Annotated in this window: 53 protein-coding genes and 1 pseudogene (1 of these 54 only partly in view); 20 read left to right on the forward strand and 34 right to left on the reverse strand. The window is 68.6% G+C overall.

The window, feature by feature from the left end; all coding sequences use genetic code 11:
• Positions 1-266: 266 nt before the first annotated feature.
• Genes ACFFGN_RS19825 through ACFFGN_RS19835 form a run of 3 tightly spaced genes read left to right on the forward strand, consistent with a single transcriptional unit; the run spans position 267 to position 2,478 of the window.
• Entirely contained in the window at positions 267-944 is a 678-nt protein-coding gene (locus tag ACFFGN_RS19825) for an MFS transporter (RefSeq protein ID WP_380049683.1), read from the forward strand.
• Positions 932-1,345 (forward strand): MFS transporter, encoded by a 414-nt coding sequence (locus ACFFGN_RS19830; protein ID WP_380049685.1) that lies wholly within the window; start codon positions 932-934, stop codon positions 1,343-1,345. Before ACFFGN_RS19825 ends, ACFFGN_RS19830 begins: the two co-directional genes overlap by 13 nt.
• Positions 1,342-2,478, forward strand: coding sequence for an LLM class flavin-dependent oxidoreductase (locus tag ACFFGN_RS19835; RefSeq protein ID WP_380049687.1), 1,137 nt, complete (start codon positions 1,342-1,344; stop codon positions 2,476-2,478). The genes ACFFGN_RS19830 and ACFFGN_RS19835 overlap by 4 nt, the downstream gene beginning before the upstream one ends.
• Here the strand turns inward: ACFFGN_RS19835 and ACFFGN_RS19840 are convergent.
• From ACFFGN_RS19840 to ACFFGN_RS19865, 6 genes are all read right to left on the reverse strand, one after another.
• On the reverse strand, positions 2,447-4,558 hold the full coding sequence (locus ACFFGN_RS19840) for a heavy metal translocating P-type ATPase (protein ID WP_380049689.1): 2,112 nt from the start codon (positions 4,556-4,558) through the stop codon (positions 2,447-2,449). The two genes, ACFFGN_RS19835 and ACFFGN_RS19840, sit on opposite strands and share 32 nt — an antisense overlap.
• A 98-nt stretch (positions 4,559-4,656) precedes the next feature.
• On the reverse strand, positions 4,657-5,271 hold the full coding sequence (locus ACFFGN_RS19845; protein ID WP_380049691.1) for a DUF305 domain-containing protein: 615 nt from the start codon (positions 5,269-5,271) through the stop codon (positions 4,657-4,659).
• Between the two features lie 90 nt (positions 5,272-5,361).
• Entirely contained in the window at positions 5,362-5,826 is a 465-nt protein-coding gene (locus ACFFGN_RS19850; RefSeq protein WP_380049693.1) for a DUF6153 family protein, read from the reverse strand.
• Positions 5,827-5,863: 37 nt separating this feature from the next.
• Entirely contained in the window at positions 5,864-6,889 is a 1,026-nt protein-coding gene (locus tag ACFFGN_RS19855) for a potassium channel family protein (RefSeq protein ID WP_380049695.1), read from the reverse strand.
• Positions 6,786-7,910: a GNAT family N-acetyltransferase gene (locus ACFFGN_RS19860; protein WP_380049697.1), complete on the reverse strand. Its 1,125-nt coding sequence runs from the start codon at positions 7,908-7,910 to the stop codon at positions 6,786-6,788. The genes ACFFGN_RS19855 and ACFFGN_RS19860 overlap by 104 nt, the downstream gene beginning before the upstream one ends.
• An 82-nt stretch (positions 7,911-7,992) precedes the next feature.
• Positions 7,993-8,403 carry a hypothetical protein gene (locus tag ACFFGN_RS19865; RefSeq protein WP_380049699.1) on the reverse strand — a complete coding sequence of 137 codons (411 nt, stop codon included), beginning with the start codon at positions 8,401-8,403 and terminating at the stop codon, positions 7,993-7,995.
• An 88-nt stretch (positions 8,404-8,491) separates the two neighbouring features.
• Between ACFFGN_RS19865 and ACFFGN_RS19870 the strand changes: the two genes are divergently transcribed.
• Complete coding sequence (locus tag ACFFGN_RS19870) at positions 8,492-9,097, forward strand: hypothetical protein (protein ID WP_380049701.1); 606 nt, start codon at positions 8,492-8,494, stop codon at positions 9,095-9,097.
• Between the two features lie 209 nt (positions 9,098-9,306).
• Positions 9,307-11,085, forward strand: coding sequence for a glycerophosphodiester phosphodiesterase family protein (locus ACFFGN_RS19875; protein ID WP_380049703.1), 1,779 nt, complete (start codon positions 9,307-9,309; stop codon positions 11,083-11,085).
• Here the strand turns inward: ACFFGN_RS19875 and ACFFGN_RS19880 are convergent.
• A complete protein-coding gene (locus tag ACFFGN_RS19880) occupies positions 11,039-12,145 on the reverse strand; it encodes a carboxylate-amine ligase (protein WP_380049705.1) in 1,107 nt (368 codons plus the stop codon). The two genes, ACFFGN_RS19875 and ACFFGN_RS19880, sit on opposite strands and share 47 nt — an antisense overlap.
• A gap of 55 nt (positions 12,146-12,200) precedes the next feature.
• Here ACFFGN_RS19880 and ACFFGN_RS19885 point away from each other — a divergent pair, with 55 nt between their 5' ends.
• A complete protein-coding gene (locus ACFFGN_RS19885; protein WP_380049707.1) occupies positions 12,201-12,938 on the forward strand; it encodes a HipA family kinase in 738 nt (245 codons plus the stop codon).
• Complete coding sequence (locus ACFFGN_RS19890; RefSeq protein ID WP_380049709.1) at positions 12,935-13,315, forward strand: DUF3037 domain-containing protein; 381 nt, start codon at positions 12,935-12,937, stop codon at positions 13,313-13,315. The genes ACFFGN_RS19885 and ACFFGN_RS19890 overlap by 4 nt, the downstream gene beginning before the upstream one ends.
• 4 nt (positions 13,316-13,319) lie before the next feature.
• Here ACFFGN_RS19890 and pgm read toward each other — a convergent pair whose 3' ends face one another.
• The 4 genes from pgm to ACFFGN_RS19910 form a co-directional block, all read right to left on the reverse strand.
• Positions 13,320-14,945, reverse strand: a complete 1,626-nt coding sequence (gene pgm, locus ACFFGN_RS19895; RefSeq protein ID WP_380049711.1) for a phosphoglucomutase (alpha-D-glucose-1,6-bisphosphate-dependent) — start codon at positions 14,943-14,945, stop codon at positions 13,320-13,322.
• A gap of 32 nt (positions 14,946-14,977) precedes the next feature.
• On the reverse strand, positions 14,978-16,525 hold the full coding sequence (locus ACFFGN_RS19900; RefSeq protein WP_380049713.1) for a fused MFS/spermidine synthase: 1,548 nt from the start codon (positions 16,523-16,525) through the stop codon (positions 14,978-14,980).
• 279 nt (positions 16,526-16,804) lie between these two features.
• A complete protein-coding gene (locus ACFFGN_RS19905) occupies positions 16,805-20,281 on the reverse strand; it encodes a hypothetical protein (RefSeq protein ID WP_380049715.1) in 3,477 nt (1,158 codons plus the stop codon).
• 103 nt (positions 20,282-20,384) lie between these two features.
• Positions 20,385-20,852 (reverse strand): hypothetical protein, encoded by a 468-nt coding sequence (locus tag ACFFGN_RS19910; protein ID WP_380049717.1) that lies wholly within the window; start codon positions 20,850-20,852, stop codon positions 20,385-20,387.
• A 76-nt stretch (positions 20,853-20,928) separates the two neighbouring features.
• Here ACFFGN_RS19910 and ACFFGN_RS19915 point away from each other — a divergent pair, with 76 nt between their 5' ends.
• The 5 genes and pseudogenes from ACFFGN_RS19915 (at position 20,929) to ACFFGN_RS19935 (ending at position 24,386) form a co-directional block, all read left to right on the forward strand.
• Entirely contained in the window at positions 20,929-21,996 is a 1,068-nt protein-coding gene (locus tag ACFFGN_RS19915; RefSeq protein ID WP_380049719.1) for an alpha/beta hydrolase family protein, read from the forward strand.
• 122 nt (positions 21,997-22,118) lie between these two features.
• Positions 22,119-22,778 (forward strand): hypothetical protein, encoded by a 660-nt coding sequence (locus tag ACFFGN_RS19920; RefSeq protein ID WP_380049721.1) that lies wholly within the window; start codon positions 22,119-22,121, stop codon positions 22,776-22,778.
• A 238-nt stretch (positions 22,779-23,016) separates the two neighbouring features.
• Positions 23,017-23,481 (forward strand): SRPBCC family protein, encoded by a 465-nt coding sequence (locus ACFFGN_RS19925; protein ID WP_380049723.1) that lies wholly within the window; start codon positions 23,017-23,019, stop codon positions 23,479-23,481.
• 134 nt (positions 23,482-23,615) lie between these two features.
• Positions 23,616-24,037: pseudogene (locus tag ACFFGN_RS19930) on the forward strand (FBP domain-containing protein).
• Between the two features lie 85 nt (positions 24,038-24,122).
• Positions 24,123-24,386: a hypothetical protein gene (locus tag ACFFGN_RS19935; RefSeq protein WP_380049725.1), complete on the forward strand. Its 264-nt coding sequence runs from the start codon at positions 24,123-24,125 to the stop codon at positions 24,384-24,386.
• A 20-nt stretch (positions 24,387-24,406) separates the two neighbouring features.
• Here the strand turns inward: ACFFGN_RS19935 and ACFFGN_RS19940 are convergent, their stop codons facing one another.
• Complete coding sequence (locus ACFFGN_RS19940; protein ID WP_380049727.1) at positions 24,407-25,633, reverse strand: exonuclease domain-containing protein; 1,227 nt, start codon at positions 25,631-25,633, stop codon at positions 24,407-24,409.
• Between the two features lie 93 nt (positions 25,634-25,726).
• The gene (locus ACFFGN_RS19945) at positions 25,727-26,362 is read right to left on the reverse strand and encodes a hypothetical protein (RefSeq protein WP_380049730.1); all 636 of its coding nucleotides are present in this window, start codon (positions 26,360-26,362) and stop codon (positions 25,727-25,729) included.
• 18 nt (positions 26,363-26,380) lie between these two features.
• On the opposite strand from ACFFGN_RS19945, the gene ACFFGN_RS19950 reads away from it, so the two are divergent.
• Complete coding sequence (locus ACFFGN_RS19950) at positions 26,381-26,530, forward strand: hypothetical protein (RefSeq protein WP_380049732.1); 150 nt, start codon at positions 26,381-26,383, stop codon at positions 26,528-26,530.
• Positions 26,531-26,541: 11 nt separating this feature from the next.
• On the opposite strand, the gene ACFFGN_RS19955 is transcribed toward ACFFGN_RS19950, so the two are convergent.
• Positions 26,542-27,033 carry a metallophosphoesterase family protein gene (locus tag ACFFGN_RS19955; protein WP_380049735.1) on the reverse strand — a complete coding sequence of 164 codons (492 nt, stop codon included), beginning with the start codon at positions 27,031-27,033 and terminating at the stop codon, positions 26,542-26,544.
• Between the two features lie 101 nt (positions 27,034-27,134).
• Here ACFFGN_RS19955 and ACFFGN_RS19960 point away from each other — a divergent pair, with 101 nt between their 5' ends.
• Positions 27,135-27,803 carry a DUF6308 family protein gene (locus ACFFGN_RS19960; protein ID WP_380049738.1) on the forward strand — a complete coding sequence of 223 codons (669 nt, stop codon included), beginning with the start codon at positions 27,135-27,137 and terminating at the stop codon, positions 27,801-27,803.
• On the opposite strand, the gene ACFFGN_RS19965 is transcribed toward ACFFGN_RS19960, so the two are convergent.
• A complete protein-coding gene (locus tag ACFFGN_RS19965) occupies positions 27,800-28,786 on the reverse strand; it encodes an NAD-dependent epimerase/dehydratase family protein (RefSeq protein WP_380049740.1) in 987 nt (328 codons plus the stop codon). The genes ACFFGN_RS19960 and ACFFGN_RS19965 overlap by 4 nt on opposite strands.
• Positions 28,787-28,960: 174 nt before the next feature.
• Between ACFFGN_RS19965 and ACFFGN_RS19970 the strand changes: the two genes are divergently transcribed.
• Positions 28,961-29,278 (forward strand): hypothetical protein, encoded by a 318-nt coding sequence (locus ACFFGN_RS19970; protein ID WP_380049743.1) that lies wholly within the window; start codon positions 28,961-28,963, stop codon positions 29,276-29,278.
• A gap of 65 nt (positions 29,279-29,343) precedes the next feature.
• Here ACFFGN_RS19970 and ACFFGN_RS19975 read toward each other — a convergent pair whose 3' ends face one another.
• Positions 29,344-29,673 (reverse strand): hypothetical protein, encoded by a 330-nt coding sequence (locus tag ACFFGN_RS19975; RefSeq protein WP_380049746.1) that lies wholly within the window; start codon positions 29,671-29,673, stop codon positions 29,344-29,346.
• A gap of 301 nt (positions 29,674-29,974) precedes the next feature.
• On the opposite strand from ACFFGN_RS19975, the gene ACFFGN_RS19980 reads away from it, so the two are divergent.
• Positions 29,975-32,959 carry a PD-(D/E)XK nuclease family protein gene (locus ACFFGN_RS19980; RefSeq protein ID WP_380049748.1) on the forward strand — a complete coding sequence of 995 codons (2,985 nt, stop codon included), beginning with the start codon at positions 29,975-29,977 and terminating at the stop codon, positions 32,957-32,959.
• The gene (locus tag ACFFGN_RS19985; RefSeq protein ID WP_380049751.1) at positions 32,952-36,236 is read left to right on the forward strand and encodes a UvrD-helicase domain-containing protein; all 3,285 of its coding nucleotides are present in this window, start codon (positions 32,952-32,954) and stop codon (positions 36,234-36,236) included. Before ACFFGN_RS19980 ends, ACFFGN_RS19985 begins: the two co-directional genes overlap by 8 nt.
• Here ACFFGN_RS19985 and ACFFGN_RS19990 read toward each other — a convergent pair.
• The 15 genes from ACFFGN_RS19990 to ACFFGN_RS20060 all read right to left on the reverse strand — a co-directional run bounded on the left by ACFFGN_RS19990 (position 36,202) and on the right by ACFFGN_RS20060 (position 53,551).
• On the reverse strand, positions 36,202-38,784 hold the full coding sequence (locus ACFFGN_RS19990; protein ID WP_380049754.1) for a DUF4153 domain-containing protein: 2,583 nt from the start codon (positions 38,782-38,784) through the stop codon (positions 36,202-36,204). The genes ACFFGN_RS19985 and ACFFGN_RS19990 overlap by 35 nt on opposite strands.
• Entirely contained in the window at positions 38,781-39,485 is a 705-nt protein-coding gene (locus ACFFGN_RS19995; RefSeq protein WP_380049757.1) for a response regulator transcription factor, read from the reverse strand. Before ACFFGN_RS19995 ends, ACFFGN_RS19990 begins: the two co-directional genes overlap by 4 nt.
• 70 nt (positions 39,486-39,555) lie before the next feature.
• Positions 39,556-40,314 carry a hypothetical protein gene (locus tag ACFFGN_RS20000; protein ID WP_380049759.1) on the reverse strand — a complete coding sequence of 253 codons (759 nt, stop codon included), beginning with the start codon at positions 40,312-40,314 and terminating at the stop codon, positions 39,556-39,558.
• Positions 40,311-41,237 carry an ABC transporter ATP-binding protein gene (locus ACFFGN_RS20005; RefSeq protein ID WP_380049761.1) on the reverse strand — a complete coding sequence of 309 codons (927 nt, stop codon included), beginning with the start codon at positions 41,235-41,237 and terminating at the stop codon, positions 40,311-40,313. The genes ACFFGN_RS20000 and ACFFGN_RS20005 overlap by 4 nt, the downstream gene beginning before the upstream one ends.
• Before the next feature lie 487 nt (positions 41,238-41,724).
• On the reverse strand, positions 41,725-42,354 hold the full coding sequence (locus ACFFGN_RS20010) for a ClpP family protease (protein WP_380049764.1): 630 nt from the start codon (positions 42,352-42,354) through the stop codon (positions 41,725-41,727).
• Complete coding sequence (locus ACFFGN_RS20015; RefSeq protein WP_380049767.1) at positions 42,351-42,959, reverse strand: ClpP family protease; 609 nt, start codon at positions 42,957-42,959, stop codon at positions 42,351-42,353. Before ACFFGN_RS20015 ends, ACFFGN_RS20010 begins: the two co-directional genes overlap by 4 nt.
• A 130-nt stretch (positions 42,960-43,089) precedes the next feature.
• Positions 43,090-43,893, reverse strand: a complete 804-nt coding sequence (locus tag ACFFGN_RS20020; protein ID WP_380049770.1) for a pentapeptide repeat-containing protein — start codon at positions 43,891-43,893, stop codon at positions 43,090-43,092.
• Positions 43,894-43,913: 20 nt separating this feature from the next.
• Positions 43,914-44,240, reverse strand: a complete 327-nt coding sequence (locus ACFFGN_RS20025) for a hypothetical protein (protein WP_380049773.1) — start codon at positions 44,238-44,240, stop codon at positions 43,914-43,916.
• Between the two features lie 77 nt (positions 44,241-44,317).
• Positions 44,318-44,581: a hypothetical protein gene (locus tag ACFFGN_RS20030; protein WP_380049776.1), complete on the reverse strand. Its 264-nt coding sequence runs from the start codon at positions 44,579-44,581 to the stop codon at positions 44,318-44,320.
• A 2-nt stretch (positions 44,582-44,583) separates the two neighbouring features.
• Positions 44,584-45,261 carry a hypothetical protein gene (locus ACFFGN_RS20035; RefSeq protein ID WP_380049779.1) on the reverse strand — a complete coding sequence of 226 codons (678 nt, stop codon included), beginning with the start codon at positions 45,259-45,261 and terminating at the stop codon, positions 44,584-44,586.
• Complete coding sequence (locus ACFFGN_RS20040; RefSeq protein WP_380049782.1) at positions 45,258-48,014, reverse strand: FtsK/SpoIIIE domain-containing protein; 2,757 nt, start codon at positions 48,012-48,014, stop codon at positions 45,258-45,260. Before ACFFGN_RS20040 ends, ACFFGN_RS20035 begins: the two co-directional genes overlap by 4 nt.
• Before the next feature lie 180 nt (positions 48,015-48,194).
• Positions 48,195-48,986 (reverse strand): 5'/3'-nucleotidase SurE, encoded by a 792-nt coding sequence (gene surE, locus ACFFGN_RS20045; protein ID WP_380049784.1) that lies wholly within the window; start codon positions 48,984-48,986, stop codon positions 48,195-48,197.
• 10 nt (positions 48,987-48,996) lie between these two features.
• Positions 48,997-52,089, reverse strand: a complete 3,093-nt coding sequence (locus tag ACFFGN_RS20050) for an AfsR/SARP family transcriptional regulator (RefSeq protein ID WP_380049786.1) — start codon at positions 52,087-52,089, stop codon at positions 48,997-48,999.
• A gap of 41 nt (positions 52,090-52,130) precedes the next feature.
• The gene (locus tag ACFFGN_RS20055; RefSeq protein WP_380049789.1) at positions 52,131-52,679 is read right to left on the reverse strand and encodes a CGNR zinc finger domain-containing protein; all 549 of its coding nucleotides are present in this window, start codon (positions 52,677-52,679) and stop codon (positions 52,131-52,133) included.
• Positions 52,676-53,551 carry an alpha/beta fold hydrolase gene (locus ACFFGN_RS20060; RefSeq protein ID WP_380049792.1) on the reverse strand — a complete coding sequence of 292 codons (876 nt, stop codon included), beginning with the start codon at positions 53,549-53,551 and terminating at the stop codon, positions 52,676-52,678. Before ACFFGN_RS20060 ends, ACFFGN_RS20055 begins: the two co-directional genes overlap by 4 nt.
• A 158-nt stretch (positions 53,552-53,709) precedes the next feature.
• On the opposite strand from ACFFGN_RS20060, the gene ACFFGN_RS20065 reads away from it, so the two are divergent.
• Together ACFFGN_RS20065 and ACFFGN_RS20070 are read left to right on the forward strand one after the other, a co-directional pair.
• On the forward strand, positions 53,710-54,315 hold the full coding sequence (locus ACFFGN_RS20065; RefSeq protein ID WP_380049795.1) for an NADPH-dependent FMN reductase: 606 nt from the start codon (positions 53,710-53,712) through the stop codon (positions 54,313-54,315).
• Positions 54,312-54,851: a dihydrofolate reductase family protein gene (locus ACFFGN_RS20070; RefSeq protein ID WP_380049797.1), complete on the forward strand. Its 540-nt coding sequence runs from the start codon at positions 54,312-54,314 to the stop codon at positions 54,849-54,851. Before ACFFGN_RS20065 ends, ACFFGN_RS20070 begins: the two co-directional genes overlap by 4 nt.
• 6 nt (positions 54,852-54,857) lie before the next feature.
• On the opposite strand, the gene ACFFGN_RS20075 is transcribed toward ACFFGN_RS20070, so the two are convergent.
• Both ACFFGN_RS20075 and ACFFGN_RS20080 read right to left on the reverse strand, forming a co-directional pair.
• On the reverse strand, positions 54,858-55,142 hold the full coding sequence (locus ACFFGN_RS20075) for a methyltransferase domain-containing protein (RefSeq protein ID WP_380049800.1): 285 nt from the start codon (positions 55,140-55,142) through the stop codon (positions 54,858-54,860).
• 277 nt (positions 55,143-55,419) lie between these two features.
• A complete protein-coding gene (locus tag ACFFGN_RS20080; RefSeq protein WP_380049803.1) occupies positions 55,420-56,049 on the reverse strand; it encodes a class I SAM-dependent methyltransferase in 630 nt (209 codons plus the stop codon).
• A gap of 51 nt (positions 56,050-56,100) precedes the next feature.
• Between ACFFGN_RS20080 and ACFFGN_RS20085 the strand changes: the two genes are divergently transcribed.
• A complete protein-coding gene (locus ACFFGN_RS20085; protein WP_380049806.1) occupies positions 56,101-56,463 on the forward strand; it encodes a PH domain-containing protein in 363 nt (120 codons plus the stop codon).
• Here ACFFGN_RS20085 and ACFFGN_RS20090 read toward each other — a convergent pair.
• Positions 56,456-56,766, reverse strand: the final stretch of a protein-coding gene (locus tag ACFFGN_RS20090) for a DUF3626 domain-containing protein (protein WP_380049809.1). It continues 532 nt past the right edge of the window; only the last 311 of its 843 coding nucleotides appear in the window; its start codon lies beyond the right edge, outside the window; it ends in the stop codon at positions 56,456-56,458. The genes ACFFGN_RS20085 and ACFFGN_RS20090 overlap by 8 nt on opposite strands.

A 56,766-nucleotide genomic window follows, 5' to 3' on the forward strand; every position in this document is an offset into this window, starting at 1 on the left:
GAGCAGCGTTCTCGGCGGCACGCGCTGCCGCGCCGCGGTCCAGCGTCTGGTCCACGTCGAGCTCATCAGCAATCGGATCGAACATACTCTCGATTATATCCGACAGCTGACCCCGAACCTCGTTATCCACAAGGCAAATCGAGCCAACCGCCGACAACCCCGCGAAGCCTGCCCGAATGGTGGGACACGACCTATCCGCCGATTTTTCTCTACTAACCTCATCGACTTAGTAACCCATGCGACATCACCCGCCCAAGAGGAGTTTGATGAGCAGCGTCAAAGCGCCACCGCCGCCGCGCAAGATCGCCGTCGCGGCGTGTGTCGGCGCGACCATCGAGTGGTACGACTTCTTCTACGGCACCGCCGCCGGCCTGGTCTTCAACAAGCTCTACTTCTCCGACCTGGACGGACCGGCCGCGCAGTTCGCGTCGTTTGCCACGTTCGCCGTCGGGTTCCTGGCCCGGCCGATCGGTGGGCTGCTGTTCGGCCACTTCGGTGATCGGCTCGGCCGCAAGAGGATGCTGATCTACACCCTCGTCATCATGGGCGTTGGCACAACCGCGATCGGCCTGTTGCCGAGCTACGACGCGATCGGCGTGTGGGCGCCGGTCCTGCTGGTGATTCTGCGCATCGTCCAGGGCATCGGCGTCGGCGGGGAGTACGGCGGCACGGTCCTGCTCGCCGTCGAGTATGCTCCGGCGAACCGGCGCGGGTTCTTCGGCAGCTTCGCCCATATCGGCGTACCGGCCGGGCTCTTCCTCCCTCGACCGCCTTCTCGCTCGCGAGCCTGTTGCCGCAGGCCGCGTTTCTCGCCTGGGGCTGGCGGATCTGCTTCGCGACCAGCCGAAGACGCTACTGCTCGGCATGGGTACGCGGTATATCGAGGGATTCACTCGCCGGAGGCCTCTCGGCTCGGATCGGCCGGGAACCCGTGTATCGCTTAGGGACCTGGCTCGCTCTGCTCTTCGCCTTCCCAGCCGCGGCGCTGGTTCGGCGCGGAACGTCGGTCACCATTTTTGTTGCCCTGGTCATCGGTGTCGGCGTACTCGACGGCACCGTCTACGGACCACTCGCGGCCTTCTGGGCGGAGTCGTTCGATACTCGCGTGCGTTATACCGCGCTCGGCGCGTTGTACCAGTTGTCCGGCATCGTCGCGTCCGGGCTCACTCCGTTGATCGCGGCGTGGCTGGTCGCGCTCCGCGGCGGAGACCTTTGGTGGCTGGCGGCGTACAACGTGGCTGTCGCGATCGTCAGTCTCCTGTCGGCCCGGGCCTTGCCGGAAACCCTTGGCCGTGACCTTGAATCCACCCCGCGATCCCCTGTTCTGGATGGAGCTGTCCGATGACCCTCACCTTCCACTGGTTCCTGCCGACCTCCGGCGACTCACGCAATATCGTCGGCGGCGGGCACGGCGCGGACGTCGTACATCGCGATCGGCGTGCGAGCATCCGGTATCTGCGGCAGATCGCTTCGGCTGCCGAGGACCTCGGGTTCGAAGGTGCGCTGACGCCCACCGGGTTGTGGTGCGAGGACGCTTGGTTGTCGACGGCAACGTTGCTCGACACAACCGATCGGCTGAAGTTCCTGGTCGCGTTCCGGCCCGGGCTGATCGCGCCGACGTTGGCTGCGCAGATGGCCGCGACCTTCCAGAACCAGTCGGGCGGACGCCTACTGCTGAACGTGGTCACGGGTGGCGAACCCGCCGAGCAGAAGGCGTTCGGGGACTTCCTCAGCAAGGACGAGCGGTACGAGCGCACCGGCGAATTCCTCGCGATCGTGCGCCGCCTTTGGCAACACGGCGATCCGTTCGACTTCAACGGCAAGCACCTGAGGGTGGCGCAGGCACGGCTGGTCTCCGTGCCGGACCCGACTCCCCCGATCTACTTCGGTGGTTCGTCGGCGGCCGCCGGGCCCGTTGCCGCCGCACGCAGCGACGTCTATCTCACGTGGGGCGAACCGCCTTCGGCCGTTGCGGACAAGCTCGCCTGGATCCGCCGGCTCGCCGCGGAGCAAGGCCGGACCGTTCGGTTCGGGATCCGCCTGCACGTGATCAGCCGGGATACCTCGGACGACGCCTGGCGCGAAGCGCGTCGGCTGATCGAGGCGCTACCGACCGAGACCATCGCGAAGGTCCAGGCCGGGTTGCACCGCAGCGAATCCGAGGGGCAGAAGCGGATGCTCGCGCTGCACGGTGGTTCCACCGACGGCCTCGAGATCTCGCCGAACCTCTGGGCCGGGGTGGGTCTCGCGCGCGGCGGGGCCGGTACGGCGCTGGTGGGATCGCACGATGAGGTAGCCCTCAGGATCAAGGAGTACGCCGATCTGGGCATCTCCGAGTTCATCCTTTCGGGCTACCCCCATCTCGAGGAAGCCTACTGGTTCGGCGAGAACGTGCTGCCCCGCCTGGAGCGCGACGGCCAGTGGAGCCATCCGTCCCGCTCGGCCGTCATTCCGACGGCCGTACCGTTCGCGGTGTGAGGTTCACCCGGCGCAGGAGCTGGGCGTTGAGCGCCACCACGATCGTCGAGACCGACATCAGGGCCGCGCCGACCGCCGGACTGAGGGTCAGACCGGCCCAGGCCAGAACGCCCGCCGCCAAGGGGATCGCGACCACGTTGTAGCCGGCGGCCCACGCCAGGTTCTGGATCATCTTGCGGTAGGACGCCTTGGACAACCGGATCACGCCGGTCACTCCGCGCGGGTCGGACGAGGCCAGTACGACTCCAGCCGATTCGATCGCCACGTCCGTGCCGGCGCCGATCGCGATACCGACGTCGGCGCGGGCCAGGGCAGGGGCGTCGTTCACCCCATCCCCCACCATCGCCACGATCAGCCCACGAGCCTGCAGTTCGCTGACCGCCTTGTCCTTGTCGGCAGGCAGTACTTCCGCGAACACCTCGTCTACGCCTTCGCGGAAGCCCAGGTCGGCTGCGACCGCGCGCGCGACCGGTTCGGCGTCACCCGTGATCATGACGATCTTCTCGACACCAGCCGCGCGGAGCTGTTCGACGGCCTCGCGCGCTTCTGGCCGTACCTCGTCCTCCAGGGCGATCACCCCGGTGGCGACGGCCTGAGCGCCTTCAACACGTAGCAGGTACAGCACCGCGGCACCGCGGGCGGACCACTCCTCGGCGCGGTCGCGCAGTCCACCTGGGACAGTCGCGTCCAACTCCCGCAGCAGGGCGGGGCCGCCGACGGCGTACGTGCTGCGTTCAACGACTGCCTGGACGCCTCGCCCCGTCAGGGACTTGAACTCGCTCGCCCTCGCCCGACCGTCACGCTCGTCTGAAGCGGTCACAATCGCCCTAGCCAACGGGTGCTCGCTGTCGGCCTCGACCGCGCCGGCGATGCGCAGGACCTCGGACTCGTTGATACCGTCACCGGCCACACCGGTCACTACGTGCTCGCCTTTGGTCAGGGTGCCGGTCTTGTCGAACAGGACCGCGTTAACCGTGCGCATCCGCTCCAGCGCCAGCCGGTCCTTCACCAGGATGCCCGCCTTGGCCGCGACGGCCGTGGACAGCGCGATCACCAGCGGGATGGCCAGGCCGAGCGCGTGCGGGCAGGCGATCACCAGGACGGTCACGGTTCGTACGACGGACTCGTTCAGGTTTCCGAACGCCCACCAGGCGATGAAGGTGATCAGCGCGGCGGCGGTCGCGATGTAGAACAGCATCGCGGCGAACCGATCGGCCAGCACCTGGGCGCGTCCACTCGACTGCTGCGCCTCGGCAACCAATCGCTGGATACCGGCCAGCGCGGTGTCCTCGCCGACCGCGGCGATGCGGATCCGGATCGCGGAGTCGGTCGCGACCGTACCCGCGACGACCTTGTCGCCCGTGCTCTTCGAAACCGGCCGGGATTCGCCGGTGATCATCGACTCGTCCAGCTCGGCGGCACCGTCGACGATCTCACCGTCGGCCGGAACCCGCGCGCCGGACCTCACCAGTACGACGTCACCCACGCGCAGGTCGGTGATCGAAACGGTTTCGACGCCATCGTCGGTGACCCGTTCGGCGTCATCCGGCAGCAGCGCGGCCAGGGCGGCGAGCGCGCCTTGCGCCTGACCAATGGCCTTCATTTCCTGCCAGTGGCCCAGCAGCATGATCGTGACCAGGGCCGCCAGTTCCCACCAGAAATCCAGGTCGAACCAACCGAGGCTCGTCGCCAGCGAAGCGACGTACGCGACGGTGATCGCCATCGAGATCAGCAGCATCATGCCCGGCGCGCGGTCCCGGGCCTCGCGAACACCGCCGACCAGGAACGGCCATCCGCCGTACAGGAACACGAACGTGCCGAGCACCGGGCCGATCCAGCTCATGCCCGGGAAGTCCAGCGAGTAGCCGAACCACTCCATCACCATGTGGCTGGTCACGACGATCGGCAGCGTGAGCACCAGGCTCAGCCAGAACTTCCGGCGGAACATCTCCGGATCGTGCCCAGCGTGCTTGTCGTGTCCACCGTGGCCACTGTGGTCTTGGTGTCCACCGTGAGACCCATGTTCGCCGTGCGGCTCGTGGGCCGCGTGGCTTTGCTGGTGCGTTGTGGCCTTCACCATGATCGTTCCTCTCAGCATCCAGGAGTTGCGTACGACGCCGCGGCCTCCCGCCGTGGGCGTCGTACGCGACAACATTATACCCCCGTGGGGTATGCCCGCTAGCTGCTCGCAGTTCCGGAAAGTAGGCGCTGCATGGCGGCGATCTCCCGGTTCTGATCGGCCTCGATCTTCTTGGCCAAGGCGATCGCGGCCGCGTCCTGGCCGCTGGTTTGCTCGGTCTTGGCCATCACGACCGCGCCACGGTGGTGCTTGATCATCAGCTGCAGCCACATCCGGTCGAACGCCGCACCACTGGCCTTACCGAGGTCGGCCATCTCCTGGGCGGTCATCATGCCGGGCATCGAACCGGACATGTCGTGACCGTCATGACCACCCGGGGTCGGCACCGGCTCACCCCACGCGGTCAGCCAGCCGGACAGCTGCCGGATTTCGGGATCCTGCGCGGCCTTGATGGCGGCGGCCAGTTCCTTCACCGCCGCCGCCGTGGCCTTGCCGTTGGCCAGCTCGGCCATCTCGATGGCCTGCTGGTGGTGCGGGATCATGTCGGTCGCGAACTTCACGTCCGCCGCGTTGTGGGCGGCAACTGAGGCGGTAGGCGTGGTTGCCGAGGGCGTTGAGTGATGCTGGCCCGTGCCGCTATCGGAGCCACCGCAGCCCGCGAGAGCCAGGGCGGTGAGCGTGATCAGGGCAGCAATGTTCCAGGTACGTCGCATGAGGAAGTCCTTGTCGTCGAAAGCTGTGCGGAGGTACGGCGCGACGGCGCGCCAAAGAAGCCGATCGCCAGGCTCGGGGCCGGGCTCGGCCTAGGTCCGCAGAACGCAGAGCTTCGACAAGGAGGGTTGTAACCAGGGCGGCGCGGGGCCCGGTGCGATCCGGCGGGTTGCCACGGGCACCATTTGCGCCGGGTGAAAGACGCGCAGACTTCGCCAGGCGAGCAACGCGACGATCGCGAGGGCCAGCAGGGTGAGCATCGCCAAACAGACGTCGCCCATCACATGTTCATGCCCGGCCGGCACAACCTCCACCCCACGCTTGCCATCAGCAACAGCAACAGCCGCCACATGGTGGCCATCAGCAACAACGGCTGCATGGTGGTCGTGGGCAACAACCGTCACATCAGGGCTGACGGGCGCCGCGGACAAAGGCACGGGCATAGCAACGTTGTGATTGCTGGTCAGCCCATGCATGGCGAAGACGCCGGCGAGCAGGCAGACGGTGATCAGGGCCTTGAGCAGACCCGATCGCATCCCGCGCTGCCGGAACTTCACACTCCAACCCTAGCCCGCCGGGACCAGGTTGGTGAGGCTAGTCGTCGGAGTCGTCGGCGCCGGGGCGTTCGGCCCAGGGGGTTTCCTTGGCCGGGCGGACCACGATCAGCTTGTCGCCGGCGGCCAGGACCGAAACGGACGAGTCGTAGTACCGGTGGACCTTGCCGTCGCGGACTACCGAGACCACGCGGTCCGGAACCGACGATGGCGCCTTGCCGACCTCGCGACCCAGCACCGGACGCTCCGCCACCTCGAGGCCCTCGCCGTAGGTGAGCAGGTCCTCCATCACCTCGCCCAGGTTCGGGCTGACGGCGGACAGGCCGAGCAGGCGGCCGACGGCCTCGGACGAGGTGACGACCGCGTTCGCGCCGCTCTGGCGAACCAGCGGCACGTTGTCCTCTTCACGCACGGCGACAACGATGTGGGCGCTCTGGTTGAGCTGACGAACCGCCAGGGTGACCAGTACGGCCGAATCGTCACGGTCGGTGGTCACGATGACCTCACGGGCCGTCGTCACTTCGGCGCGGCGCAGTACGGCCCGGTTGGTCGCGTCGCCGTGGAAGGAGGCGATCTGGTCGTTACCGGCGTCGGCGATGGCCTGGGCGCGCGGGTCGATCACCACCACGTCGCTGAGCTTGACCCCGTTGCTGAGCAGAGTCTGTACCGCGGCACGGCCCTTGGTCCCGTAACCGATGACCAGGGTGTGATCCTTCATGCGCTTCCTCCATCGCGAGTCGCGCATGATCCGCCGACCCTCGTTTGCCAGAACTTCCAGGGTCGTACCGACCAGCACCACCAGGAAGGCGATCCGAAGTGGTGTGACCGCGAACGCGTTCACCAGCCGGGCCGTCGGCGTCACCGGGGTGATGTCACCGTACCCGGTGGTGGTGAGCGTGACGGTCGCGTAGTAGATGCTGTCGATCAGTCCGACCGTGCCGTCCTGGCTGTCCGTATAGCCGTCACGGTCGACCGCCACGATCAGCACCATCATGGTCAGCAGACCAAGCGCGATCAGCAGTCGGCGGAACAGCTCCAGCACCGGCGAGCGTGTGCTGCTCGGCATATGGACCAGCAGGCCGCCCGGATGACGGGTGGGCAGGGGTAGTGACGGCACGTCCCTGACGATAGGCCACCGACGGGCGATCCACAGAATGCGACAGGCTCTGATCGGACAGTGCGACCGTCACGGTGAGGTTGCCGCCACTGTGCACGACCATCGTGCGCATCCGGAGCCGCTCGAGGGTTCGGATCATCGCCAGGTTCTCCGGTTGCACCATGCACACGGCCCGATCCGCCCCGAGCGCCCGCGCCGCGCGGATCACGCCGGCCAGCAGCTGGGAGCCGAGGCCCTGGCGCTGCCAGCCGTCCTCGACCAGTACGGCGATCTCCATCACGCTGGTGCCCTCGGACCCGAGTTCCTCCCACGGAGCGGCCGTCGCCAGACCGATCACGGCACCGTTCACCTCGGCAACAAGCGAGACCCCGCCCGCGGGCGCCGACAGATGGCGGGCCGTCCGCAAGGTGAGCCTCGGCATCGGGACGTGGTACCGCCTGGTCCGGCTCTCGAACGAGCAGCGGTCGTGCATCGCGATGACGGCCTCCGCGTCCGCGCTGGTCGCCGGGCGTACGACGGGTACGCCGCTGCCGGGCCGGGGTCCTTCGACCACCGTCTCGTACTTCGCGGCAAGACGTCCCGCGATCTCGACCAGTACGTCGGCCCGGGCCCACTCGGCCGGGGTGTACTCGTCGAGGCCTTGCAGGCGTTCGAGTTCCTCGTCCACGGTGCACGGGTCGTCGAGCAGGCGCAGCACCGACCGCAGGTATCGCGTCGGCGCGTCCGAAAGCAGCTCCGCCTGGCACGGCCGCACCGTCGTCCGGGTGCAACCGGCCGCAGCGACCAGCGCGGTCAGCTGCTCGGCGGTCCAGCCGGCCGAGGTGGACACGACCAGTTCGTCGATCGCGCCGCCTTCGGAGGGAAAGACCTCCAGGCTGAGAATGTTGATGTTTTCGGCGCCGCAACGCGCGGCGAGCTCGGCCAGCGCGCCTGGGCGGTCGGCCAGCTCGGTCCGGATCTTCCACAACATGGGTCAGCACCCTCCCTTTTGATGACAGGTCCAGCCTGTCCGGGAGGTGTGACCCAGCCGGGTCGGGCGTGTTACGTCCGGGTCACTTCTTGGTCCGGCGACCGGGCAGCCGGGGCACCTTGGGCAGGCGATCGGCGAGTTTGCGCTGCTGAGCGGCCAGTTCGGCGGCGTTCTCCCGGCGGTCGAGATCGGCATGCCGCAGCAGCTCCGGGTACGTCGCCTGCGGCACCGAGGGGTACGTCGTGACGATCGCGTCGCCGCTGAACACGAAGTAGATGATCTGGCCTTCGTGAATCACCTTGAGCAGTGATCCCTCCCGGACCGTGGCGGCGTGTTCCAGCGCCTTGCGCCGGGCGGTGCGTTTGGCCAGGGCGGCCTGGATCGCCTGCTGGGCCGGTTCGCGACCGTGCTTGACCGCTTCGAAGGCCATCGGCCCATAGCGCACGCCGTACTTGACCGCGTTCTTGACCAATCGACTCCGGGCTCCAGGCATATTCCGACTGTACTGATCGACCGGGCCGAACGGCGCGACGCGCTTGGGTGGGGCTGCGGGCATTGGCGCGGTCAGGGAAGATGGGCGCGTGACCGTACCGACACCTCGCCGGCCCATCCTGCCCGGCGCCAAGCTGTTCGAGTCGCTGCCCGGCGCGCACGACCCGGCCACCGTGGCCGAAATGGCGCACCGGACGGCCGAACTGCTGGTGCGCGGAGCACGGTCCACCGACGACGAGCAGGTGGTCGCGCGAGTGGTGAAACTGGCCGACGACTACGGCCTCGACGCACTGGCCGATCTGTGGTCCGACGCACACGCGGATTCGCTGCCGGGCACACTGTGGCGCCTGTACCTGCTGCGTTCCTGGGTGCATTCGGACCCGAGCCGCGTCGCCGGGGAGTACGCCGCCGGCCGCGAACACGCCGAGGTGCACGCAGCCGTCGCGGGTGTCGCGGATCCGCCCGGGCCGACCGAGGTCCGGGACATGGTCGACGCCGTACTGCGTGGCGTGGCGACGGGTGACTTCGCGACCACATTGGACCGCGCGGCGGCGTTCGCGCGGATCGTCGCGACCGGCCGGGTCCACCTGGCCGACGAGGGGCACGAGCAGATCCGCTCGGCCTCCCGGCTGGTGGAGATGGCGGACCAGTTGCAGACCGCCGCGCGGGCCGAACGCGCCAATCAGCTCTGGTGATCTCTGGTTCATTCGTTACACTGACTGAGGCGTCGGGCCGCGGTAGCCCCGGGTCCCACATATAGCCGCTACGAGCGGCCACGCGCCGTGAGGCGCTTCCCGGTCCGACGCCACTAATCTTCACCTCCTGGCCTTCACCTTCTGGTTACTTGCCTGTGGCCCCCGTCAGCAACTGTCGGGGCGACACCAGTTTTGAAGGGAAATCCGCCATGCGTGTGTTCGCTCCACTCGTTCTTGTCACGGCGTTGCTCGGCGCCGTACCAGCCACTGCCGCGGAGGCCACCCGGCCGCGCGAGCTGGATCTGCAGGCTCATCGCGGTGGTCTCGGCCTCACGGTCGAGAGCACGATCGCGTCGTTCTCGCGCGGGCTGCAGGAGGGCGTGAGCACGCTCGAGCTGGACATCCAGATCACCGAGGACGGTCAGGCCGTGGTCACGCACGACCGCCGCGTCGGGGCGCACAAGTGCCGCGACACCGGGCCGTACGTGCCGGGCGATCCGGAGTATCCGTACGCCGGCAAGTACGTCAACACCCTCACGCTGAACCAGGTCCGCCAGCTGGATTGCGGCACGCTGACGCAGCCGAACTACCCGGGCCAGACGCCGGACCCGGGCGCGCGGATGCCGTTGCTGTCCGAGGTGTTCGACCTGGTCAAGGCCTACCGCGCGTACGGCGTGAAGCTGAACATCGAGACCAAGGTCGAAGCCGGCGCGCCCAGCGAAACGGCACCGCGCGAGCAGTTCGTACAGGTGGTGACGCGTGAGATCCGCAAGGCGCACATGTCGCGCCAGGTGACGATCCAGAGCTTCGACTGGGGCGCGTTGATGCGGATCCGCCAGGTCGCGCCGGAGCTGCCCATCATCGCGCTGACCAACTACGACTTCCTGCAGACGGGCCAGCCGGGCAAGTCGCCGTGGCTCGGTGGGCTGGACATCGACGACTTCGGTGGTGACCTGGTCAAGGCCACGAAGTCCTTCGGCGCGAACGCGATCTCGCCGGTGCACGGATTCCCGCAGAACGGCAAGATCACCGACCCGGACTACCGGCCGTACGTCACCACCACCATGGTGAACGACGCGCACCGCGCCGGTATGAAGGTGGTGCCGTGGACGATCAACGACCCGGCCACGATGCGCTCGCTGATCGGCAAAGGCGTCGACGGGATCATCACGGATTACCCGGATCGGTTGCGCACGGTAGCGCGCGAGGCCGGTTTCGCCCTGCCCCGCACGTACGACGCGCCCGCGGTCCGGCCACTCGGTCAGGCCCACGCGCACAACGACTACGAGCACCGTCGCCCGTTGCAGGACGCGCTCGACCGCGGGTTCAGCAGTGTCGAGGCGGACGTGTGGCTGGTTGACGGCGAACTCCTCGTCGCGCACGACCTCGAGGACGTCGTACCGGGCCGGACCCTGGAGAGCCTCTACCTGGCGCCGTTGTCCCAGCGGGTGCGCGCCAACCACGGCAAGGTGTATGCCCGCGGCAACGACGACTTCCAGCTGCTGATCGACATCAAGAGCGATGGACCGTCGACGTACGCCGCGATCGACAAGGCGCTGCGCAAGTACCGCGGCATGCTGACGATCTTCGCGGGCGGCCGAAGCTTCACCGGTGCGGTCACGCCGGTGATCAGCGGCAGCCGCCCGCTGGACGTGCTGAAGGCGCAGAAGCTGCGCTACGCCGGGTACGACGGCCGCCTGGGCGATCTCGGCTCGGGTATGCCCGCGTCGTTGATGCCGTTGGTGAGCGACAACTGGACCAAGCACTTCACCTGGCAGGGCATCGGCGAGTTCCCGGCGGCCGAACGCGCCAAGCTCCGCGACATCGTCGCCAAGGCGCACGCCGCCGGCTACCGCGTCCGCTTCTGGGCCACTCCGGATGTGCCGGGCGCGGCTCGGTCGGCGCTGTGGTCGGAGCTGGTTGCCGCCGGTGTCGACCACCTCAACACCGACGACCTCCATGGCTTGGAGCTGTTCCTGCGCGAGTAGTCGCGGTGGCTGACTGAGCCAGGACGTCGTGAATATTCTGGCGTTGCTGGTAGGCCTTTCGTTGCCTGGCGGCACCGTTGCCGTTCTGCAGCACGGACTTGACCATCTCGTTCACGTACGTCCACTCGCCGAGTTGTTCCAGGGCCGGGCGGACGTGCGTGAGCAGATTGTCGAGGGCCTGCTCGGCGGTGATCTGGGCGGCGTTGTGCACGTCGACCAGCGGGCCTTCGAGGCCCTCGCGGGCGGCGACCACGTACGCGGCCTTGAGCACCTCGGTCTCGATCACCACCGGGGTATCGGCGGCGATGGCGGTCATCACCAAGGCCCGCACGATCGTCGCGTACATGACCGATTCCTCGACCGTGGCGGGTACGTCGGAGACCCGCACCTCGATCGTCGGCAGGTGGCTCGACGGGCGGATATCCCAATAGACCATGCGCTCGTCGAGAATGACGCCCATGTCGATCATGGTGGCCACCAGCGCGTCGTAGTGCTCGGCCGATTCGAAGTACGGCGGCGGGCCGGAGCAAGGCCAGCGCGACCACATGATCCAGCGCCAGCTCGCGAATCCGGTGTCGCCGTCGCCGTACACCGCCGAATTCGCGGTCAGCGCGAGCAGGGTCGGCAGCCAGGGGCGCAGGTAGTTGCTGACCCGGATGGCCGTCTCGCGATCCGGCACGTCGACATGCACGTGGCATCCGCACACGCCCTGCTCGCGGGCCAGTTGCCCGTACTTCCGGGCGATCTCGCGGTACCGGCTCTTCGCCGTGACCCGCAACTCGAACGGCCCGGCCGGTGGCGCGCCCACGGCCAGCAGGCGGGCGCCGTTCTGTTCGGCGGCTCGCGAGAGCGCTGCTCTCATCTGTGAGAGGTGCTCTCGAATCTCCCCGCTGTTCTGGCAGACCGGCGAGTTGAGCTCAACCTGCGATCTGGTCAGCTCCAGTTCGGCATCGACCTCCTCGGACGCCGTCGCGATCACGGCAGCACTCTTCGGCACCGGCGCACCCGATTCGGGATCGACCAGTAGCAGCTCTTCTTCCACACCTACGGACGGATTCACACTCACGCCTCCCCCGTACCCGCGCAGAAACCGGGCCACGCATTAGGCTCAGCGGGTGAGTTTGCCGAGGATCGTCGCAACGCGTTACCTGCTGCCACTGCGTGAGGGTGGATCACTGCCTGGTGTTGTCGAAGGCAACGACCTGGGCACCTATGTGCTGAAGTTCCACGGCGCCGGTCAAGGCCCCAAGGCGCTGGTGGCGGAGGTGATCGTGGGCGAGCTGTTCCGGCGGCTCGGGCTGCGTGTCCCGGAGCTCAAACTGATGGAACTCGACCCGGTGATCGGCCGGTCCGAGCCCGATCACGAAATCCAGGACCTGCTGGTGCGCAGCGGCGGACTCAACCTCGCCGTGGACTTCCTCCCCGGTTCCCTGGGGTACGACGGTTCCAGCGGTACGCCGACCGAGCAGGAGCAAGCCCGGATCCTCTGGCTCGACGCCTTCGTCGCGAACGTGGACCGCTCCTGGCGCAACACCAACCTGCTGGTCTGGCACAAGAACCTCTGGCTGATCGATCACGGCGCCGCGCTCTACTTCCACCACGCGTGGGCCTCGGCGGAGAAGTTCACCGCCACGCCGTACAACGCCGGCGATCACGTCTTCCGCGACGCGGTCACGGGTGTCGCGGGCGTCGACGCGGATCTGGCCGCGGCGATCACCCCGGCGCTGGTGACCGAGGTGGTCGGCCTGGTCCCGGACGAGTGGCTACTGGAGGGCGATCGCGAGCGGTACGTCGGCCACCTGCTCGCACGCGTCGCGGATCGCTCGGCCTGGCTGCCGGGAGGTGCGCGATGAGCTACGCGCCGTTCGACTACGTCATTCTGCGGGCCGCGCCGCGCGTTCACCGTGGCGAGTTCATCAACGTCGGGGCATTGCTGTACTGCCGGGCAGGCGACTTCCTCGGTGCCGCCTGGCACGTTGATCCCGATCGACTTCGCGCGCTCGATCCGGCCGTGGACGTTGAGGCCGTCTGTGCGTCGCTGGAGCACATCCGGGCCATCTGCGCGGGTGATGCCAGCGGCGGTCCGGCCGCCGAGACCAGCATCGGCGAACGGTTCCGCTGGCTCGCCGCGCCGCGCAGCACGGTGGTCCACCCGGGGCCGATCCATGGCGGTCTCACCACCGACCCCGAGGTGGATCTGGACCACCTCCTGACCACCTACGTCAGATAGCCATTCAGGCGTCCAGCGCGGCGGAGACGACCTCGCGGGCTTCGGCGAAGACCTGCTCCAGGTGCTCCTCGCCCCGGAAGGACTCGCCGTAGATCTTGTACAGGTCTTCGGTCCCGGAAGGGCGAGCGGCAAACCAGGCCGACTCCGTGGTCACCTTCAGGCCGCCGACCTTGGCGTCGTTACCGGGGGCGCTGGTCAGGCGGGCGGTGATCGGTTCGCCGGCCAACTCGGTCGCGGTGACGGCGTCGGCGGACAAGGCGGACAGCTTGGCCTTCTGCTCGCGCGTCGCGGGCGCGTCCACCCGGGAGTAGGCCGAGGCGCCGTACTTGTCCACAAGCTTGCCGTGGGCAACGGATGGTGTCGCGCCGGTGACCGCGGTGATCTCGGCAGCCAGCAGCGCGAGCAGAATGCCGTCCTTGTCGGTGGTCCAGACGGATCCGTCGAACCGCAGGAAGCTGGCGCCGGCCGACTCCTCGCCACCGAAGCCGACACTGCCGTCGAGCAGGCCGGGCACGAACCACTTGAAGCCGACCGGGACCTCCCACAGCCGCTTGCCGAGGCCGGCCACCACCCGGTCGATCAGCGAGGACGACACCAGGGTCTTACCGACCGCGACGTCGGCACCCCACTCGCGATGGCTGAACAGGTACGAGATGGCGACGGCCAGGTAGTGGTTCGGGTTCATCAGGCCCGCGTCTGGGGTGACGATGCCGTGCCGGTCCGCGTCGGCGTCGTTACCGGTCGACAAGTCGTACTCGTCGCGCTGCGCGACCAGCGTCGCCATCGCGAACGGCGACGAGCAGTCCATCCGGATCTTGCCGTCGTGGTCCAGCGTCATGAAGCCCCACGCCGGATCGATGTGCGGGTTCACCACGGTCAGGTCGAGGCGGTGCCGTTCCGCGATGGCGGCCCAGTAGTCCACGCTCGCGCCACCAAGTGGATCCGCACCGATCCGCAGCCCGGCCGCGCGGATGGCGTCCAGGTTCAGCACCGACGGCAGGTCGTCCACGTAATGCCCGAGGAAGTCGTACGCCCCGGCGGCCGCGCGGGCCTGCTCGAACGGGACGCGCCGTACGCCGTCGAGGCGGGCCGCGATCAGCTCGTTCGACCGGTTCGCGATCCAGGTGGTCGCCTCGGAACCGGCCGGGCCACCGTGCGGCGGGTTGTACTTGATACCGCCATCACGCGGCGGGTTGTGCGACGGCGTGATGACGATGCCGTCGGCCGAGCCCGGGTTGTCCCGGTTCAGCCGCAGGATCGCGTGCGAGACGGCCGGAGTGGGCGTGAGCCGGTCGGCGCTGTCCACGAGCACGTCGACGCCGTTCGCGACGAGCACCTCCAGCACCGTACGCCAGGCCGGTTCGGACAGGCCGTGGCTGTCCCGGCCGACCAGCAGCGGGCCGGTGGTGCCCTGGCTCTTGCGGTACTCGCAGACGGCCTGGGTGATCGCGAGGATGTGCGTCTCGTTGAAGGCACCGTCCAACGCCGAACCACGATGGCCCGACGTACCGAACACGACCTGCTGGGCCGGATCGGCCGGGTCGGGCACGATTTCGTCGTACGCCGCGAGCAGGGCGTCGACGTCGATCAGGTCGGTCGGCTGGGCGGGCATTCCGGCGCGTGGGTGCATGGCGACCATGCAACCAGATCACGCCGCGTTTATCAGCTCGGGTACGGCGTCAGCAGCTGGTCGACCGGCGCGAAGTCGTCGGTGAGCAGCGGGGCGTCGCGGATGAAAGCCTTCAGCTCGTCGGGCTCGGACACCACCTCGTACAACGGCGCGCGCTCGGGACCGATCGCGGCCAGGATCGCCGCGGCGTCGAACGGGCGGTCCGAGCCGAGCACCACCAGGTTGCCGCCGGTCTCGCCCGCGACCTTCTCCTTGCGGGCGACCACCGCCGTGTGCGGGAATTCCGCCGCGATCGTGCGCACCTCGGCCCGGGCGAACGCCAGCGGCCCGAAGTCGATCACGTTCACGGCGTAGATCCCGTCGGCGTCGAGCACCCGGCGGATGTCCGCGACGGTCTCGCGGGTGGTGAGGTGCCACGGTACGGCGACACCACCGAAGGCGTCCCCGATGACGACGTCGCGGCTGTCGGTGGGCTCGTCCCGCACACCGAGACGGCCGTCCCGGACGATCACCTCGAGATCCGGCCCGGTCTTGGCGCCGAGCTGGTCCTTGTCGATCTGGATGACACCTGGATCGATCTCGAAGACCTTGTTGTGCGTACCAGGCCTAGTCGCCTGGAAGTACCTCGGAAGGGTCAGGCCTCCCCCACCGACGTGCAGCGCCTTCACCGGCTCCGACGCGGCCCAGCGGGCGTCAACCGCCGCCACGATGTCCTTCGCGTACTCGAACTCCAGATACGTCGGGTCGTTCAGGTCGACGTACGAATGGCGGAGGCGGTCCAGGTACAACGTGCGGCCGCTGGCGCGTGCGGGGTCCTCGACGACTCGGGCGCAGTGGTACGCCGTTTCGACCTCGCAGGGCTTCGGGGCGAGCACTGTCAGGCCGGTACCGACTACGGCGATGGCAAGCGGTCCGGCGGCTGCACGGACTCCACGCAGGACGAGCGTCAGGGCGAGCCCGGCGACCACTAGGAAGCCGCCGAGCCACAGGACGATCGTGCTGGTTGGGACCTGGGCGACGAAGACGAAGCCGGTCAGGATCGTGCCGGCGATGGCGCCGACCGTGGCGTACGCGGACAGGCGGCCGACCACCGTGCCGGTCTCGGCCAACGTGCCGAGTTGGAGCTTGGTGACCATCGGAGTGACCGCGGCGAGCAAGGACGCGGGCACGAACATGGCGATCGCGACCGCTAGGAAGACCGCGTTACTCGATCCACCGCGGACGGCCTCGCCGGTCCAGCGAACCACCGGCAGGATCAGCATGATCAGCGCGCCGGAGATCAGGATCGTCGGCCCGAGCGAACGTGTCGGTGGCACCACGTCGGCCAGCCGGCCACCCATCGCGGCACCGGTCGCGATCGCCGCCAGCGCGACACCGATGATCGCGGTATTGGTCTCCAGCGTCAGCCCCAGGTACGGCGCGACCAGCCGAAGCGAGATCAGCTCCAGCACCAGCACCGCCGCGGACGACCCGAACGCCAGCGCGATCGCCGTCCGCCGCCCAATCCGCAACCGCCCGGCTTTGACTTCGTCGGCTGGTTCGGCTGATTCGCCCTGCTTCACGATCTCTGGCTCGCTCACGGCCGCCACCCTATCCACCCCCAGGCGCAGGCCCGGCCCGGCGGCTCGCTCAGGTCTCGTCGAGTTGGCGGAGCAGGTTTTTGGGGGCGACTTGGCGGTAGGCGTCTTCGATCAGGTCGGCGATCGTCGGCCAGTCGGTGCCGGGGTGTCCAGGTAGACGCCGAGCCAGCCGCGGTGCCCGACGTAAGGCGGGCGCAGGCACCACGCCCGCAAGCGCTCCAGCGCGGTGGGCTCGGGCTCCGGGGCGGCTCGTTCGGTTGAGGTGGCCAAAGGAGGTACCTACTTGCAGGTGATGGCGTTCGCGGTCAGGAGGTCGCGGAGCTCGGTGATGGCCTGGCGGTTGGTATCGGAGGTGAGCTGGGAGCGCATCTCGTTCACCGTGGCGTCGGCCAGCGTCCAGCCTAGTGGTGGCTCCGGACCCGGCTGACCGGCGAGCGTGATGCGGAACCACAACGATGCCGGTGTTCCCGAGGCCGTCGCGATGGACTTGCCGCCGGCGGACAACGGCCGGGTGAAGGCCGCCGCGGCGCTGGATCGGGCGTAGGCCTCGCGGCTGTTCACCTGGCCGAGAGTTGCCTTGACCGGAGCGGTCAGTTCGAGCGGTCGGGCGTCGGCCTGGGACGACTTCGTGCTGGCGGGCGGCGAGTTGTCGATCTGCACGAAGATCGGTACCAGGCAGGAGCCCGTGCTTTTCTCCGAGGCGGCGACGATCGGCTGCAACGCCCGCCACGCGTCGGTCACGGTGCCGGCACCGGAATTGTCGAAGAGCCCACCATCCGCGACGTACGACACGGCCGGCGCGGGCACCAACCCGTCGTCGGAGTCACACCGGTGACGTGCGATCCGGCCGCTCGGCGACACCAGCGGGAATCGGGCCGACAGGTGGGAGGCGGTCGACAACGGCACGTCCTCGGTCGGGCAGAGGTAGTCGACCAACTCGTTGCTGGACGGCAGTACGTCGAGATAGCCGCCGGGTTCGTCGCGTGCGGCGCCACGGTTCACGCCATCGGCCGAGGCGCGGACCTCGCGTCGTACCGGACCGCGGCAGGCGGCGTCGTCCGGTTGGTCGAGGCTGGACCCGGGCGGTGCCACGGCCGGTTGGTAGGCGGCCACCTCACCGGCAGGCAGGGCGAAGTCGACCGCGCTCACGACGAACCGGCAGGCGTCCTCGACGCTCGCGCCGTTCAGCGCCAGGACCGGTGTTCCCCACTGGCCGGTGCCGTGCGTGCTGGTCCACAGGTCACGCAGCCCTCGGGCCATACCGCGATTGGACGGCGGTGACGGGTCGTCGGGGCCGCGCCGCCAGGCCTGTTCCCAGCTGCGCTCGAGCATCTCGGCGCGGTCGGGCCAGTCCCAGGCGAGCAGCGCGTGCGGGAGGTCGGCCGCCAGCATGCGGGCGATGTCCGGCGCCACGAAGTCCCTGCGAAGCGCGTCCTCGACCTGACGTGGCGCCGTACTCGCGGCACCGTCTTGAATCAGATCGGCGCGGCGGGCCGTCCACGCAGCAAGGCCGACGCTACCGCCTGACGCGCCACTGGCCAGGAAGACCGGCAGCGGCGCCTTGGCCTGTTCAGCAAGCCTTTGGTCGTCCGCGCCAGCCTGATGGGCGCATACGTCTGCAGCGTCCGCGACCGGGCCTGGCCCGAACAAGCACTCCATGACCAGGGCAGTCCACACGGCCGCGCGAATCCCGCCACCCTGTGCGCCAACCATCACTACCGGCTGGGCCGCGCCGGACGACTTGTGCGAGTTGAGGAACCCCTGCCAGGCATCAGACAAAGTAGGCGTGGCCATGGTCTGCTGAGCTGGCATCCGGCGAATGTCGTGGTAGCCGCCCGGGTCGAGCGCCGACACCAGCAGGATCCAAGCCAGGAAGAACGCGGCAACGGGGAAACGCTTGAACCTAGCTGCCCGAAGTGCCGGGGCGAGCGCATACCGACTGACCGAGCTCTTGCGGGTTTGAGTGGCCAGTAGACCGATAACCCCGATTACGAGGCTGAACCCGCCAAGCAGGATCGCGACCGTTCCAGCCTTCTCGGCCATGTGGATGCCGACGTACTCGTGCAGGAGGAACAGCCCGGCTACAAACGCGATGAACGTGCAGATCCCCCACAGGCTGGTCCAGAGGCCCGGCCGGACCCGCTGGGTTCGGTAGACCGCCAGGAAGGCGCCGAGCACACAGATCGCGGCGGCCGTCAGAATAGGGGCCATCAGCAACGAAAGGTCCGGATTGTCCCGGATATAGGCGTCCAGCGCGGTCGCCCGGGCGATCAGGCCGACGATCAGCCCGCAGACGGTGGCACCGGCCAGCCGGGCGAGCCGATCACCCCACGCCGCGACCGCCGGGTCGTGCACGGCCGGCTCGGGTCCGGGATCGACGGTACGGCGAATCCGGCCGACGGCGATCTGGCTGCGGAAGCCGGCGCCCTGGCTGGGCGGTGCGGGCAGTCCGTCGAACGCGAGGCCCAGCACCCAGATGGCGATCAGCAGGCCGCCTGCCACGCAAAGACCCCAGCCAAGGCCGATCCAGTTCAGCAGCGCGCCCAGCGCCACCAGGATCAACCCGAGGCCGAGCACAAACGGCTGGGCCGAGGCACCACTGTCCGGGGCCGGCCGTTCGATCGCGTCGTCGGCGGTCAGGCGACGGGTCGCACCGGTCACCGTGCCCGCCAGCACGAAGCAGGCCAGGAACGCCCACAGTCCACGCAGGCCGTCCCAGGCCCGTACGACGTCATCGAGCTGCGCGGCACCGATACCGGTACTGACCAGCAGAACCACGGCAGCGACCACCAGTAGTACGCCGCGCGCCGAGGCGATCGCACGCCGCAGAGCGGTTGCCTTTAGCAACAGAATCGCGGTGACCAGCAACGGCGGGCCGATCATCGCGACGGCCAGCACGACCTTCAGCAGCGACATCAGCGGGCCGATCGCCACCGCACCGATGGCCAGCACCGATCCGGAACCGGCATACGCCCGGTAGAGCGCTACGTTCTCGATCACGTCCACCACGATCAGCAGCAGCAACGCCACTCCCCCGGATGCGATCATCCGGCTTCGGCGGTCCTGTTGTTCGCGCTCGCGTCCCCGCTCCGGCTGGGTCAGACCGGCCGGGATCGGCGCCGCGTTCGTGCGATAGAGCACGACGAGCGCCGCCCCGACCGCCAGGGCGTACAGCACGATGAAGAACATGTCGAGCCGTACCACCGTGGCGGCGATCGCGGCCGGATCGCGCAGCGTGGTGTGGTCGGCGACGTTGCCGGCGTAGGCGGTCCAGCCGGACCGGATAGCCGTCACCGCCGCTGTCACGGCATCGAGGTTCAACGTTCCGGGCAGATCACCGAAGGAGACCTTGAAGCTCAGGGCGCTACCGCTCACCTGGCCGTCGACGTGCATCTGCTGCAAGGCCGAATCGACCCGGCGCATGATGCTCAGCAATGCCCACGCGATAACCATTACCAGGTAACCGATCGCCAGCCGCCACGACCAGCCTCCCGGCTGGATGGGCGCCAAGTCGGCCTCCGGCGAGACTGACGGCTCCACCGGTGGCGCGGGCGGCTCGGGTGGCTCGGCCGCCTGGGCAGGCGTGCTGGACGGCGAGATCCGATCCGCGATCCGGCTGAACAACTTCGTCAACCAGCGCTCCCACACGTACCGGAAGAGCCGCCGCACCGGCGCCAGCACGATCGCCAGTACCAGCTCAACGGTCTTGCCGACCAGCTCGATCGCCTTGAAGACGTCGACCGATTGGACCTTCATGACAGGCCACCCCCTCGTACCGGCACCCCACTGCCGGCACATCCCTGGCATGACGATCTCACCGAGAGTGACAACCGGCAAGACCGCCGGGCTTCGAACCAGGTCAGATCTGGGCGATCCAGGTAACGATCAGGAACACGCCCGCCGCGCACACCACCGCCACGACCGGTGGCACCCAGCGCGCGACCGGTTCGCCGTACAGGTGCTGGATCACGCGGGTGTTCAGTCGCCCGAGCGCCCAGATCAGCGGTACGACGAGCAGGCCGATCGGCACCGCCACGGCCGCGTGCACCGCCCAGGCTCCGGCGCGGGTCGGACCGCCCCAGGTGCCAGGCCCATACGGTCCTGGTTCGACGAAGCCGTAGCAGATGCCGCGCACAACAACCAGGGCCAGCACCAGCAGCAGGAACCACCCGAGCACACCGAGTATCAAGCTCGCGGGTCCGTACACGGCGGCCCGCAGGCGGCGGTCCGGCCGCGTCAAGGCCTTGGCGGTCGCGATGACCGCGGACGGTACGAGCAATACGGCGTCGAGCAGGCCTCTGGCGAGCCTGCGGAGCAAAATGCGCATGCGTCTGACCGTACGGTCAGTCGGGTTCATCGCTGGCTTTCGCTCAGTTTGCGCCGAGGGCGGGCACGATGGGGAAATGACGACCCGACGCCGGTTCTGCTGCTCGTTGGCCCTCATCGGTCTCGGCGCGGCCGCGGGCTGTTCGGGCGACCCGGACACCTCGCCGAGCCCGTCGCCCACCGGGACAGCTAGTCCCAGCCCGAGCCCCAGCAGCATGCCCAGCCCGGCACAGACAACGCCGGCCCCAAGCGCGTCACCGACAGCAAGCCCGGTGAATCCCGTCTCGATGCAGGCGTTGATCCAGAAGAAGTACGACGGCCGAGGGCTGCGACTGGGACGGGTGCTCGACCGGAACGCGGCCTACACCCGATACGCGATCACCTATCTCAGTGGGCGGTTGACCATCTCCGGCGTTCTCAACGTGCCGAACGGCGCCGGCCCGTACCCGGCCGTCGTACTGAACCATGGCTATATCGACCCGGCCATCTACACCACCGGCCGCGGGTTGGCACGGGAACAGGACTATCTGGCCAGGCGCGGTTTCATCGTGTTGCACACCGACTATCGAAACCACGCGGGCTCGTCCGACGACCCGCGCGCCGACCTGAACCTGCGCATCGGGTACGTCGAGGACGTGGTGAACGCGGTGCACGCGGTCAAGGCCGCTCCCAAGGTAGCCCCGAACCGGATCGGCATGCTCGGGCGTTCGATGGGCGGCGGCATCACGTACTCCGTACTGGCGGCCCAACCAGGCTTGATCGACGCGGCCGTGGTGTTCGCGTCGACCAGTTCGGACGCGGCGCAGAACTTCAACCACTTCATTCGGAACGACCGGGGCAACGCGGCGATCACCTCGGCCGTCATCAAGGCCCACGGCAGCCCCGAAGCCCGGCCCGAGTTCTGGCGGAACATGTCGCCGGTGAACTTCTTCGATCGGGTCACCGAGCCGGTGTTGATCCACCACGGCGACTCCGACGACACCTGCCCGATCGCCTGGTCGCGAGCAGCGCACGCGGCGTTGACCCGGGCCGGCAAGCGGTCGGCGTTGCACGTCTACCCGGGCGAGCAGCACGCGTTCGACCGGCTTTGGCCACTCTCGATGCAGCGCACCGTCGCCTTTCTCCGGCAGAACCTGCGGGACTGAAACCTTCCGATCTCCGGCTGTGACTCAGGTCACAGTGACAACGGTCCGTGTGGGGCAGTTACACGGTCTGTGCCGGTGGCGTGGCGGCAGGGCCGCGCCCGACAGGAGGTTCGGAAACCCACATGCGCATTCGAAAGCTGGCGATCACCGCCACGCTGATCTCGGTTCTCGCCCTCACGGGCTGCGGCGGCTCCTCGGACGCCGCGAGCGGTTCGCAGGACCAGGGCTCCAGTAGCAAGTCCGGCCAGAGCGACGGCAAGGACACGACCGGCTCCGGCGAACGCTCGGACGGCGACACCTCGCGGGACGGCTCGGAGCAGCGCACCTCCGGCGATGGCGAGGGTGATGCCAACGCCGACGAAACCCAGCAGAACGTCGGCGAGGACGACTCCGACCCGTCGGTGGTGGCCTATCGCAAGTTCCGCACGGTCGTCGACGCGATGTCGGCCACCGGCGGCAAGGACACCAGCAAGCTGAACACCGTCGCGGTCGGGAGCCTGCTCAAGGAGACCACCGAGCTGGCCAAGTACTACCGCACCCAGAAGGTGCACACCGAGGGCACCACCCGGATCATCTGGGTGAAGAAGATGTCGATCAGCGACACCGCGCTCACCCTGCAGGCCTGCTACGACACCAGCAAGGTCAAGGCGCTCGACGCGAAGGGCAAGAGCGCGCTGAAGCCCGGCGCGCCGAGCCGCTTCCTCGACAACGTGGAAATGCGGCAGGTCAAGGGCAAGTGGTGGCGTGCCAGCGTCAGCCGCACACGCGCGCAGGACTGCTGAGGTTCCGAACGACCAACCCCTGAACGACCCGGTGGCGCCGTCCTCAGTGGGCACACCTCGCGACACCGGGCCAACTCGCAGCGCGGAGAACAGGATCCTCTGTTCTCCGCGCTGTCGGTTTCCGGAACCGGAAACAACGCACCGTGAACCTGCCACGTCACTGAGCTGTCGATAGGCTGCCGCCCGGCGGTCCGCCAACCGGGCCGCACGACGCGTCATCGAGCCCGCGGGAGGACCCGTGTCACCCTTGTCCGGCCCTGGATTCCAGCCCACCGCCGACACCGTCAGCTGGAAGGTGCACTTCCGCTCGGCTCCCAGTGAGGTCTACCGAGCGGTGAGTACGCCGCTCGGGCGGTCCCGGTTCTGGGCCCTCTCGGCCAACCAGACCGACGGCGTGATCCAGTTCGTGCAGTCGGATCAAACCGAATGCACCGGCCGCATCCTCGATGACGTGAAGAACGAGCTGTACTCGGTCGAGTACTTCGGCTGGGTGGTGACGTTCTCTCTCGCCAGCACCGAAGGCACTCCGGGCACGATCCTCACGATGACGTGCACCGGTCTCAAGGAAGCCGAGCGCATGGAGGCCGCGGCCTTCTGGGTGTCGACGTTGCTGCGCATGAAGGCCTCGGTCGACTTCGGGGTGGATCTGCGCACGCTCGATCCGGAACTCACCTGGCAGACCGGGTTCGCCGAGAGCTGCTGAATTCGGTTGCGGACCACCCCGGCGGCTGAAATGGTCAACCGTCACAGGAAACGGGGAAAGGTCCGATGCAGTCACTCACCGCCGACGAGATCCGGCGCAGTTTCGTCAACTCGTCCCGCAGCCAGGTGAAGGCGATGACCCTTCCACGCGACTTCGACGAACTGCCCTGGCCCAGCCTGGACTACCTCGGCTGGCGTGATGCCAAGGCACCCGCGCGCGGCTATCTCGTCGTACCCACCGAGTCCGGTCCGCTCGGCATCGCGGTCAGTACGGCGGCAACGGGTCGTCCCCGGCGCGGGTCCGGATTGTGCGATCTGTGCTATTCGGCGCATCCCGTCACCGACATCTCGTTGTTCGTCGCGCGACGGGCCGGCGCCGCGGCAAACTCGGCAACACCGTCGGCACCTACATCTGCGCGGATCTGGCTTGTTCGCTGTATCTGCGTGGCTTGCGCGAACTCGAACTCCCGCAAGGCGAAACCGCTCCGCCCGAGGAACGGGCCCGCCGGCTGAACGATCGGCTCGGCACATTCGTGCAGCGCGTCCTGCAGTCCTGAAACCGGTTTGGTGGGAAGGGCCGACGGATCGGGGTACTGGCGGCTAATCTAAACGCAGGAGCACCAGCCGAAAGCCGAGGACGCGATGGCCGAGTACAAGATCACCCACGAGATCCACCACGTGAACCCCGACCTCGGAGAGCAGTTGAAGGCGACGACCATCGCCGCGATCAACGAATCCAGCGCTCGCTCGGCCAAGGAAGCCGCCCTGGTGCTGAAGAAGCGCCTGGCCGATATCGGCGTCGACATGAGCGAACCGGCCTGCCTGTCGGCGGTCGAGCGCATCCGCTCCGGCCGCACCCTCACCTTCGAGGTCGAACCCGCGGACGACGAAACCCCCGAGGACTAGCCGGCCGCGCGTTTCTGGGCCTAGCTAGCGGCGCGTTTCTGGCCGAGCAGGCGGCGGAAGTCGTCGACGGCGATGATCGGCACGCCCAGGCGGCGGGCCTCTTTCGCCTTCAGCGACAGGCTGTCCACGTCGGCCGCCACCACGAAGGTGGTCGCCGGCGTGACCACCTCCTCGGGGTGGAAGCCGGCCGCGATCGCGCGCTCGTGCCACTGCTCGCGCGGATCGATCATGTCGCCGGTGAAAACGAGCGTGCTGCCGGCCGGGAAGCCCTGCGAACCTGGCCGGGCCGGTGGCACGTAACGCCCGGCGCTGACCTGGGCCAAGGCCTCGTCCACATCGGTGACGGTATGTCCGAGCATGATCGCCACCCGATCGAGGTCGCGCCGCTCGACCGGACCGGCGTCACGATCGTTCCAGAAGGCGTCCGCCAGGCCGGTGACGTAGAACCGGTGGAGCTCCGTCACCTGGCCGCGGGTCAGCCCGAGCCGGGTCGCGGCCTGGACCAGCTGTTCGGCGCCGTCGGCGGTGATCTCCCGCTCGGACAGCACCCGGTCGAGCAAGGCCAGGTACGAATCGGCTTGTGGTGGTTCCGAAGCGCGTGGCAGTTGATCGACCAGCCGGCTCATCCAGCCATGCCGGCCACCCGCCTGAACCGGGCGGACCACCGGAGCCATCCGGCTCGGCGCCAGCTCGGGCCAGCGGTAGGCCCGAACCTCTTCGTACGCCCATTGCCAAGGTGGCGGCTGGCTGAAGCTCTGCAGGTAATGCACGAACAACCGGGCCGTCGCGCGGGTGTCCGCGAGCGCCGAATGCCAGCCGTCGAGCGGAATTCCGGCCGCGGCACAGCAGGCCCCGAGCGTGCGTTTGGCGCCCGGATGCAAGTACGCCGCGAGGGCCATCGTGCACATCGAGCGGTTGGTCACCAGCGGCGCGTCGATACCGGCCCGGGCGAACTCGGCGCGCAGGAAGTCCAGGTCGAACTCGACGTTGTGGCCCACCACCATCCGCCCGGCGAGCAGGCCGGCCAGCTCGGGTGCGATCGCGACGAAGTCCGGCGCGGCCAGGATGTCGGCCGCGCGAATACCGTGAATGTGCTGCGGGCCGAGATCGCGCTGCGGGTTCAGCAAGGTGACCCACTCGCGCTCGAACCGGCCGAACTCGTCGAGCAGCACCACCGCGACCTCGATCACGCGGTGCCGCTGCTCGGGTGAGAGACCGGTGGTCTCGGTATCGATGACCGCGTACACAAAACCATCATCTGACCCGGCACCGACAGTTTTCGGAACACCGCGCCGAACCTGAGACGAAAGCCACCGAAGCTTCCGTGCTGGCGGGGTAGGTCAGGCCGGAGGAATCGTGACGGCGATCTCGGCGCCCAACGTGGCTCCGAAGGCCAGGCGGAGGTCGTCACCGCTCCAGAAATTGCCCGGGTCGTAGAAGTTCGGGCGGCGGTTCGGCGGCAGCAGACCCATCTCCTCGTAGGTCAGGGCCACCACCTCCGCGCAGTAGGCGGTTTCCAGTTCGAGCTCGCGCTTGCCCCGGCGGAACTGCGGCACGCGGCCACGCAGCCAGCGGCCGGCCAATCGCGCGGTGGAGGGGAACGGCGTTCCGTCCAGGCGGGCGATCGTGCGCAGTACGGCGTCCTCCATCTCGCGATCCACCTCGTGGTCGAGCTGCCGCAACCACGCGCGCTGACCGTACTTGCGGGACCAGACAAGCACCGCGTCGCGCAGGTCGTGCAGTTGCACTCCGCGCTGGTGCTGGCCGGTCCACAGGTCCGGCAGGCTCCGGCCGAGTTCGGCGTGCCACATCAGCGGCGGCAGATCCTCGATCACCACGGCCATACCGACGTGATTGACCGGGCTGTTGGTGGTGAGCTGGATGGCCCGGTCGGCGGGACTGTCACCGCGGAACACCCACACGTCCCCGGTCCGGGTCAGGTCCACCGCTGTGTCGAGGTCGATCCGCGTCTCCATAGGGGCTAATTTAGGCGGATGCGATGGTGGAAAGTGGTAGGCCTGGCCGGGCTCGTCGGAGTCGCCGCGACCGGTGTCGTGGTCGCCCGGGCGGAACGCCGCCGGCGCGCGTACAGCCCGGACGAGATCCGCGATCGCCTTCGCGCCCGCGCCGCCGAAGCCTCCTGACGGCTGCCCGGTTACAGCGTGTGCAGGGTGACCGAGGACAACCGGCCTTCGGCTAGTTCGACCGTCAGATAGGTGTGGTGCGGCTGGCGCCGGCGATCCGTGGGGGAACCCGGGTTGAGCAGCCGAAGGCCCTTCGGCGTGGTGGTGTCCCACGGGATGTGGCTGTGCCCGAACACCAGCACGTCCAGATCGGGATAGTCCCGGTCGCAACGCTCTTCGCGGCCCTTGGCCTGGCCGGTCTCGTGCACGATGCCGAAGCGGACACCGTCCAGTTCGACGCGGTTGACCTCGGGCAGGCGCTCGCGTAGCTCGGGACCGTCGTTGTTGCCGTAGCAGCCGAACACCCGCTTGGCCCGGCGCTCCAGCTCGTCCAGGTGGTCCACGCTGACCCAGTCGCCCGCGTGGATCACCGCGTCGGCCGCCTCGATCGCCTGCCACAACGCGGGCGGCAGGTCCCTCGCGCGCTTGGGCAGGTGCGTGTCCGAGACCAGTACGAGACGCATCCGCGATCCTCCTCTATCGTTGCCTCAAGCAACTGTTTGTAACACCTCGGCCGCCGTGCCGATAGGTAGACAGTACGGGTGGCAACGAGAGGTGGAGAGTCATGCGGATCGGCGATCAGGTCATCACGACCGGACGTGCCCTGGAGATTCTCCAGGAGTACTCGGGCCGCTTCCCGGACACCATCCGGTACTTCGACGGCGTTGTCGCCTGTGGCCGGCAGCCGGTTCAGGCTCCGCATCACGTGACGATGGCCGATCTGGGCCGGCTCGTGGTGATGAACACCAACTTGCGCTCAAACGATGTACCACGGCTGCTGGCGGTGGACGCCCGCGCCGAGTTCTCCGCCGTACCGGTGGATGCCCGGCTCGAGGACGCGGCGCCTGGCTCGGACCTGCTGGCGGCGGCTACGCGGCTGTACGACCGGTTCGGCCTCGGCGATGGCACCGAAGACGCGGCGAAGCGGTCGAAGCTGCTGCATCTCAAGCGGCCGCTGCTGGTTCCGGTCTTCGACAGCCACATCGAACGGGTCTACGGCCCGGCGAAGGACCGCATCGGTTCGTATTGGGAGGCGGCGCGTCAGGACTTGCTGCTGGCCGAGAACGTGGCCGCCTTCGACGAACTGGAGGCCGAGCTGCGCAAACCGTTGCAGGAGCCGCCTCGCCGCCACCTGCTCGCGCTCGGCCGGCTGCGCTGGCTCGACATCATCGCGTGGACCCTCGGCGGCGATTCGGAGCACGCGGCTCGCTCGATCGCCACCGCCGGCCGCTAGGACAAGTCGGCGAGCAGGGCGCGCTCGCGTTCTGGGCTGAGGCCGGCCCGGCGGGCGCGGTCGAGGCCTTGCTCGCGCTCCCAGGCGAGCACGTCCGCAACGACCTCGGCGCGCGGGCGATGTTTCAGCCCGGCGGCACGGGCGGCGGCCCCGGTCCGCGACGACCAGCCTTCGTAGCCGGGCTCGACGATCCACATCGCGATCGAGTCCTCGCCCATGTACTGCTCGACTTTGTGCTTCACGAGCCACTCGGCCGGCGCCAGCCGCACCGGCCCGGTATGACCGCCCGTGGCCCGGCACAGCTCGATCCACTCGGCGAACGGGACAGTCGGCCCGACCACGTCGAAGACGCCAGTGGTCCCCTTCTCCGCGTTGTCGAGCAGCCAGCCGGCGAGATCCCGGACGTCGACGACCTGCGTCGCAAGCTCGGGCGTATCCGGCACCAGCATCGGCTCCTCCGGCGCCCGCGCGGCCCGGGCGACCCACGCCCCCGAACGGCCGCTGTGATCCCCCGGCCCGCCGATCAACCCGGGCCGGGCGATCACCAGGCGATCCCCGACAGCGGCGGTCGACGCCTGCTCGCACGCCACCTTGCCCTCGCCGTACAACTCCCGGCCGACCTCATCCACGGTGGCGGGCTCTCGCGTCGCGGCGGACTCATCCGCGCCCGGCGTGTCGAACGCGGCGTATGCATTCACCGACGACACATACGTCCAGTGCCGGGCTCTGGGCGCCAACGCCTCCAGAGCGCCTCGAACCTGGCCTGGCTGCCACGAGACCTCGAACACCGCATCCCAGTCACGATCCAGTACGGCGTCGTAGGCGCCGGGTTGGCTCCGATCGGCCTTGACCAGGGTGGCCCCGTCGGCCACGGCCCCACTGGTCCCTCGGGCGAGACAGGTGACGGCATGACCGCGCGCCAGCGCGTGGGCGGCGATCTCACGACCGAGCCAGGCGGTGCCGCCGAGAATCAGGATGTCCATACCGACCACCCAAGCAGGCGCCACCCCCAAAACCGAAGGCCGTCTGCGATCGGCAGAACCTACCGTGCGTACCCCGCCGGATCCGCCCGGTCATCGCGGCCGGTGAAGCCTTGCCGCCCGCTGGGCCGAAGGCGCACAGTCGAGGAAGCAACCGGCATCCCAGGGGGGATCACCATGGCAGCATTCGTGCAGATCATCGAGTACCAGACGTCCCGGATGGACGAGGTGGCCGATTTGAGTGAGGAGTTCCGCGCGGCCCGGATGGCGGAGAACCAGTCGAGGGAGACCGCCCCGACGCGGATCACGGTGGCGGAGGACCGGGACCGGCCCGGTTACTACCTCAACATCGTGGAGTTCGAGTCGTACGAGGCGGCGATGGAGAACTCGGGTCGTCCGGAGACCGCTGACTTCGCGGCCAAACTGGCCGAGCTGTGTGACGGGCCGCCGAAGTTCTACAACCTCGATGTGGTCCAGCGCATCGACCTGGGCTGAGACGTGGGCCGGCGTCGTAGCAGGGTTGACGCCGGCTTAGGGCCCGCACTCGGTCGAGGCCGGGCTCAGTCGAGATCCGGGCTCTGTCGTGGTTCGGAAGGACCGCCGCCGAGCTTGGGCCACGGTCGCGGCGGTAGATCGGGCCGCGGGCGGGGGATGTCGCCACGCCCGGTGCCGTCGTCGGGATCGAGCCACTGCACGTCGGTGGCGCCCGAGTGACCGTGAATCGCGATCACGGACTCGATGCCGTCCCAGACGGTGGTGGTCGGATAGTCGCCGTACCAGCGCAGGGCCACCGCGCCGTCGGTGAACTGCACGCCCTCGGCCACCGGTCCGGTACCGCTCACTCCGGAGATGTCCTTGTGGCGCAAAAGCCGGAACCTGCGGGCGGTCATCGTCAGACCACCTCCCGCAGGCGTATCGCTGGGTGCCCGAACCACATTCGTCCGCGGCGACGTTTCGGTAGCGGCTCCACTTCGATCACTTCCCCGATGATCTGTCCAGGTGGGCACCTGGAGCTGATGGTCTCGAGGAAGGGACGGGGCCCGGAGAAGTTCATGACGCGAAAACGAACCTTTTCTTTTTGGCTTTCGCCGACCATATAACCCTCCGGGCCGCCTGGGGACCACCAGAGCGAAAACTGTCGGTGGCAGCCAGTAGCCTCGGCTCTGTTCGCTACCGGAATCGGGGGGCGCCATGGCCATCCGCGTCGAGACCACGCCGTACGGCGCGGCCGCGCTCGGCTGCCTGCGCGAGGTGGTCGCCGGGATCAAGAGCGACGATCCGATGACGCCCGTGACGCTGCTGCTGCCGAGCAATACCGCGGGCCTGGTCGCCCGCCGCCACCTCGCCGCGGAGCTGGGCAGCGTGGCGGGCCTGTTCCTGGCGACGGTGCCGCGCCTGGCCGAGCAGCTCGCCGCGGCCGGTCTCGCGCCACGCCGCCCGGCGACCCGTTCCGTGGTGGCCGCCACCTGGCGAACCGTGCTGTCCAAGGACCCGGGCGTGTTCGCCGCGGTGGCCGATCATCCCGCCACGATCCAGGCCCTTGCCGCCGCTCACCAGGAGCTGTGCGATCTCAGCGCCGAGGCGCTGGCGGCCGTCGGCGCGGCGTCCGGGCTCGGGCCCGATCTGGTCCGGCTGCACCGGGAGGTCACCAACAGCCTCGCCCCGGAGTGGTATGACGTGACCGCCCTGCTCAAAGCGGCGGCCGATCGCGCCCGGCGGGAGCCGGCGGCAGTGACCGAGCTCGGCGCCCTGGTGTTGTACCTGCCGCAGGAGCTGACTCAGGCCGAGGCCGGTTTCGTGCAGGCCTTGACCGGCGCCGCCGAGCTGACCGTGATCACCGGATTGACCGATGTCCGGCGTGCCGATCGCACGGTTCGCCGTTCGCTGGAGCGGATCGGCCTGGAGCCACCGGAGTCGACCAGCCGCAACCGGCCCGTGGCCACCGAGGTGCTGAACGCCTCCGACGCCGACGACGAGGTCCGGTGTGTTGTGCGCGACGTGATCGCCACGCTGGCGACCACCCCGGCGCATCGCATCGCCGTGCTGTACTCCGCCGCCACGCCGTATGCCCGACTGCTGCATGAGCAACTTGCCACCGCCCGCATCGAGGTGAACGGGCCGGGCACGCGCCCGGTGCACGAGCGAGCCGTCGCGCGCACGTTGCTGGAGGTGCTCGCGCTGGTCGATCACGACCTGCCCCGCGCCGAAGTCTTCCGCGCCCTGGCGAACGCGCCGACCCGCGATTTCACCGGCCAGCGCATTCCCGTGCCGAAGTGGGAGCGGTTGTCCCGCGCGGCCGGAGTGATCCGTGGCGACGACTGGGCGGAGCGGCTGGACCGGCTCGGCGAATCGGCCCTTCCGCTGCGGGACTTCGCGGTTGAACTGCGCCGCCGGCTGACCGGAACGGCCTTGCTCACCACCTGGTCGGATCTCGCGACCGAGGTGCTCGATCTCTTCCACGCGTTGCTCGATCTCACCTCCTTGCCGGTCGAAGAGCAGTACGCCGCGATCGCGGTCGAGGGTTCGCTGCGCGGGCTGTCCACGCTGGACGAGCTCGGCACGCCCGCGAGTCTGACCGTGCTCCGCGACGTACTGGACCTCGAGCTGCAGCAATCGCTGCCACGCGTGGGCACGTTCGGCACGGGCGTGCTCGTCGCGCCGATCTCCGCGAGCATCGGCTTGTCGGTCGACACGGTGTATGTGCTCGGCCTCGCGGAGGACCTCTACCCCGGCCGAGTCCACGAGGATGCGCTACTCCCCCACCGCGTGCGCGAGGCGGCCGCGCCCGAGCTGGCCTCCGCGCGGGACCGCCTGGACAAGAAGCACCGCCAGTTGCTCGTCGCCTTCGCCTCGGGATCGAGCCGCGTGGTCGCGTCGTTCCCGCGTGGGGATCTGCGGCGATCCAGCCGTCGCCTGCCGACGCGCTGGCTGCTCGGCACGCTGCGGGAGCTCAGCGGCAACAAGCGCCTGGCCGCGACGGCCTGGGACCAACCGTCGTACGGCGACCGCATGCTCACCTCCGCCTCGTTCGCGGGCTCGCTGATCTCGGCACGGCTGCCCGCCACCGAACAGGAGTGGCGGGTCCGGGGTATCGGCGCCGGGTTCGAACTCGGCGACCAGGTGGTGGACCGGGCCCGGTTGTTGCTCAGGGCAAGGAATAGCGACGCCTTCACCCGGTTCGACGGCAACCTGGCCGGGGTGGCCGGCCTGCCGTCGTTCGCCACCGAGGACCGGGTCGCCTCGCCGACCTCGCTGGAGTCCTACGCCAGTTGCCCGCACTCCTACTTCGTCGAGCGGCTGCTGCAGGTCGAGCCACTTGAACAGCCTGAGGATCTGCTGATCATCTCTCCGATGCAGGTCGGCAACCTGATCCACGACAGCCTGGACGCGTTTGTCACCACCGTCGGCTCCGCGCTGCCCCGCGACGGTGAGCCATGGACGCACGAGCAACGCGCGCTGTTGCTGTCGATCGCCGCCGAGCTGGCCGATCGCTTCGAGGCCGAAGGGCTGACCGGTCATCCACGGCTTTGGCAGCGGGAGAAGCTGCGCATCTACGCCGATCTGCTGTTTCTGCTGGCCGACGACGATCGCTGGCGAGCGGCCCGGCGCGCGTCGGTCGTGGCCAGCGAACTGCGCTTCGGTTTCGACGACGAGCCTCCGGTGGAGATCGTCGTGCCCTCGGGCCGGGTGCGGTTCCGGGGCAGCGCGGACAAGGTCGACATCGGCGCCGACGGCACGATCTACGTGACCGATGTGAAGACCGGTGGCCCGTCGCGCTTCGAGGCCATCGCAACGGACCCGGTCGCCGCCGGAACCAAGCTGCAGCTCCCGGTGTATGCCTATGCCGCCCGGGCCCGGCTTGGTAACGGGCACACGCCGGTCGAGTCCGCGTACTGGTTCGTTCGTCGTGGCGGGGTGCGCATTCCGGTGCCACTCACACCTGAGGTAGAGGCGAGATATGTGGAGACCCTCGACACGATCGTGTCCTCGATCGCGGCGGGCTGGTTCCCGGCGAAGGCGCCCGAGGTGCCCGATTTCCTCTGGGTGCAATGCCCGTACTGCAATCCCGACAGCATCGGGCATGCCGAGGTCCGGGCCCGCTGGGAGCGCAAGCGCTTCGACCCGGTGCTCGAGCGCCTGGTGCGATTGATCGACCCGGGGGTGCTCGATGACTGAGCTGAAACCACCGTTCGCGGATGCCGTCTCGCGGGCGCGGATCAGCGACGACACCGCGACTACTTTGTTCGTAGAGGCCGGCGCGGGTTCGGGTAAAACCCACGCGCTGGTTGATCGCGTCACCACGCTGGTGCTGCGCGACGGCGTACCGCTGCGCTCGATCGCGGCCGTCACGTTCACCGAGAAGGCCGGTGCCGAGTTGCGGGATCGCCTGCGCGTCGAGTTCGAGCAAGCTTGGTATGGCGGCTCCGACGCGGCGGCGGAGGCGCTCGACGATCTCGACTCCGCCGCCATCGCAACGTTGCACTCGTTCGCTCAGCAGTTGCTGCTCGCGCATCCGATCGAGGCCGGCCTGCCGCCGTTGATCGAGGTGCTCGACGAGGTCGGCTCGTCGGTCGCGTTCGAGGAACGCTGGGCCGAACTGCAACGGCAACTGCTCGACGACGAGTCGATCGCCGAACCGCTGCTGCTCGCGATGGCTGTCGGGGTCGAGCTGAAACACGTGCGCTCACTGGCGAAACTCTTCGGCAACGACTGGGACCTGATCGGTGATCGCGTGCTGGTCGAACCACCCGAGCTGGTCGCGATGCCGGATTTGTCGGGCCTGGTCGCGGCCTGTGCGGCAATTGGTGCCCAGGCCGCGGACTGCCGGGATGCGGACGACCGGCTGCTGGCGAAGGTGCTCGCCGTGCAGGAGACCGGCCGGCTGTTGTCGACCGCCTCGGACCAGGAGTCCCAGCTGGCCTTGCTGCATTCGTTCCGCGGGCTGAAGTTCGGCCGGCTTGGCCGCAAGGAGAACTGGCCCGATATCGCGAAGCTGCGGTCCGACTGCTCGACGGTGGTGGAGCTCGCCGTCTCCCTGGTCGACCTGTTGCTTGACGCCTGTCTGCGGCACCTCTCGCACTGGGTGGCGGTCCGCGTGCTGGAGTCGGCCGAGCTGCGCCGGGCGGCGGGCCGGCTGGAGTTTCACGACCTGCTGGTGCTGGCGCGCGATCTGCTGCGCCGCGATCCGGCCGTGCGCGATGCCCTGCAAGAGCGGTACCAGCATCTGCTGCTGGACGAGTTCCAGGACACCGACCCGATCCAGATCGAGCTGGCCGTGCGTATCGCCGCTGGCGCCGCCGCGACCGCCTCGGACTGGCGGGACGTCGAGGTGCCGCCCGGACGGTTGTTCGTGGTGGGCGACCCGAAACAGTCGATCTACCGATTCCGGCGGGCCAACATCGCGACGTACCTGGACGCGCAGGATTCCCTGGGTGAGACGGTGGCGCTGACCACGAACTTCCGCACGGTGCCGCCCATTCTCGACTGGCTGAACGAGGTGTTCTCCCAGCTGATCGAACCAGCCGACGGCGCCCAGCCGTCGTACCAGCCGCTCGATCCCCATCGCGCCGCGTTCAGCGCCGCGCCCAGCCCCGTCGAACGGGAACCACTGGCCACGGTGATCCAGTTCCCCACCGCACCCCGGCCGGGTGGTCCTTCCGTGGTGGTGCTTGGCGCGGAACCGCATCAGGATCTGCCGCGGGCGCAGGCTTCGGTGCTGCGCGAGCGCGAAGCCGCGGATGTGGCCGGGGTGGTTCGGCAGGCCCTGGCCGAGCAATGGCAGGTGTACGACGAACAGGCGGGCGAGTGGCGTCCCGCGGGGCTCGGGGACATCGCCGTACTGGTGCCTGCTCGGACGTCGCTGCCGTACCTGGAGGAAGCGCTCGACGCGGCGGGGATCTCCTACCGGGCCGAGGCCAGTTCGCTCGTCTATCAAACCGCCGAGGTGCGGGATCTACTCGCTTGCGCCCGGGCCATCGCTGATCCGAGCGACCGGCTTTCGCTGGTGACGGCTTTGCGTTCGCCGTTGTTCGGCTGTGGTGATGACGACCTGTTCACCTGGAAACGCGACGGCGGTTCGTTCACGTTGACGGCACCGATCCCGGCGGAACTGGCGGACCATCCCGTCGCCGAGGCGATGGACTGGCTGCGCTCGGCGCATTACGCCGCCCGCTGGCAGACCCCGAGCGAGGTGCTCGGCAAGATCGTGGCCGACCGCCGCATGCTCGAGGTCGCGACCATCGGTCCGCGCTCGCGGGATGCGTGGCGCCGGCTGCGCTTTGTGGTCGATCAGGCCCGCGCCTGGTCCGAGGTCGAGCACGGCGGCCTGCGCGCATATCTCGCCTGGGCCGCGCATCAAGGTGAGGAGGCGTCGCGCGTCGCCGAGGCGGTGCTGCCCGAAACCGATGCGGATGCCGTTCGGGTGATGACGATTCACGCCGCCAAAGGCCTGGAATTCCCGATCGTGGTGCTCTCGGGTATGACCGCCGCACCGAACCGCCAACGCGGCGTCCAGGTTCTCTGGCCGACCGAAGGCGGTTACGCGGTGAAGCTCAAGGCCTCCGTGCAAACCGAGGACTTCGACCTGGTTCAACCGGTGGACGAGCAGATGGACGCCTACGAACGACGCCGCCTGCTGTATGTCGCCGCCACCCGGGCCCGCGACCACCTGGTCGTCTCGTTGCACCGCTCGGGCACTCGCACTCACTCCAGCAACGCCGAACTCTTCGCGGGCGTTGGCGGTGCCACTGCCGCAGGCGCCGTCCAGTTCAACGCCCGAGCTGTCCAGGCGGACGTGGTCCCGGCGGCCCTGACAAAGTGCACTCCGCCGATGCCGCACGACACCTGGACCAACCGCGTGACCGCCGCGAGAACCGCCAGCCGGCGCAAGTCCGCCCAAAGCGCGTCCGGTCTCGAAGGCACCAACGCCGTGGGTGAGCTGGATCCCGCAACAGCCAAGGGAGCAAGGGATCTGGAGCTGCCGCCGTGGTCGAAGGGCCGCTACGGTACGGCGATCGGCCGCGCCGTACATGGCGTGCTCCAGATCGTCGACCTGGGCACGGGCGCGGGTCTGGGCGAGGCGGTTGCCGCGCAATGCGTCGCGGAGGGCGTCACCGAGCACGCCGAAGTCGTCGAGGCGCTGGTCCGTTCCGCCCTCGCGTCGGACGTTGTCCGCCGCGCCGCCGGCCGCGAACACTGGCGCGAGTCGTATGTGGGCGCGGCCCAACCCGACGGTACGGTGCTGGAGGGCTTTGTCGACTTGATCTACCGCGAGGACGACGGCGAGCTGGTCATCGTCGACTACAAGACCGACGCCATACCCGCCGCCGCGCTGGAAGAACGCGTTGCCTACTACGCCCCGCAGCTCAAGGCCTACGCGACGATCATCGATCCCGCCGCCAGCCAGGTGCTGCTCTTCCTTAACCCGACCCAGGCAGTTGCTCGCACCCTCTGACCTGGTCCCAGCTGGAGTTGCGAACGAGAGGGGCGGCGCGGTGGCGGCCGACGTTCCACTCGAGCCAGTCGTCGTTGTTGAGCTTGTGTCCCTTCAGCGCGCAGCCGGCTACGTCGGCCGGAAGGGTGTTCAGCACGGGTACGGCGTCGGCGGAAAGACCTTGTAGGTAAGACCAATCCACCTTGCCGGTTTCGGCGTACCGGTCGAGATTGCGTTGCGCGATCCACGCGTCCGGGTTGATCGCGGCCAGCAGGAGCAAGGCGACGGCACCGCTGAGCAACGCGGCCCGGGGCAACCAGGACGCCCGGAGGGTTATGCCCGCTGCTATCACGCCAAGTACCAGTAGGCCGAGCCAACCCTCGAAGACGTCCACCAGCAGGCGAAGCTGGGTAAAGCCGTAGGCCTCTTGATAGACGTGCATCCGGTAGAGCGCGGAGGCAACCACTACTAGCGTCAGTGCGCACAGCAGGCCCAGGGAGCCCCTCAGCCAGGCCCGATCGGCCGAGGTAGTGCGAGGCGCCTTGCGAGCGGCAGCCCACACCACGAGCAACGTAAGCGCGGTAGCCACCGTGAGCTGGCCGAAGCCCTGGTGGACGTATTCGGCGTAGGTAAGGCCAGTGATCCGCTCAAGGTAGTCGTGCCCACCGAAGTTGACCGTGGCTTGTGCAGCAAGGAAAACCAGGAAGACGCCGTCAACCAGCAGGACCGGCGCGAGCCACTCGTAGCGATGTGCGACGGGCCGCACCGGCCCACGGCCCTGCTCCACGTTTGGCGGGTTCAACGCGAGGTACGTCGCTGCCAGCACAACGCCGCCGACCGCTACGGTGATGAACGACCGCAGCACGATCGAGTCGAAGTCCAAGTCCGGAACGAGCACACCCGCCCACTTGGCGAAGACCGCGTCGGCCGAGGCGAACAGCAGGCTGAAAACGAGAACCGCCAGCAGCGACCAGACGACCGTACGAAGCGCGGCCGCGCTCTTGCCCAACCCGGTGATCGCCCGCACCGAACGGCCCAGCCAGGGAAGCCCACGCAATCCGGCAAGCGGTAAAGCGAGACCGGAAAGCACGAAGGCGGGCAGGGTCCGGCCGTTCACCAGTCCAGCCACGCAGATCACTCCCGCGGCCAGAATGCACAGGACCACGATCCAGTCCGCATCTCGCACGACCACCGTCGACGTCAGCAGAACGCACAAGACGGCGCACGCCTGGGTGAAGCGCGAGCGGCGGTTGGCGCTGAACGCGAGGATCACGCCGCCGGCCGCGAGCAGTACCACGAACATGCCGATCCCGCCGTCCCGGAACGGCAACACGATGGCGGCCAGCAGACCGACCGCGAGACTGCCGAGTACGGCGCGAACGTTGCCGGGCAGACCGGCACCAGGCCAGAACTTGCCGAACAGCGCGTCGATCGCCGACTCCTGCGCCCTCGGGCCCGCCACAGGCGCAGCGGGTGCGGCAGGGGTGGGACTGTCGACCGGGTTCGTGGTCATGACTGATTCCTGGGCCTTCCTTGGTTCATGAATTGATTCGTGAGTTGGTTGCCGTGGTTCCTGCGGGAGCTCGACCCGGACAAGCGCGCCGCGAGTGTCCGGACCGGGGTCGACGAAGTGGATCGTGCCGCCGTGCAGGTCGGTCACCCAGCGCGCGATGGCGAGCCCCAGACCGGTACCGCCACCGCCTTCGGAGTCCGCCAACGTGCCGAACCGCTCGAACACGCGATCCCGATCGGCCGCGGGAACACCCGGCCCTTCATCGGCGACCTCAAGCCGCCAGCCGGGGCCGGTATCGAGCGCGGTGATCCGGACGACGCCACCGGCAGGGCTGTGCCGCGAGGCGTTGTCGAGCAGGTTGCCGACCAGCTGATGCAGCCGGGCCGGATCCGCCGGCACGGTCAGATCCTCCGGCGTGACACGGACGTCGTACCGCACGTGGCGACCGGTCACCCGGGCCTCCGCGACAGCCCGTTCCAGCAGTTCCGCCACGGACACCTGGGTCGTGCAGAGTTGCACCTCGCCCGCGTCCACTCGGGCGAGATCGAGCAGGTCGGACGCCAGGGCGGAAAGCCGTTCGGCCTGATCGAGGGCCGTCCGTAGCGCGACGGGATCGGGCTCCGCCACGCCGTCCACCAGGTTCTCCAGTACGGCGCACAACGCGGCGAGTGGCGTCCGCAGTTCGTGACTCACGTTCGCGACGAGTTCGCGGCGCTGGCGATCGACGGCGGCCAGGTCCTCGGCCATCCGGTTGAACGCCCGGGCCAGCTCGCCCACCTCGTCCACCGACGTCGCGGTGACCCGGCCGGAGTAGTCGCCTCGGGCCATCTGCCGGGCCGCGGTGGTCATCTCGCGCAGCGGCGAGGTCATTCCGACAGCCAGCAACTGCGTCACGCCAAGGGCCAACGCCACCGTGACTGGAATGCTGAGCCAGAACGACACCCCACCGACGGCACCCACTGCGGCGACAACCGACGCCACGGTCACGCTGATCGCGACCAGCAGGCCAAGCTTGACCTTGACCGACGTGACCTGATCCAGCAACGGGCTGCTCATGCGGCACCTCCCGATTCGAGGGCATAACCGACGCCGTGCACCGTGCGCACGCGATCCGCGCCGATCTTGGCCCGCAGCGCCTTCACGTGACTGTCGACGGTCCTGGTCCCGGAAGCGCCCGGCCAGCCCCAGACCTCGGCGTACAGGTGCTCCCGAGTCAGCACGACGCCCGGATCGGCGGCGAGACAGATCAGCAGGTCGAACTCGGTGGGCGTCAGATGGACCTCGACCTGCTCGACCCAGACCCGGCGGGCAGCCGCGTCGATCCGCAGGTCGCCCAGGTCCATCGTGGTCGTGGTCCGGTTGGCCAGCTCGGCGGCACGGTCGACCCGGCGCAGCAGCGCGCCGACCCGGGCCACGAGTTCGCGCATCCGGAACGGCTTGGTGAGGTAGTCGTCCGCCCCCACACCGAGCCCGACCAGGATGTCGGCCTCGTCGTCGCGCGCGGTGAGCATCAGCACCGGAACCGGCCGCCCGGACTGGATCCGCCGGCACACCTCGTGGCCGTCGAACCCGGGCAGCATCACGTCCAGCACGACCAGGTCCGGCTCGGTCGCCGCGAACTGCTCGACCGCGCCGGGCCCGTCCCAGGCCTGGACCACGTCGTAGCCCGTACCGCGCAGCCGGTCGGTGACCGCCTGGTTGATCACCGGCTCGTCCTCGACCACAAGAATCCTGCGCGCCGTTCCGCTGACTGGCATGTTTTGAGACTAGAAGTCCGTCTGCCCGGATTCGGCGGACGACTCGTGAAGGTTCTGTGCAGATCTCCGGTCATCGGTTCGCGTCGTCCCGCATCAGCCGCAACCAGCCGAGCAGCAGCGCGCCGACGGCCCAGCCGAGCATGGTGATCATCGCCGAGGTGTTTGTCATCCCGCGCGACGATGGTTCCCCGAGCAGCAGGAACAACGCGTTGGTGCCTGGCATCAGATCGGCCAGGTCGGTCATCCACCGGTAGCCGAACTGCGGCAACATCAACGGCAGCACGAGAATCAGCAGGAACACCGCGACCAGCGAACCAGCCGTGTTCCGCAGTACGAACCCCAGCCCAGCGGCCAGCAGCGTGCCTGCCCCGAAGACGAACGCGACGGTGCCGAGTACGTCCAGGTCGTTCAAAGGCAGGGTGAGCGCCGGTCGCGCGGCGGTGTAACCGGCCAGCGCGGCCGCCGATGCCAGCAGTACGCCGACGCCCGTGGCGGCCAATACCGTCACGATCGTCCGGGCGAAGAACAACACCGTACGCCGCGGGGTCCACTGCAGCGCCGGCACGATCCCGCCCGTGGCGTAGTCCGACGTGACGGCGATGAGCACGAGCGCGAGCAGGGCGAACTGAGCCGGTACGGCGGTGAAATTCGACGCCACCCAGGCCGAATCGCCTTGTGCGTTGGGATTCCCGTTCGCGTCGAAGCCCGCGACCGTACCAAGGCCCACCATCGTCACGGCCGCCGCGGCCAGGAACCACCAGGTGGCCTTGACCGTCCAGAGCCGGGTCCACTCGGCGGCGCAGGTGCGGGCGAACAACCGTCCGGTCATCGTGCTACCTCCTGGGTGGTCCGGCCGCCGTGGTACTCCACGCTGTCGCTGGTCAACTCGATGAACGCCTGCTCAAGGGATTGCTCGACATCGGACAAGTGATGCAGCGCAACGCCGAGGGCATACGCGAGATCGCCGACCTCAGCCGCCGTACTGCCCTCGATCCGTAGCTCCTGCGGCTCGACGCGTTCGACCACGAGGCCGTGCTCACGGAGACGACTGAGCAGCAGATCCGGCTGGGAGCTGCGCACCCGTACCTCGCGACGGCCCAGGCCGCGCAGGATGTCCGCCGTGGTCGCGTCGGCGATCAACCGGCCGCGGCCGATCACGACCAGCCGGTCGGCGGTCTGCTGCATCTCGCTCATCAGGTGGCTGGACACCAGCACCGTGCGGCCTTCGTCGGCGAGGCGGCGTAGCAGTTCGCGGATCCAGCGCACGCCGTCCAGGTCGAGCCCGTTGATCGGCTCGTCGAACAGCAGCACCCGGGGATCACCGAGCAACGCGGCCGCGATCCCGAGCCGCTGGCGCATACCGAGCGAGTAGCCCTTGATCCGGCGCCGGGCCGCGGAACCGAGGCCGACCTGGTCGATCACCGCCTCGACCCGGCTCAGCGGAATACCGTTCGTCCGCGCGGCGATCCGCAGGTGGTTCCGCCCGGTACGACCGGAATGAACCGCACCCGGGTCGAGCAGGGCGCCGACCTCGCGCAGCGGTTCGGCGAAGCTGGTGAACGGCTGGCCGTTGACCAGCACCGTTCCGGAGGTCGGCCGGTCGAGCCCGAGCATCATTCGCATCGTGGTGGACTTGCCGGCGCCGTTCGGCCCGAGGAATCCGGTCACCAGGCCCTGTTCGACGTCGAAGCTCAAGTCGTCGACGGCCAGCACCTCGCCGTACCGCTTGGTCAGCCCACGTACCTCGATCATCGCTGTTCTCCCCCACAAAAGGCTTCCTTGACTGGCATGCGCCGAGCCTAGAAATCCCCCTGCGCGGGATTGGCGGACAACTCGTGAAGATCCTGTGCAGATGATCCCCGCCAGCTCAACCGCCCACCTGGCACAATCGGCGCCACTAGCCGACAATCGACCCCGCCCGTGCGGCTGAGATGCTGCACGGCGTGGTGGGCTTTCCCGAGGCCTGTACGAACACCTCGCGGTGATCGCCCAGCTGGCAGGAATGCCGAAACTGCGCGGCTTCCTCCCCACCCCGACCACCTGACGCCCGCCCGAACCGTTGACCAGGGCCACCAAGGCCTGGCCGACACCTTCGAGTACGTCGTGGATCGTGCGGTGCTCCTGTTCGAGCCGGTCGGCCACCGGGCCCAGCCGCCAGCCGGCCGATCAGTGTGACCGACCGCCGGGCCGTGCGGGTGGCGCTCACACCCGACGGCCTGACGGCCTGACGGCGGTTGGCTCAGGCTGAGGTGGCGTACGACGGCTGGAGCGCGGTGGCCAGGTCCCGGTGCTTGATGACCTCGTCGACGATGCCGTACTCGTGGGCTCCCTGCGGGGTGAGCACGTGGTCCCGATCGGTGTCGTGGCGAAGGCGTTCGATGGTCTGGCCGGTGTGCTCGGCCAGGATCGACTCGACCTGGCTACGAACGCGAACCACCTCGTCGGCCTGCAGGATCAGGTCCGGGATCGTGCCCTGGCCCCGACCGGCCGGCTGGTGCAGAACGACCCGCGCGTGCGGCAGGATCGCCCGCCGCCCGGGCGCACCCGCAGCCAGTAGCACCGCGCCGGCCGCGATCGCCTGACCGACGCAGACCGTCGCCACCGGCGACTTGATGAACCGCATGGTGTCGTAGATGGCGAGCATGGCGGTCATGTCGCCGCCCTCGCAGTTGATGTACAGGTTGATGTCCTGCTCCGGCTTGTCCGCCTCCAGGTGCAGCAACTGGGCGATCAACGCGTTCGCCACCCCGGCGTCGATACCGGTGCCGAGATAGATGATGCGCTCGGACAGCAGGTGCGAGTAGACGTCCATGATCCGCTCACCCCGCGAGTTCTGGGTGATCACGTTCGGAATCGTGTAGGTGCTCATCGCGTGGTCTCTCCTTCTACCGCGTGCCGCGGCATCACCTGGTCGAACGAGGTGACGATGTGGTCGACAAAACCGAACTCGCGGGCCTCCTCGGCCGTGTACCAGTGGTCGTGCAGCGAGTCCTCGAAAACGGTCTCCATCGGCTGCCCGGTGTCCTCCGAGATCAACCGGAGCACGGTGTCACGGATATGCCGCAGGTCGTTCGCCTGGATCTCGATCTCCACCGCGGATCCCCCGATACCGGCCGAACCCTGGTGCATCAGCACTCGCGAGTGGGCCAGCGCGTACCGCTTGCCCTTCGTCCCGGCGGACAGCAGGAACTGTCCCGCACTGCAGGCCAGTCCCAGCGCGACCGTCGCCACGTCGCATGGCAAGAGCCGCATCACGTCCCGGATCGCCAGCATCGCGGGAACGGATCCGCCCAGCGAGTGGATCCACAGCGCCACGTCGGTGTCGGGATCCTCCGCGGCCAGGGTCAGGAGTTGGGTCGCGATCAAGGTTCCGTTGTCATCGGTCAACTGCCCGTCCAGTACGACGACCCGCCGCCGCAACAACTGCAGCCGGGCCTGCTCACTGAACGAAGGCATCTTGCTCTCATCAGCCATGCCCCCACCATCCACGGCGGCAGACCCCGGAACCCAGCTTTTCTGCTGCCAGCAAGTCTGCTCTCAGGCAACAAGCGTCCGATGAATCCCGACACGCCTGGTCACAAGGGTCCGATGACACGCCGGAGGGTTAGTGCCAGTGAGCCGGTTGGGTGAGGGAAGCGGGGAGTTTGGTGGCGGTTGTGCCTTTGGCGGCGTTGAGCTGGGACTGGGTGAGGAAGAAGGCGCCGGTTAGGTCGGCTCCGCTGAGATCGGCGTCGCGCAGATCCGCGCCGATCAGGTCCGCGCCGCGCAGATCGGCGTCGCGGAGGTCGGCCGCGATCAGGTAGGCGCCGCGCAGGTTGGCCTTGTTGAGGTCGGCGCCGCGTAGCTTCGCCCCGAAGAGGTCCGCGCCGCGCCTGTCCTTCCGCTTTCCCCGGGCGCCGGCGCGCATCAGCTCACTCGTCTTCAGCAGCAGCTGGTTCACCTGCTGGCGATGCGCGGCCACGTCGAGGCCGAGGATCTCGTCCGGCTGCAACCGGGTGAGCTCCTCGATACCGGCCTCGGCGGCGGCGAGTTCCTGCTGCAGGGGTTTGGCGGGCGGCAGGGTTTGGGCCTCGGCCAAATACCAGAGCAGCTCGTGTAGCTGGCGCATCACCGGCAGCAGGTCGAACATCTGCTTCGCGGTGCTGGGCTCATCGCGCCAGCTGCGGCCGCCGTACGTCTTGAGGGAGATCTTCTGCCCGGCGCCGAAGCAGTCGTAGACGGTGCAACCGGCGAAGCCCGACGGCCGGAGCTCCGTATGGATACCGCAGCGGTAGTCGTCGTCCAAGTTGCGGCAGGGCTCGCCGGCGTCCTTGTTGATGGCAAAATCCGCCGACACCGAAAACGTCAGCGCGACACAGCACAACCCGAAACACCGGCCACAATCGGCCCGCAACTCTTCCCGCGACACTCGAACCTCCGCGGCCGAGCCTAGTCGGTGCTGAGCGCGACCTCCTCGGCGGTCAGCTCGATGGTCAGCTCGACCGAACCGGTCGCGGAGCTGATCACCAGGTCCAGCGGCTCGATCGCCTCCGGGATCTGCCGCACCAGCCACAACGCGAACTCCCCCACCGACACCGGGTCATTCGGATCGAACGAGAAAGCGCCCTCCCCCGCCAGCGCCACCCCGACCTGGCCGTCCGGCGCGTCGAAGGAGGCCAGCGCCTCCACCGTCACGCTCGCACCCGTCGCCAACCTGAGGTCGACGCGCGCCTGAGGCCACTGTTCCGCCACCCGCAACTCCTTGATATCGCTCACCGCCCGAATCCACCCACTCGACAGAACACGCCCTCGACGCACCACACGTCATACCCGGTTTCGGCCCGGGTTGCACCTCAGATCTGGTCGGCGTAGTTCTTCGCTCCGGCGGCGGCGATCTCCAGGGCCTCGGCCGCGTACTCGACGGCTTTGCCCGCGGCCTCCAGGATCTGCGTGATGTCCTGGTCGGCGCCGGTGGCGGTGCCCTGGATGAGCGACTGGACCTGGGCGCTGTGCTGGGCGAACTTCGTCTTGAACCCGCCCATGCCCGCGGCGGCCTGCTTCGCCTCGTTCGACACCTGGTACAGGTGCTCCTTCAACTGCTCGACCTCGGACGACACCCCTAGTTACCCTTCCTCGAACCAACCTTGGCCGACCAGAGCGCGGCGGCTCCGATCACGACGACTGCGACGATCAGCGACAGCCACCAGCTGCCTCCGATCGCGGTCAGGACCACCAGTACGGCGAGCAGCGCGCCCGCGACCACCAGACCCGACAGGTACGACATGGTCTGGCCGCGCACCACCAGCAGAACCAGCAGGGCCAGTACGACCGCCACCAGCGCGTCCACCCAGGTCCCGCCGACCACCTTCACCAGCACGAACCCGGCCAGCAGCAACACCGCGGTGAGCAGCTGGTTGCGCCGCAGATCGCGGGCCTCCTGCCGCCGTTTACGGGCCTTGAGCAACAGATCGGCGGTGTCACCGAGCTGCCGGGTCAGCGAGGTGACGGCGCGCTTGGCGGTTTCCAGCGTGTCGATCGGCGCCATCTTGATGGTTGCCTTAGGCCCCAACTTCGACACCTGCACGTCGGCGAGTGTCTGCGCGGCGTACTTCTCCAGGTCGCGGACCTGGCGTTCCAGTTGTTCGCGCCGGTCCGCCGCGGCCTTCACGTTGGCGTTCGCGCTGGAGGTCGCGTTGGCCCGGTTGGTCGCGATCCGGGCCTGGCGCTGCTGCTCGGCCTCTCGCGCGGTGGCCAGCTGCCGCAGCGAGGCGACGTACGTCTCCCAGGGCTGGCTCATCCCGCCACCTGCCCGATGAAACGGTCGACCTCGTCGAAGCGCAACGGCGCGAACGGTACGACGACCGGCGGTTCCGGATGCAGGCCGTCCCAGAGCAGGCCCCGATGCGGTTCGGACGGCCAGCGCACGAGTGGGCCCGCCACGGACTTGACGCCGTCTTGCGGATGCCGCAGGAAAAGGTGGACCGCCACGTTCGCCCGTTTGAAGCCGAGGTGCTCGGTGCAGACGTGCAGGCGGTTCCACCAGGCGAAGGTGATCACGCCACGCGAGGGCCCGTCCTTGACGATCTGCTGCAACGCGTCGGCCGGGCTCTCGAACCGGCCTTCCACGTGCAGGGTCATCCTCGGCACGCTGTGCATTCCCATTCCGATCAGGTACGTCGGACCCGGCACCTGGCCGTCCTTGATGGAGTCGCGCAGGGCGAAAAGGCGTTCCCCGATCGCGTCGGGGTGATCCACCAGTTCGACCGCGCAGCCGAGCCGTTGCAGGGTCTGGACCATCGCGGACTTGCCTTCGCTGGTCGACTCCTCGCCACCCGTACCGTCGATCACGATGAACCGCGGCGGCGCCGGCGATGCCACGGCCGTCGAGATCGCGAGGCCGGACAACGTGCCGAGAGCGTCGGTGGCGCCATCTCCGAGTACGAGTACGCCCGCGCCTGGTTCGGGCCTGACCTCGACCGTGACTGGTTCTTCCGTGACGGCGATCGGCAGCCCAGCCCACGCGTGCACCGTGCCGGCACCGGAAGAACGCGGCCGGGTGGCGAGCACCGTCTCGGCCAGTCGCGCCGGTTCGGCCAAGTTGAACACTCGCGGCGGACGGCTCGACTCGGCCTTGCTCCACAGCTCGTGCCGCAGTTTGTCGAGCAGGTCCCGGTCCGCGAAGCTCACCAGGATGTGCTGGTTGTCGTCCGGGGAACCGAAGTTCGCGTTCAGTACGGCCTCACCGCGGAACTGCAGCTCGGCCGCCGCGGTGTTCCCCGTGCGCAGGATGGCCTGGGAGTCGGTCGGCGTCGTCTTCAGCGCGATCCGGTACGGCACCTGGCCGAAGATCGAGTCGCGCCGGGTGGCGAGCCGTTTGACGCCTTCGATCGTCTGCGTCGCCAGCACCACGTGCACGCCGTACGCGCGACCGAGGCGAACCAGCCGCTCAAGGAGTTTCGCAGCCTCGTCGGCCAGTTCGTCGTCGTCTTCCAGCAGCACCTGGAACTCGTCCAGTACGACGAGAATGCGCGGCGGCCGATCCGGCCCGGCCGGAAGCTCGGAGATATCCGCGAGGCCTTGCGCCTTGAAGACCTCACTGCGGCGGGCCAACTCGTCCGACAGGTGACGCAACACCGCCAGACCGAACGGCCGGTCGCTGTGCACCCCCAGTACGCGGACATGCGGAAGCCAATGTGGACGGCCCACGGCCGGCCCCAAAGCGGAGAACTCGACACCGTGCTTGAAGTCGAGCAGGTACATCTCCAGGTCACCCGGCGCATACCGCGCGGCCAGACCGTGGATGAGCACGAGCAGCAGGTTCGACTTCCCCTGGCCGACGGCACCACCCACGAGTACGTGCGGCAGCGCCGGGTTACCGCTGCGCAGGCGGACCTCCGCCGGGGTGCGGTCGTCGTACCCGATGACGGAGCTCAGTTCGTCGCGGACCGGCTGCCACCAGTCGGCCCGATCTGGCAACGTGCCGGCGAATTCGATGGTGGGCAGTACGGCGCGATCGGCCAGTTCGGCGACCACGTCGCACAGGCCCGCCGCGACATGCGCCTCGAACGGCTCGTCCAGGCGGGCGCCGATCCCAGGCAGGTGCGCCACCTCGACGCGACCACCCGAGATCGTGACCGGCGCGAGCATCTTCAGGAAGGCGGCCGGTTCCACGTCGTGCTCGATCTTCGCGGCTGGATCGTGGTGCACCAGGAAGCAGATCCCGCGATCGGCGGCGGTCTCGGCCAGCCGGATCAGGTCGCGCTGGGCGCGCGCGTCCACCCCGGCCGGGTAGTCGAAAAGCACCAGCAGCCGATACGGATCGGTCACGCGGCCCGTGTCGCGCAGGAGCTGCTCGAAGCTGCGATGACCGAGCTGCGCCATCCGGCTGGCCCGCATCGAGGACACGTCGACCAGACCGGACAGGGTGATCTGCAACTGCTCCTCGGTATGACCCGCGCGAGGCACCAGTTGCGGGTACTTCGTGGTCAGATGCCCGAGCAGACCCATCGCCCCGGTCAGGCGCGGATCGAAGGCGTCCACGCGCAGGCGGAACGGCTCGGCGCTCGCGATCAGGCGCAGGGCCGTGCTCTGCAGCAGGCGATGCGCCGTCTGGCCGCGATCCGAGGTGACTTTCCAGCCGGTGGTGCCAAGCAGCGGCGCGACCACCGGCACGGTGGTGTCCTTGCCGACCGACAGCTCACCGACGCGCGCGTGCGCCGCGACGCCGGCGCCGACGTACTCACGGGACTGCCAGGCCGGGCTCGCCGTATTGAGCGAAGCCAATCCCGGCGCGAGGTCGGCGGCCAGCCGGGATGCCACCGGCGCGTGGCTGTCGATGGCTTCCTGGACAGCGTTTTCGACCACGGAGCGAGCGTCGGGGGTCGCCTCGGGCACCGACCGCAGCGCGATCACGGCCCGTTGATGTTCTACCTCGGCAACACGCCGGGCCTGTGCGGCCAGCGCGTCGACAGCGTCGGCGAGTCCGCGAAGACGCGCCTCGAGGGCTTCCGGTGGCGGTGGACCATGTTTCCCACCTGCCTCATCCGTCACTGCTTACCCCTCACTCACGTGCGTCACACCTGCTTGCCTGAAATATGTCACACCCGGTTGGGGTCCGGACACAGATGGGAGGCCTTTCGAGGCTACCGTCCAGCAGCTGGTACGGCAGCGCGCCCGACGTGTCCCCCGTCCAAGGGCAAAGCCGTCTTCGGGGCTGGTTTCGGCTTGGCTTCAGGGCAGGGTGAATTCCTCGTCCACGCCGACGGCCTTGACCGCCGTGTAGGTGGCGTAACCGTCGGCCAGCCAGGCGAGATCGGTGCCTTCCTCCTCGCGGCCACCGCGTTCCTCGACCGCCACCCGGACGAAGTCGTCGCCGGTCTCCGCGACGGCCATCTGCACCTGACCGAATTCGGCCAGCTTCGCTTTGCGCAAGCCGAGGATCTTCTCCGCCGGCAGATCCGGAACGTTCAAATTCACCACCCAGCCGTCGCGCAGCCCGGGCAGTACGGAGCGGATGTACGCCGCGGCGGCGGCCCAGTTGTGCGAGGCGTCCGCCATCGCGTTGAGCACCTGGAGGCGGTTACCGCCGGTAGAGGCGTCGAGAGGTGAGAGTACGTCGAGCGAGGCCGCCAGCGCGGGCAGTCCGTACGTCGCCGCGGCGAAGGCCGCTCCGACCGTGCCCGAGTGCAGTACGGCGCGGCCGGCGTTCGCGCCGCGGTTGATCCCGGACAGCACGATCTCCGGCTCCGGCCCGAAGGCACCGGCCATCGCCATGATCACGATGTAGCTCGGCGTCGCGGCCACGCCGTACGACGTGACGCCGTCGAGACCGTCGAGCTGGTGCCGCTCGACCACCACGCGGTCGTCGTCGGTGTAGGCGCTCAGCGCGGTACCCATACCGCTGGCCTCGGCCGCGGGCGCCGCGATCACCACCTCGTGTCCGGCCGCCACCGCCTCGATCGCGAGATGCCGCAGGCCGGGCGCGGCGATGCCGTCATCGTTCGTGATCAGCACTCTGCTCATGCGTTCCACCCTATGTCGCGGACCGGGCCGAGGCATCCCGAAGGGCCAGCTTCGCCCCTGCGGCCACCCGGGCCTCGAACTCGTCGGGGCCGAGAGCCGCCCGGGCCCTGGCGGCCGTTCGATCCGCGTCGGCTTGCTCCGGTGCCGACCGCGGCATACCGGCTTCGGCGCGGCCCGAGGTGGTTGCCCCGAGCAACTCGGCAGCAGACTCGTTGCTTCCAGCAACCGCCAGGACGCTGGCCAGACCTTCGAGCGCGAAGGCCATGCTGCGTTTGGAATCGGCCGCCACAGCCGTGGCGTAGGCGGCCTCGTGCAGCGCCCGGGCCTGCGTCAGGTCGCCCTGGAGTTCGAGTACGTAGCCCAGCTCGACCTGTACCAGCGGCAGGTAGAGAGCGCTGTCGCCGGCCTCGTCGATCAACTCGCGCAATCCCCGCAGGGCCGCGTCGAGATCACCGAGCCGGCGCGCGGCGAAGGCCAGCGCGATGCGCGGCAGGACCTGACCGGCGAGTTGACCGTGATCCGCGGCGATCTGCAAGGCGCGTTCGGCGTACCGCCGGGCGGCCGCGTATTCACCGCGCTGCACCTCGATCCATCCCAGGAACGCAAGCCGGCCGGCCACCTCCGGCCACAAGCCGAGGTCTTCGGCCAGGTGCAGGCCGTCCAGCAGCAGGCGTGCCGCCTCGGCGTAGTCGCCCACAAGTTCGGCCCGCGCGCCAAGCCAATCGATCGCCTGCAATCGTCCCCAGAGATCTCCCTTTTCGGTGAAGAGCTTGAGGCTGCGTCCACCGTCGCGAGCGAGCGCGTCCAAATCGCCGCGTACGTGGGCCAGCTTCGCCCGGGACGCCAGTACGGCGGCCTCGCCCCAGCGGTCGCCGTACTGCTGGAACGTCTGCAAGGCGTCGGTCAGCAACTCGTCGCACCCGGCGATATCGCCTAGATCGATCCGGCCGTACGCGAGGAACCACGCGGCTCGGGCCCGGTCGAGCCCGTCGAGCCCGCTGAGATCGACGGCGACGTCTTCCCCGTGCAGGCTGGCGAATCCGTCCTGCCAGGCCCTGATCCGCGCCTTCGCGTCGGCCGGCCCTGCGTTGATCGCCAGCACCGCCGAGATGGCCTGGCGGGCGGTGACGAGGCGGCCACGGACGAACCAGTACCAGGCCATCGACTCGACCAGCCGCAATGCCCGAGCGCCATCACCGTCGGCCACCGCGCCGTCGAGCGCGCTGCGCAGATTGCCCGCCTCGGCGTCGAACCAGGTCAGCGCGCGCCGCTGGTCCGCGCCGTACAACCTCTTCGCGGTTCGCTCGGCCTGGTCGAGGTAGTACCGGTGATGGGCCGCGCGCAGCTCGTCGTACTCCCCCGCTTCATGCAAACGCTCGACACCGTACGCCGCGATCGACTCGAGCAGCCGATAGCGCGGGCCATCGGCGGTGTGCACCGGAACCACCAGGGAGCGGTCGACCAGTCGCGCCAGCACACCTTCGTCCGCACCGATGGCCACGGCCGCTTCCGCCGTACAGCCGTCGACGTGGATCGCGAGGCGGCGCAGGGCGGTTCGTTCCTCGTCGGTCAGTAGTTCCCAGCTCCAGTCGATCATCGCCAGCAGGGTCTGCTGCCGCGGGGCCGCGCCGCGATGTCCCGTGGCGAGCAGCCGGAACCGGTCGTCGAGCCGATCGACCAGCCCTTGTACGCCGAGAGCCCGGACGCGGTTGGCGGCCAGCTCCAGCGCGAGCGGAATACCGTCGAGGCGGCGGCAGATGGTCGATACCGCCTGCGCCGTGGACTCGTCCAGCCGGAACGACCGATCGGCGGCCTGGGCCCTGGCCACGAACAACCTCGCGGCGCCGGACTCGGACAAGCTGGTCAGCTCCGGGGTTTCCGGTACGTCGAGAGGTGGCACGTTCCAGACCACCTCGCCGGGGAGGGCGAGGCCTTCGCGGCTGGTCGCCAGCAGCCGCACGCCGGGTGTTGCCTCTAGCAACGAATCGGCCAGCTCCGCGATCTCGTCGATCAGATGCTCACAGTTGTCCAGGACAACCAACAGTTCGCGCGATTCCACCGCCGCCGTGAGTGGATCCGCCGCCGCCTGCGTCGGTTGGCCGGCATCCAGCGCGGTCAGGATCACCTCGGTCAGCGAGGCCTTCGCATCGAGCGCGCCGGGCGCCTCAACCGCGGCCAGCTCAACCCAGCGAACGCCGTCGCGATACCGATCGATCAACCCGGACGCCACCGCGATCGCCAGCCGGGTCTTGCCGACCCCACCCGGACCGGTCAACGTGACCAGCCGGTGCTCGCGCAGTTGTTCGCGTACGTCGGCGACGGCCTGCTCGCGACCGATCAGCTCGGACCGTTCGGCCGGCAGATTGCTCGTACGGCGATGAGCCTGGGTCATCGTGAGATCGGGGTCCTGGTTGAGCATGGACCGGTGGAGTTCAGTCAGGGCCGGGCTCGGGTCTAGTCCGAGTTCTTCCGCGAGGAGGTTGCGGAGCTGGTCGAACCCGGCGAGCGCCTCGGCCTGCCGCCCCGCGCCGTACAGCGCCTTGAGGTGAATGGCCCGGAGGCGTTCGCGCAGCGGGTTGGCCGCGACCAGGTCGGTCAGCTCGTCCGCCACGCGATGGTGCTCACCTCGTTCGAGCCGGGCCTCGGCATGGTCCTCCCGGGCTGTCAGGCGTTGTTCCGTCAGCCGGGTGATGGCGGCGCGGGTGAACTCGTGGTCAGCGAAATCCGCGTACGCCGGGCCGCGCCAAAGGGCCTCGGCCTGTTCGGGCCGGTTCTGCGCGAGCAATGCCTGGAACTCGCGGGCGTCGATTTGATCCGTCGCCAGCCAGTAGCCGGCCGGGCCCGAGACGACGAGGTCCCGCGCGCCCGGTTCGGCGTCTTCGAGGGCCCGGCGGAGTTGGGAGGCCTTCACCTGGAGGGCCGCGATCGGATTGGCCGGCTGGTCGTCACCCCACAGGTCTTCGATCAGCCGATCGGCCGAAACCGCCCGGCCCTCGTGCACGAGCAGATCCGCCAGCAACGCCCGGACCTTCACCCCGGGAACGGCGACGGCCTCACCCGTGGCGGTCCACGCGGCCACCGATCCGAGCACCCCAAAACGCATAGCCGGGAGACTAGCCCGCCGCCCGTTCATCCCTCGGCCCCTCAGTGCATCGAGCGATAGCGGGCGGCCTTCGCCTGGTTGCCGCAGGTCTGCATGCTGCACCAGCGGCGGCGCCGGCCCCGAGAGGTGTCGAAAAAGAACCAGCCGCACCGGTCACACGCGCGAACCGGCCGGGCCGGCGGGTTCAGCGCGAGCCGGATCGCCCGGAGCGCGACGGCTGAGCACGCCCCCGCCGCAGTCTGTGGAGTCACCGTGCCGTCGGCCGCCACTACCCCGTCCAGATCGGCTTGTGCCATCCCGAGCAGATCGGACAAAGCATCGGTGGGTAGCGGGCGGTCGTGCCTCTGCTCATCGAAAATCCGCCAGAGCAGCCCGCGCAGTTCTCGCGCCTTGCGCAGGGTGGAGCCGTCGCAGCGGCTTTCTGTGGCCGGCAACAGGCCGGCATGCCCGAACCAACTACTCAATGCCTCAGGACTGTCGAGTAGGTCGCGGCCGAGTTCCGGCGTACGGCGGAAGACGGTGTTCGCGAAGTCCAGCGCGAGATCGCCGCCGACGAAGTGGTCATCGGTCCACTGGGTGGTGTCGGTCATCGCAAGGCTGGGACGCGTACGTCGTTGACGAAGGTGACGAGCAGGTCGGCCACTTCGGCGGCGTGCGTCTCCAGGAGCATGTGGCCGCCGTCGTAGATGTGCGCGTCGAGCGCGGCCATGTCCCGGTGATAGGCCAGCACCTCCGCTATGTCGAAGAACGGGTCGTGCCGGCCCCAGAGCAACAGGCACGGCGGCTGGTGCTCCTGGTGGTAGGCGGCGATGTCCGCGAACCGGGCGACGTGGTTGCGGTAGTCGTAGAAGAGCTGGAACTGGAGGTCGATATTGCCGGGGCGCGAGAGCCGCCCCCAGTCGAGATGCCAGGACTCAGGTGGTTGTAGCTCGCGCAACTCCTGCCGCAACCCGCCGAGGTACTGATCGCGCGTCCCGGGAAAGTTCAGCCACTCGGGCAGAGCGGCCCGATTCTCCTCGCTCGGATCGGCCCAGAACCGGCGCGGCGCGTCCCACGCCTCGTTCAAACCGTCCTCATGGGTGTTGCCGTTTTGAACCACGAGGGCCAGCACGCGCTCGGGATGGCGCATCGCCAGGAAGTAGCCGACCGGGGTACCGAAGTCGGTCACGTACAGCACGTAGCGCTCGATGCCGAGGTCGGCGACCAGGGCCTCGATCACGTACGACAGTCGCTCGAAGGTGTAGTCCGTTGGCGCGTCCGAGAACCCGAACCCGGGCAGGTCGGGAGCGATGACGTACGCGTGCTCGCCGAGCGTGGGCATCACCTCGCGGAAGGAGTACGACGAGGTGGGGAAGCCGTGCAGCAGCAGTACCGCCGTGGACGAGGGCACCCCCGCCTCGCGGTAGTGGATCTGCAGCCCGTCCGCCTCGCGAGAACGGTGTCGCGTCTTGGCCGAACGCATCAGGGATCTCTCCTCTCATCGCATCTGAGTAACCCTTTATTAGGCTATTAATGGTTACTCGACTTCAGCTTACGACGGCCGGCCGGGTGAGCGAAAGGATTCGGTAAGTGGGTCGGGGTTAAGTGGTGCCAACGAACCGGAAGGAAGGAGGCACCGAGATGGACTCGGCGGAGAAACTGCGGCTGGCGGTCATCATCGGCAGCACCCGGACCGGCCGGTTCGGGCCGACGGCGGCCGACTGGTTCACCGCCCGGGCCCGGCGGCGGCACGACCTGGAGGTCGACGTGATCGACCTCGCCCAGGCCGGCTTGCCAGCGGAGCTGAACGATCTCGGCGACGAGGTACCCGAGCCGGTGGCGGCCCTGGCCCCTCGGCTCGCCGCGGCGGACGCCTTCGTGCTGGTCACCCCCGAGTACAACGGCAGTTTTCCGGCGCCGCTCAAGACCGCCATCGACTGGTACTACCAGGAGTGGCACGCGAAGCCGGTCGCGTTCGTCTCGTACGGCCGGGAGTCCGGAGGCCGCCAGGCCGTCGCGCAACTCCGGCTGGTTTTCACCGAACTGCACGCCGTCACGATCGGCAACCACATCGGGTTGCCGAGCTACTGGGACCGCTTCGCCGCCGATGGCACGTGGCCCCGCCCCTCGCCGGACTACGAGGCCGCGGTCAAGACCACCCTGGACCAGCTGTCCTGGTGGGCAACCGCACTTCGCACGGCCCGCACCACTCATCCGTACAGCCCTGAGATCTGGAGATCATCATGAGGAAGCTCATCGAGTCCACGTACGTCACCCTCGACGGCACCATCAACGAACCGCAGAACTGGAGCCTGAAGTACTTCGACGACGAGTACGCCAACTACGCCGGCGAGCTGCTCTTCGGCGCCGACGCCCTGGTCCTCGGCCGCGAGACCTACGAGGGATTCGCCCCGGCCTGGATGTCGCGCAGCGGTGACCCGTTCACCGATCGCATCAACGAGATGCCCAAGCACGTCGCCTCGACCACGCTGACGGGCGACCTCGAGTGGAACTCGACCGTGCTGCCCGGCGACGCGGTCGAGGCCGTTCGCGATCTGAAGGCGCAGGACGGGAAGAACCTGATGAAGTACGGCACCGGTTCGTTCTCGAAGGCACTGCTGGCGGCGAACCTGGTGGACGAGTTCCACTTCTGGGTCTTCCCCGTCATCGCCGGTCGCGGCGACCGGCTGTTCGACGGCCTCGACACGACCCACTTGCAGCACCTGGGCAGTACGACGTTCAAGTCCGGCGTCGTAGTCCACAAGCTCGGCCCTAAGAGCTGACCGCTGTCACGCGGACGACTTCGACCCGGCGGCGCCGTACATCGGGAGCGAGAAGTGGAACGCGCCACGCGCCGCCGCCTCGGTCAGGCCGGTCTGGAACGCCTTCGCCTCGTCAGGCGTTATGACACCAGCTGCGACGGAGGTCGGGATCATCACCTGGAGGAATCCCTCGTTGGCGCCTTCCTGCGGCTCGATCCAGGTCGCGGCGGTCTCGTCGTCCACCGGCACTCCGGCGTCGGCGAGCAGCCCGCGCAGCTGGCGACCGGCGAGCGGGTTCGCGGACTGGCTCATCAGGTGCGCGGTTCGTCGCGTCCCCCTCCACGTACTCGATCTCGTGGCTCACAACAGCCTGCGGGTGGATCTCGCCGGCGCGGCGGAGCGCCTCCTGGCGAAGGCCCGGGCCTGGTTCGACGCCGGCCGCGCGACCGGTGATGGCGTGCATCGCGACGACCTCTTCGCCCGTACCAGATCCGACGTCGAGCACTGCGGCCAGCCGGGCCGCGTCCTGCTGCTCGATATCGGCGGTACGGAACGAGCCGAGGTGTTCCCGGTCTTCGGTACTCATGGGTCAGTATGTCGCGCCGGGCCGACGCCAGAGCAGGGAATATCGCCAGTACATCCGGCGCTGGATTCGCACTCCCGGCATCAGCTCGCCGGCCACCTGCTGGATCTCCGCGAGGGTGTCCTTCGGGTCCTTGATCGGCATGCCGTCGTCGTGCGGCTTTCCCGCCTTCCCCCGAGCGGCCAGGTACGCGCCCATCGCGGCATTGCCCGCCAGGTTCGCGATCTCCATTGCCTTGTCGGTGGCCTTCGCGGCACGGTAATGCCCGATCACGACGAGTACGCCGTTAGGTCGTACGAGCCCAGCGAGGCGGGTCAACCCGTCGCGAAGCGGGAGGTGGTGAAGACTGGAGACGGCCGTGACGACGTCGTACCCGTCGGGGTGAAGGTCGGCCTGGAGTACGTCGCCGAGGATCCAGCGGATGTTGCCCCGCGAGGCGCTGACGTTCTTGGCCTGGTCGATCATGACGGGTGAGGCGTCGATCGCATCCACGTGTTCGGCCCGCTCGGCGAGGCGGCGAGCCAGCACACCGTGCCCGCAACCGACGTCGAGCATTCGCCCGCCCTGTCGCGGAATCTGGTCCAGCAGCCAGTCATGGTAGTAGGCGTTGTGATCCCACTGAAGTGCGCGCGGCAACGGTGGTATCCACATGTGAACCGATCGTAGCCCGCGTGCGTCTCACCCCCCATGAGCCAGCCTGTCTATGACAAGAAGGACCAGTTCGACAAGGTCGCGTCCGGCCTGCTGCAGGGCGAGACGGTGATCGCGGTGTACGACGCGATCGGTACCGGCACCGGCTTCATCGGCCTGACCGACCGGCGCGTGATCATCCAGGACAACTCGTTCGCCGGGAAGCGGACGGCGCTGACCTCGATCCCCTACGCCAAGGTGCAGAGCGTGTCGTTCATCGCGGACAAGTCGATGTTCGGCAAGTGGGCCTCAACCTCGGAGATCGCGATCCAGGCCGGCGGCCGTTCGTACGAGGTGGCCTTCCGCGGCAACGACAAGGCCAAGCACTGCCACGACGTCATCCTCTGGAAGATCAGCTGAACCGCGCCAGGTAGTGCCAGACCTTCTTGACGTCCTGCGGATCATGCTCCCGTACGGCCTTGCCGATCACGTACGGGTCCAGCCAGCCGTGCTCGGCGATCCGCAGGCCCAGGTCGACGTACTGCTGCCCGCGATAGTCCGGGTGCTTGACCAACTCGTCGACGTGGAGGCGGAAACCCGGATGCCACTCGATCAGGCAGGGTAGTTCGGCCGCTACCGCTTCGACTTCTGTGCCGCGGTAGCAGGGGTCGAGTACGAGGGCCTCGACGTCGGTATCAAGGCGGACCGGTCCATGGGTCTGGG

Source organism: Kribbella deserti (assembly GCF_042434725.1).
GTDB classification, from domain to species: domain Bacteria; phylum Actinomycetota; class Actinomycetes; order Propionibacteriales; family Kribbellaceae; genus Kribbella; species Kribbella deserti.

Coding starts and splice junctions, on each gene's coding strand:
- ACFFGN_RS19920 (WP_380049721.1), top strand. CDS start 22,119: ATGCGCATTCGAAAGCTGGCGATCACCGCCACGCTGATCTCGGTTCTC.
- ACFFGN_RS19860 (WP_380049697.1), bottom strand. CDS start 7,910: ATGTTGTGGAAGATCCGGACCGAGCTGGCCGACCGCCCAGGCGCGCTG.
- ACFFGN_RS19840 (WP_380049689.1), bottom strand. CDS start 4,558: ATGGTGAAGGCCACAACGCACCAGCAAAGCCACGCGGCCCACGAGCCG.
- ACFFGN_RS19995 (WP_380049757.1), bottom strand. CDS start 39,485: ATGCCAGTCAGCGGAACGGCGCGCAGGATTCTTGTGGTCGAGGACGAG.
- ACFFGN_RS19905 (WP_380049715.1), bottom strand. CDS start 20,281: ATGAAGGTCCAATCGGTCGACGTCTTCAAGGCGATCGAGCTGGTCGGC.
- ACFFGN_RS19935 (WP_380049725.1), top strand. CDS start 24,123: ATGGCCGAGTACAAGATCACCCACGAGATCCACCACGTGAACCCCGAC.
- ACFFGN_RS19910 (WP_380049717.1), bottom strand. CDS start 20,852: ATGCGCATTTTGCTCCGCAGGCTCGCCAGAGGCCTGCTCGACGCCGTA.
- ACFFGN_RS19890 (WP_380049709.1), top strand. CDS start 12,935: ATGAGCTACGCGCCGTTCGACTACGTCATTCTGCGGGCCGCGCCGCGC.
- ACFFGN_RS19960 (WP_380049738.1), top strand. CDS start 27,135: ATGCGGATCGGCGATCAGGTCATCACGACCGGACGTGCCCTGGAGATT.
- ACFFGN_RS19825 (WP_380049683.1), top strand. CDS start 267: ATGAGCAGCGTCAAAGCGCCACCGCCGCCGCGCAAGATCGCCGTCGCG.
- ACFFGN_RS19980 (WP_380049748.1), top strand. CDS start 29,975: ATGGCCATCCGCGTCGAGACCACGCCGTACGGCGCGGCCGCGCTCGGC.
- ACFFGN_RS19970 (WP_380049743.1), top strand. CDS start 28,961: ATGGCAGCATTCGTGCAGATCATCGAGTACCAGACGTCCCGGATGGAC.
- ACFFGN_RS19975 (WP_380049746.1), bottom strand. CDS start 29,673: ATGACCGCCCGCAGGTTCCGGCTTTTGCGCCACAAGGACATCTCCGGA.
- ACFFGN_RS20035 (WP_380049779.1), bottom strand. CDS start 45,261: ATGAGCCAGCCCTGGGAGACGTACGTCGCCTCGCTGCGGCAGCTGGCC.
- ACFFGN_RS19985 (WP_380049751.1), top strand. CDS start 32,952: ATGACTGAGCTGAAACCACCGTTCGCGGATGCCGTCTCGCGGGCGCGG.
- ACFFGN_RS20015 (WP_380049767.1), bottom strand. CDS start 42,959: ATGGCTGATGAGAGCAAGATGCCTTCGTTCAGTGAGCAGGCCCGGCTG.
- ACFFGN_RS19990 (WP_380049754.1), bottom strand. CDS start 38,784: ATGAGCAGCCCGTTGCTGGATCAGGTCACGTCGGTCAAGGTCAAGCTT.
- ACFFGN_RS19965 (WP_380049740.1), bottom strand. CDS start 28,786: ATGGACATCCTGATTCTCGGCGGCACCGCCTGGCTCGGTCGTGAGATC.
- ACFFGN_RS19855 (WP_380049695.1), bottom strand. CDS start 6,889: ATGCCGAGCAGCACACGCTCGCCGGTGCTGGAGCTGTTCCGCCGACTG.
- ACFFGN_RS20065 (WP_380049795.1), top strand. CDS start 53,710: ATGGACTCGGCGGAGAAACTGCGGCTGGCGGTCATCATCGGCAGCACC.
- ACFFGN_RS19835 (WP_380049687.1), top strand. CDS start 1,342: ATGACCCTCACCTTCCACTGGTTCCTGCCGACCTCCGGCGACTCACGC.
- ACFFGN_RS20055 (WP_380049789.1), bottom strand. CDS start 52,679: ATGACCGACACCACCCAGTGGACCGATGACCACTTCGTCGGCGGCGAT.
- surE (WP_380049784.1), bottom strand. CDS start 48,986: ATGAGCAGAGTGCTGATCACGAACGATGACGGCATCGCCGCGCCCGGC.
- ACFFGN_RS20005 (WP_380049761.1), bottom strand. CDS start 41,237: ATGATCGAGGTACGTGGGCTGACCAAGCGGTACGGCGAGGTGCTGGCC.
- ACFFGN_RS20050 (WP_380049786.1), bottom strand. CDS start 52,089: ATGCGTTTTGGGGTGCTCGGATCGGTGGCCGCGTGGACCGCCACGGGT.
- ACFFGN_RS19945 (WP_380049730.1), bottom strand. CDS start 26,362: ATGGAGACGCGGATCGACCTCGACACAGCGGTGGACCTGACCCGGACC.
- ACFFGN_RS19950 (WP_380049732.1), top strand. CDS start 26,381: ATGCGATGGTGGAAAGTGGTAGGCCTGGCCGGGCTCGTCGGAGTCGCC.
- ACFFGN_RS20085 (WP_380049806.1), top strand. CDS start 56,101: ATGAGCCAGCCTGTCTATGACAAGAAGGACCAGTTCGACAAGGTCGCG.
- ACFFGN_RS20075 (WP_380049800.1), bottom strand. CDS start 55,142: ATGAGCCAGTCCGCGAACCCGCTCGCCGGTCGCCAGCTGCGCGGGCTG.
- ACFFGN_RS19915 (WP_380049719.1), top strand. CDS start 20,929: ATGACGACCCGACGCCGGTTCTGCTGCTCGTTGGCCCTCATCGGTCTC.
- ACFFGN_RS20000 (WP_380049759.1), bottom strand. CDS start 40,314: ATGACCGGACGGTTGTTCGCCCGCACCTGCGCCGCCGAGTGGACCCGG.
- ACFFGN_RS20070 (WP_380049797.1), top strand. CDS start 54,312: ATGAGGAAGCTCATCGAGTCCACGTACGTCACCCTCGACGGCACCATC.
- ACFFGN_RS19875 (WP_380049703.1), top strand. CDS start 9,307: ATGCGTGTGTTCGCTCCACTCGTTCTTGTCACGGCGTTGCTCGGCGCC.
- ACFFGN_RS19865 (WP_380049699.1), bottom strand. CDS start 8,403: ATGCCTGGAGCCCGGAGTCGATTGGTCAAGAACGCGGTCAAGTACGGC.
- ACFFGN_RS20060 (WP_380049792.1), bottom strand. CDS start 53,551: ATGCGTTCGGCCAAGACGCGACACCGTTCTCGCGAGGCGGACGGGCTG.
- pgm (WP_380049711.1), bottom strand. CDS start 14,945: ATGCACCCACGCGCCGGAATGCCCGCCCAGCCGACCGACCTGATCGAC.
- ACFFGN_RS19845 (WP_380049691.1), bottom strand. CDS start 5,271: ATGCGACGTACCTGGAACATTGCTGCCCTGATCACGCTCACCGCCCTG.
- ACFFGN_RS19955 (WP_380049735.1), bottom strand. CDS start 27,033: ATGCGTCTCGTACTGGTCTCGGACACGCACCTGCCCAAGCGCGCGAGG.
- ACFFGN_RS20010 (WP_380049764.1), bottom strand. CDS start 42,354: ATGAGCACCTACACGATTCCGAACGTGATCACCCAGAACTCGCGGGGT.